Here is a 57,671-nt window from a genome sequence, read left to right as displayed (position 1 = left end):
TGTGAATGTTGCTCCTATTATTGTAAATGGTAAGTTAAAAGGGAGCGTCGGAGTTATTCATGACGTGTCGGAGATTCAATCACTTACACAGGAATTAGATCGTGCGAGACAAATAATTCGTACGCTTGAAGCGAAGTATATGTTTGATGATATTGTTGGGGATTCAGAAGAAATGAAAATTGCTATCGAACAGGCAAAATTAGGCGCGAAAACACCTGCTACTGTTCTCTTAAGAGGAGAATCAGGAACGGGGAAAGAGCTGTTTGCACATGCAATACATAATGCTAGTAACCGAAAGTATAATAAATTCATTCGAGTAAACTGTGCGGCACTTTCGGAAAGTTTGTTAGAAAGTGAATTATTTGGGTACGAAGAAGGAGCATTTTCTGGTGCGAAACGTGGTGGGAAAAGAGGGCTTTTTGAGGAAGCGAATAATGGAAGTATTTTTCTAGATGAGATTGGTGAATTAAGTGCCAATACACAAGCAAAATTGCTCCGAGTTTTACAGGAAAATGAGATTGTAAGGGTAGGCGGAACGAAATCTGTTAGTATTGACGTTCGTGTAGTAGCCGCAACGAATGTAAATCTAGAAAAAGGCATAGCGGATGGATCATTTAGAGAGGATTTATATTATCGCTTAAATAGAATGCCTATTCAAATTCCTCCGTTACGAAGAAGGACATCCGATATACCAAGGATTGCAGAAAGGTTAATTTTAAAAATAAATCAAGACTACGGAAGAAATGTTGAAGGTATTTCAGACCAAGCTATGAACTATTTAATGAGTTATGACTGGCCGGGAAATGTAAGGGAACTAGAGAATGTTATAGGTAGAGCAATCATCTTTATGCAGTACAATGAAACAATAATTGAAGAGAAACATTTACCATCTCTTCAACAAAAACAAGTGTCAAAGAAACAGGATTTTGGGATTAATACCTCCTCTACAGAAGATTTAGCTTCAAGGCTTGAACAATATGAAAAAAACATTATTCAGGAGGTTTTGGAGCAAAATAAAGGGAATAAAACAGCAACAGCGAAAACATTGAATATTTCTGTAAGGAATCTTTATTATAAACTTGAAAAATACAACATTGAAAAAAATAGCATGAAATAAATTGCGCAGCATGCAAAAATTTTCATGGTGAGAAGCAATAAAATGAAGCGTTTTCATTAACTTTAGTGTTGGCACGATTCTTGCATGTGTATTAGTGGCGGTTATTTTTATCCCGTGTTAACGGGTAGTATATCGCTCCACCGTAAGGATTTGAGAGAAACGAAGAAGTGCAAGGGTGGAATAATTATCCGTAAACGCCCGATTGTTCGTTTCACTTTATAGTAAAAGGGGTTGAAGAACATACATGAACCTACATTCTTTAGTTGAAAAAGCAACCCAGTGGAAAGATGCGACGATTGCTGTTGCTGTCGCTGAAGATGCAGAAGTAATTAGTGCAATTTCTATGGCAGTGGAGAAGGGATTAGCTCAATTTTTACTTTATGGAAACAAAGAGAAAATGGAATTGATTATTCGTGAGGTTTCTCCACAGTTGCAAGACCACAGCCGGATTCAAATTATAGATGCTCCTTCAGTGAAAGAAGCAGCAGAGATGGCAGTGAAGGCAGTGAATTCTGGAAAAGCAAATGCTCTTATGAAAGGTCATGTTTCTACGGCTGTTATATTGAAAGCGGTTTTAAATAAAGAATGGGGACTTAGAACTGGCAATGTTCTCTCACATGTTGCTGTTTTTGAAGTACCTGATTCAGATCGTTTAACAATTATCACGGACGCAGCAATGAATATTGCTCCTGAGCTTTCTCAGAAAGCGCAAATTTTAGAAAATGCAGTGGGAGTTGCGAGGTCAATAGGGATTGAGGAACCAAGGGTAGCCCCTATTGCTGCTGTAGAAGTAGTTAATCCTGCAATGCAGGCGACATTGGATGCCGCTGCCTTAACCCAAATGAATAAAAGGGGACAAATTAATAATTGTATAGTAGATGGGCCATTGGCACTAGATAATGCTATTTCTATAGAGGCAGCAGAACATAAAGGTATTCAAAACGATGTAGCAGGACAAGCAGATATTCTACTCGTTCCTAATATTGAAACAGGAAATTCGCTGTATAAATCGCTTATCTATTTTGCAAAAGCAAAAGTAGGTGCAGTTATTTCCGGTGCAAAAGCTCCAATTGTGTTAACGTCTAGAGCAGATAGTGCTGAAAGTAAATTATATTCACTTGCGCTGGCAATATGCTCTGCTTCAAATAATCGAAATTAATTATATAAAAGATAATGGGGAGGAAATACTAATGAAAATTTTCAGCTATATGGAACAATATGACTATGAACAATTACTATTTTGCCAAGATGAAGTATCAGGTTTAAAAGCGATTATCGCAATTCATGATACTACTTTAGGTCCTGCCTTAGGTGGTACTCGTATGTGGACTTACGAGTCAGAGGATGCAGCAATTGAGGATGCACTTCGTCTGGCTAAAGGAATGACATATAAAAATGCGGCAGCAGGTTTAAATCTTGGTGGAGGAAAGACAGTTATTATCGGCGACCCTCGTACAGATAAAAATGAGGAAATGTTCCGTGCTTTCGGTCGTTATATTCAAGGTTTAAATGGACGTTATATCACTGCTGAAGATGTAGGGACAACTGTTGCTGACATGGATTTAATTCATGAAGAAACAAATTATGTAACAGGTATTTCCCCTGCATTTGGTTCATCAGGTAATCCATCACCTGTAACTGCTTACGGAGTATACAGAGGGATGAAAGCAGCGGCTAAAGAAGCATTCGGTACGGATTCACTTGAAGGAAAAACGATAGCTGTTCAAGGTGTGGGAAATGTTGCTTTCAATATGTGCCGCCACCTTCATGAAGAAGGAGCAAAGTTAATTGTTACGGATATTAACAAAGAAGCAGTTCAGCGTGCTGTAGACGAATTTGGTGCAAAAGCAGTTGGTTTGGATGAAATTTACAGTGTGGAATGTGATATTTTCGCTCCATGTGCACTTGGAGCTATTATTAATGATGAAACGATCCCGCAACTTAAAGCAAAAGTTATTGCAGGTGCAGCAAATAACCAATTTAAAGAAGCGCGTCATGGGGACATTGTTCACGAAATGGGTATCGTTTATGCTCCTGATTATGTAATTAATGCAGGTGGAGTTATTAATGTTGCTGATGAACTTTATGGATATAATCAAGAGCGTGCAATGAAAAAGGTAGAGCAAGTATATAACAACGTAGAACGTGTTATCGAAATTGCTAAACGTGACAATATACCAACATATGTTGCTGCAGACCGTATGGCAGAGGAAAGAATTGAAAAAATGCGCAAGTCTCGTAGCCAGTTTTTACAAAATGGAAAACATATATTAAGTGGACGTGGGTAATAAACTATAACAAAAGCCTTCCATCCTAAGTGCTTTTCCTAGGATGGTTAGTCCCTGTTCTAGGTCCCGCTTAGCGTTGGATATTTAAGTGGGGCCTGGATTTTTTTGCAGTAAGAAGACAATAAGCTTAATACGGGGGATGACTCCAAGAATTCTACCCAAATGGAGGTAACAATATTGCAAGAAAATAAACACCGCATACTAGTTATAAATCCTGGTTCTACTTCAACAAAGATCGGTGTGTTTGACGAGGAAAAAGTAATATTTGAGAAGACGTTACGGCACGATACAGATAAAATAAATGAATTCCCTAATATCATTGATCAATATGAGTTTCGGAAAAACACAATTTTACAGACATTAGATGAAGAAGGAATTAACATTTCTAAACTTAGTGCTGTATGTGGTCGAGGTGGGTTGTTAAGGCCTATTGAAGGTGGCACGTATGGTGTTAATGAAGAGATGCTAAAAGACCTAAGGGAAGGCTATGCTGGACAACATGCATCCAACTTAGGAGGAATCATTGCTTATGAAATTGCAACAGGACTAAACATTCCTTCTTATATAGTTGATCCTGTAGTTGTGGACGAGCTGGATCCAATTGCAAGGATGTCTGGCTTCTCGCTTATTGAGCGAAAAAGCATTTTCCATGCGCTAAACCAAAAAGCCGTTGCTAGAAGAGTTGCTAAACAATTAGGAAAGAAATATGAAGATCTTAACCTTATTATTACCCATATGGGCGGAGGTATTACCGTCGGTGCCCACAAGAACGGAAAAGTGATAGACGTGAACAACGGTTTACATGGTGACGGTCCATTTAGCCCTGAACGTGCGGGGACTGTACCAGCCGGTGAGTTGGTAGATCTTTGCTTTTCCGGTGACTACTATCGAGACGAAATTATGAAGAAGCTTGTTGGACAAGGTGGGCTTGTAGGTTATCTTGGAACGAATGACGCCATTAAAGTTGAAAAGATGATTGATAACGGTGATGGAAATGCAAAAAAAGTATACGATGCTATGGCATACCAAGTCGCAAAAGAAATTGGTGGAGCTAGTGCTGTCTTTAGTGGAAAAGTGGATGCTATTGTGTTAACAGGCGGTTTAGCCTATGGAAAAGCTTTTGTTAAATCAATTACTGACCGAATTAACTGGATTGCTGATGTCATTATTCAGCCTGGTGAAAATGAACTTCAAGCACTTGCCGAAGGAGCAGTCAGGGTTTTGAAAGGTGAAGAACAGGAAAAAGTCTATCCTGGGAACATAAAGGAAAAAGCAACAGTATAAGAGTAAGACAGTATAAGAGTAAGGAGGAATCATCATTGGCACAAGAATATGATCTGGTCATTTTAGGTGGAGGTACAGGTGGCTATGTAGCTGCAATCCGTGCTTCTCAATTAGGATTAAAAACAGCAATTGTTGAAAAAGGGAAACTTGGGGGGACATGCTTACACAAAGGTTGCATTCCAAGTAAAGCACTATTACGAAGTGCCGAAGTATACGCTACTGCAAAACATAGTGAAGACTTTGGTGTGAAAATTAACGGAGTAGAGCTTGATTTTACACGGGTGCAGGAGAGGAAAAATGGCATTGTCGAACAATTGCACAAAGGTGTCCAACATTTGATGAAACAAGGAAAAATTGATGTGTTTGAGGGAATTGGAAGAATTTTAGGGCCGTCTATTTTTTCCCCAATGCCTGGAACAATTTCTGTTGAAATGAATAATGGTGATGAAAACGAGATGCTTATACCGAAAAATGTGATTGTTGCTACAGGGTCTCGTCCTCGCACATTACCTAGTCTTGATATTGATGGTGAGGTAGTTCTTTCTTCTGATGAAGCTCTTTCACTGGAAGAATTACCAAAGTCAATTATCATTGTAGGTGGCGGTGTTATTGGTATTGAATGGGCTTCTATGTTATCTGACTTTGGTGTTGAGGTAACCGTCCTAGAATATGCTGACAAAATTGTTCCAACAGAAGATCATGAGATTTCAAAAGAAATGCAGCGTCTAATGAAGAAAAAGGGCGTTAAAATTGTTACGAGTGCAAAAGTTTTACCAGAGACAATGAAAAAAGGAAACAATGAAGTAACAATAAATGCGGAACATAAAGGGGAAGAAAAGTCCTTCTCTGCCGAAAAAATTCTCGTTTCTGTTGGAAGACAAGCAAATGTAGAAGGTATCGGACTTGAAAACACAGATATAAAAGTAGAAAAAGGTTTTATTGAAGTCAATGAATTTTTCCAAACAAAGGAATCACATATTTATGCGATTGGAGACGTTATCGGTGGTCTTCAGCTTGCACATGTTGCCTCACATGAGGGGATTACTGCTGTCGAGCACTTAGCAAATGAAAAACCAGATCCAATGGATTACTCGCTCGTATCTAAATGTATTTATAGCAATCCTGAAATAGCAAGTGTTGGTATAACAGAACAAGAAGCAAAAGACAAAGGTCATAATGTAAAGGTTGGAAAATTTAGCTTCCGTGCAATCGGAAAAGCATTGGTGTATGGAGAATCTGATGGTTTTGTCAAAATCGTTGCGGATAAAGATACGGATGATATTTTAGGTGTTCATATGATTGGACCTCATGTAACAGATATGATTTCTGAAGCGGGATTAGCCCGGGTTCTAGATGCTACTCCATGGGAAGTAGCACATACTATCCATCCGCATCCATCCCTTTCTGAAGCAATTGGTGAAGCGGCATTAGCAGTTGATGGAAAGGCAATTCATTCTTAATAAAAGGCTGTATTTGTAAAGATTGTTGTTTTTTAGCTGAAAACTAAGTTGAACTTACTGAGTTGATTGGAGCGGAAATCAACGGTCAAAATTTATAAGTAAAAAACAAGAGTCTATGAGAAAAGAGCCTAATAAAAAGTAATAATAGTCGACTCAAACTAAAGTGCTATGCATCTTCCTAAAAGTACTGAGAGATGTAAGCACTTATGAGTCAACTTCGAATTTTATGTTTGGGAGGTAGTAAAAATGGCAGAGAATCGTCATAAAGATTTAGGCCTATCTGATGAGAAGGTTTTAGAAATGTATGAAACAATGCTTTTGGCAAGAAAAATAGATGAACGTATGTGGTTATTAAACCGCTCTGGTAAAATTCCGTTCGTTATTTCTTGTCAAGGTCAAGAAGCTGCTCAAATTGGTGCAGCATTTGCTTTAGACAAAGAAAAAGACTATGTTCTTCCGTATTACCGTGATATGGGTGTTGTACTTACTTTTGGAATGACGGCAAAAGAATTAATGCTTTCAGGATTTGCTAAATCAGAAGACCCAAACTCAGGTGGACGTCAAATGCCAGGACATTTTGGCCAAAAGAAAAATAATATTGTAACGGGTTCTTCGCCAGTAACGACACAAGTACCTCATGCAGTAGGATTGGCACTTGCTGGAAAAATGGAGAAAAAAGATTTAGTTACATTTGTTACATTCGGGGAAGGTTCTTCTAACCAAGGTGATTTCCATGAAGGAGCAAACTTTGCAGGCGTACATAAACTCCCTGTTATCTTCATGTGCGAAAACAATAAATATGCGATTTCGGTTCCTATCGAAAAGCAGCTTGCATGTGAAAAGGTATCAGATCGTGCAATTGGGTATGGCATGCCAGGAGTAACAGTGGATGGAAATGACCCACTTGAAGTATACAAAGCAGTTAAAGAAGCAGCCGATCGTGGACGACGCGGTGAAGGCCCGACACTTGTTGAAACAGTGTCTTATCGCCTGACTCCTCACTCTTCTGATGATGATGACCGTAGTTACCGTTCACCTGATGAGGTTGCAAAAGCAAAAACGCACGATCCAATCATTACATTTGGTGCTTATCTAAAAGAAAATGGCATTATGAATGACGATGTTGAAAAAGACATCAATGACCGAATCATGAAACTAGTGAACGAAGCAACGGACTATGCAGAAAATGCACCATATGCAGATGCTGAAGAAGCATTAAAATATGTATATGGACAAGAGCAGTAAAAAAGAAAAGCGAAAGCGGCTTGCCCAGCTCGTGAAGAAAATAGAGATTGACCTCGGAAGGTGCTCTTTGCCTTTTGAGGTAAATCATCTTTTTCACAGCGAGCTAGCCGCTGTAGCAAGATAGGAGGAATAAAAGGATGCCAGTTATTTCATATATTGATGCCGTTACAATGGCGATAAGAGAAGAAATGGAACGAGATGAGAAAGTATTTGTTCTTGGTGAAGACGTTGGGAAAAAGGGCGGGGTGTTTAAAGCAACGCACGGTCTTTATGACCAATTCGGTGAAGAGCGTGTTATTGATACTCCACTAGCTGAATCCGCAATTGCGGGTGTCGGAATCGGTGCGGCTATGTACGGGATGAGGCCTATTGCGGAAATGCAGTTTGCGGATTTTATTATGCCGGCAGTCAACCAAATTATTTCGGAAGCAGCTAAGGTTCGGTACCGCTCTAATAACGACTGGAATTGTCCGATGGTTATCCGTGCTCCATATGGCGGAGGTGTACACGGTGCACTTTATCACTCCCAATCTGTTGAGGCGATATTTGCTAACCAGCCTGGGCTGAAAATCGTGATGCCTTCTACCCCTTATGATGTTAAAGGGCTATTAAAAGCTGCTATTCGTGATGATGATCCAGTTTTATTCTTCGAACATAAACGTGCTTATCGTTTAATTAAAGGGGAAGTTCCAGAAGATGACTATACACTTCCAATAGGAAAAGCAGATGTGAAACGCGAAGGTGATGATATTACTGTCATTACATATGGACTTAGTGTTCACTTTGCACTTCAAGCAGCAGAGAAGCTTGCAGAAGATGGGATTCAAGCACATATTTTGGATCTTCGAACAGTATATCCACTTGATAAAGAGGCAATTATTGAAGCAGCATCCAAAACAGGTAAAGTTCTTCTTGTAACGGAAGATACAAAAGAAGGAAGCATTATGGGTGAAGTAGCAGCAATTATTTCAGAGAACTGCTTATTTGATTTGGATGCACCTATTAAGCGTCTTGCTGGACCTGATGTGCCAGCAATGCCTTATGCTCCTACAATGGAAAAATACTTTATGATCAACCCAGATAAGGTAGAAAAAGCAATGCGTGAACTAGCGGAATTTTAAAATAAAGTTTCTATTAATAGAATATATTATGCAAGGAGGGTTCCTCATTGGGTATAGAAAAAATGAAAATGCCACAATTAGGGGAAAGTGTTACAGAAGGTACAATCAGTAAATGGTTAGTATCACCGGGAGATACTGTGAATAAATATGATCCAATTGCAGAAGTGCAAACAGATAAAGTTAATGCTGAGGTGCCATCTTCTTTTACTGGTACGATTAAAGAATTAATCGCAGAAGAAGGAGACACGCTTGAAGTTGGTGAAATTATTTGTTCAATTGAAATAGAAGGTGGCGGGACACCTTCTGAAGAAGCTACTTCATCACAAGAAGAAACAGCAGAATCTTCACAAGCAAACAAAAATGCTAGTAGTGCAAAGAAAGCAGAAAATAAAGATAGTAGCAATAAGGGAAGGTTCTCACCTGCTGTACTTAAGATGTCTCAAGAGCATGGTATCGATCTTTCACAAGTAGAGGGGTCTGGAAAGGGCGGACGCATTACTCGAAAAGATATTCAAAAAATTATTGATTCCGGTGAGATTCCAAAAGCAGGAGAAACGAATCAAACGACAACAGAAACACCTAAACAAACACCAGCGCAATCAGAAACTGCACAGAAACCAGCGGCAGCATCTAAGCAAGCAGCACCTTCTCCAAATGTACCAGTAGCGCCTGGTGACATTGAGATTCCTGTAACTGGTGTTAGGAAAGCAATTGCATCCAATATGGTACGAAGCAAGCATGAAGCACCACATGCATGGACAATGATGGAAATGGATGTAACGAAACTTGTGGAGTATAGAAACTCGCTTAAAACAGAATTCAAACAACGGGAAGGATTCAACTTAACATTCTTTGCATTCTTTGTTAAAGCAGTAGCACAAGCTCTTAAGGAATTCCCGCAAGTAAATTCTATGTGGGCTGGAGATAAGATTGTTCAAAAGAAAGATATAAACCTTTCTATTGCGGTTGCAACAGATGATGCATTGTTTGTTCCTGTTATTAAAAATGCGGATGAAAAAACAATTAAAGGTATTGCCCGTGAAATTACAGAACTGGCAAATAAAGTTCGTGCTGGAAAGTTAAAGTCTGAAGATATGCAGGGTGGAACATTCACAGTGAACAATACAGGTTCATTTGGATCTGTCCAATCAATGGGAATTATTAATTACCCACAAGCGGCAATTCTTCAAGTCGAATCTATTGTTAAACGTCCTGTTGTCATGGATAATGGTATGATTGCAGTTCGAGACATGGTCAATCTATGTATGTCGTTAGATCATCGTGTACTGGATGGATTAGTATGCGGAAGGTTCTTGCAACGTGTGAAAGAAATCTTAGAAAATACTTCTAAAGAGACGACTTCGGTTTATTAATCTGTATTCTAAAAAGCTGTATCAAGTGAGAGTAACCTCTCACTTGATACAGCTTTTTTTATTACTTTAACTCTCCGATAGAACCCCTACACGCTTCAATAAATACTACTAGTTTTTATGTCCTAGTAGCTGTTCAGGTAAGATTTATCTAAGTATATAGGTTTATCTTTATATTTAGAAATATCTAATGACTCATCAGTGATACCAAAAGGCTTATAGAATTAACAGTGTTAACGATAATTTTAATTTTAGTAGACTGCAATAGTCGGATTATAAAATACGGAAAATGTTACCAATGATTTATTTTGGAGATACTCACTATTTAACCTTTGCATTTAGACAACAATCGACATGTCTATATGGTTATATTTGGTTTACCACCTAGAAGTAACCAAATATGTAAAGGGGGGGAGAATCTCCTAGGTGGTCTGTACTTTGATAATAGAATAGGAGGGAAAGATTTGAAATTAAAAAAGAAAAAGATGATTAAATGGTTTTCTATGTTGTTAACAGTAATTCTTTTTATTCCACTGTTTTATCCGATGAATTCGTTAGCAGAAAGTAATAAAAACGCTAACTCATTAAGAGATACTATCCTACAAACTAGTAAATCCAACATTTCCAAAAAAGTAAATGATCAATTTAAGAAGAATGATAAGGTTACCTATTTAATTAAATTAAAAGATCAAGTTGATACAATGGAAATATCCAAAAAAGCTCAAACAAAAGCCCAAAAGCAAAAACTCTCTGCAAACAATACAAAATTAATGAAAAGGTCCATGGTAGTTTCTTCATTAAGAACTAAAGCACTAGAGACACAAGCACATATTAAAGACTTTTTAACAAAAGAAGAAAAAGCAGGAAATGCTAAAAATGTTCAATCGTTTTATATCGTAAATGCCATTGCCGTTACGTCAACAAAAGGTGTAATGGAGAAGATTTCAACTTTCTCAGAAGTAGATAAAATACTTCCAAACGAAACTAGAAAATTGATACAGCCTGTAAAGGTAGATTCACCAAAAAGTTCTGTTGGAAAAAAGAATGCGATTAGTAAAAATAAACCTGCTTCGATTGAATGGAATATCGAAAGAGTAGGGGCTCCTTCCGCTTGGGAACTAGGTGTTGATGGTTCGGGAACAGTAGTAGCCTCTATTGATACTGGAGTCCAATGGGATCACCCTGCTTTAAAAGAAAAATATAGAGGATTTAATCCGCAAAATTCAAGTGAACCTGATAATGAATATAATTGGTTTGATGCAGTAGATGGTCAGTCAAGTCCTTATGATGACCTTGGTCATGGAACACATGTAACAGGAACAATGGTTGGGGGAGAGCCAGATGGAGGTAATCAAATTGGAGTTGCTCCTGGTGCAAAGTGGATTGCGGTTAAAGCATTCACGGAAGATGGAGGAACTGATATTGATTTATTAGAAGCTGGGGAATGGATTTTAGCACCAAAAGACGCTGAGGGCAATCCACATCCTGAAATGGCACCAGACGTTGTGAATAACTCGTGGGGAGGTGGACCCGGGTTAGATGAATGGTATCGTGAAATGGTTCAAGCGTGGCGTGCAGCAGAAATTTTCCCTGAATTTTCAGCTGGAAATACAACATTATTCAATCCAGGAGGTCCAAGTTCAGTCGCAACACCAGCGAACTACCCTGAATCGTTTGCAACGGGTGCCACTGACATTAATAACTCATTAGGAGACTTTTCTCTTCAAGGACCTTCACCGTATGATGAAGTAAAACCGGAGATATCGGCACCAGGAGTGAATATTCGTTCTTCAGTGCCAGGAAGTAATTATGAGGGAGGATGGAATGGAACTTCTATGGCTGGGCCACATGTATCTGCTATAGTAGCCTTATTAAGGCAGGTAGATGCTAGTCTAACAGTTGAAGAGTTGGAAGAAATACTTATCTCGACTTCACAACCATTGACGGACAACGAATTCCCGGAATCACCTAATAACGGCTATGGTCATGGGTTGGTAAATGCATTTGATGCAGTCTCCTCTGTTATTAGCGGAATCGGCACTATACAGGGAACGGTAACGAAGGAAGGAGACGACACCGAGGCACCAATTTTTGAGCATACTGCATCAACAGAAGCCTATAAAGGAATGGATCTCCCTCTTCAAATAGAGGTTAATGATAATGTTAGTGTGGTAAGTGTAATAGTAAGCTATAAACAAGGAGAAGAGAATTGGGTTGATATTGAAGCAGAAAGAATAAGTGGTGATTATAAAGAAGGTACGTATTCGGCAAGTATTCCAGGAGAAGTATTGAATTCCAATAATGTTACGTATAAGTGGAATATCCTTGACTTTGGAGGAAATGAAGTTAATTCGGAGGAATATTCTGTTGCACTTCTCGATGGTATCTCAGTCGGATATGAAGAGGATTTTGAAGGGAATCCAACTGGATGGACTTCCTATGGTGAAGCAAACACTTGGGAATGGGGGGTTCCTGAAAATGGACCAGGAAATGCTTCATCGGGTGAAAAAGTATATGCAACTAACCTAGATGGAAGTTATGATAGTAATGCCAATATGACGCTTGTTATGCCTCCTGTAGAGTTGCCAGAAGGAAATAGCTTCTTACAGTTTAAACAATGGCATGAACTTGAAAACAACTACGACTATGGTCATGTGTTTGTTTCAACGGATGCGGAAAACTGGACTCAAGCCCATAGGGTTAACGGAACAACAACAGGATGGAGTGATGGAGAAGTTGACCTATCCGAATATGCAGGTCAGCGTGTGTACATTGCTTTCAATGTTACAACCGATGGAAGTGTTACAAAACAAGGTTGGTACCTAGACGATGTAAAGCTTACAAATCAGCCGCTTCAAGCATCCAAAACAAAACTTGGTTTAAAATCAAAGAGTAAAAATAAATCATCTTTATCAGCTAAACCAAAAGTAGTACCTAATAAGATTACAATAGTAAAACCAAAAGCAGGGGAAGGAACTTCCAAAAATCCGCCACAACCTTACCTTCTTCCTTTACAAGCTGAAGTCAGTGTATTAGAAACAGGAAGAAGTGTTTATACAAATTCAGCAGATGGATCATATAAAATGACACATGCGGCAGGGGACTATAGCGTAAAGGCAGAAGCTTATGGTTATCGTTCTTCTACGCAAAACATATCAGTGGAGCAGGATGGTATTTCAACAACTAACTTTACACTTGAGGAAATTCCTAAAGGGAATGTTTCCGGTACAATTACGAATGAAGTGACAGGAGAACCTGTAGATAATGCAACAATTTTTCTATTAGAGGATGCTGCTATTGAACCTGTTGAAACAGATGAAAACGGATCCTATGAAGTCACTGCTTACGAGGGAGAATACACATTAAAAGTAGTTGCTCCATATTACTATTCTCAGGAAGTAACAGTAACAGTTGAAGAAGGAGAGGTAGCTACTGCGGATGTTGCACTAAAACCATTTATCGGTTTTCCTGGAGAAATAGGTTATGATGACGGTACTGCTGAAAATGCTAGAGCATTCTATGATGCAGGAAATGGTTGGGCAGTAAAGATGTCACTTGAAGAAGGAAACAAAAACGCACTTGTAACAGGCGGTCTCTTCCGCTTCTGGGATACGGAATGGCCTGTACCTGGTGGAACAGAATTCCAAGTGGCCGTTTATGACGCTTCTGGACCTGATGGTGCACCAGGAAAAAAACTTGCTGGACCATTCGACGGCACGGCATTACGTAATGGTGAGTGGACACATGTAGATTTAAGTGAACACGGTATTATGGTGGAAGACGACTTCTATATGGTTTACATTCAATCGCAACCAGACCCCAATACACCAGGTCTTGGTACGGATGAAGATGGCGAAAACTCAGGGCGCAGCTGGCAATTAGTCGGTGGAGCATGGTCGCCTTCACCAGAAGAAGAAGGAAACTATATGATTCGAGCGACAGTAAATTATGAATTGACTGCACCAGTAATTACTTCTCCTAAAGATGGAACGTATACTAATAAGGATAAAATAACTGTTGAAGGTACTTCTGCTCCGTCAACGGATATTCATATCCTCAATAATGGGAAAGAGATTCAAACAGTAAAAGCTTCGGAAACTGGCAAATTTGAAGCTGTTATATCACTTGAAGGTAATGAGAACAAATTGACGGTCAAGGCATCTACAGAGCAAGGGATGACGGGGGAATCCTCTCCGATAGTTGTCACGTACGATAATCAAAAGCCAGATCTTTCTATAACATCTCCAGAGGGAGATACCAAAACTAATCGTGAGGTAATTAAAGTAGAGGGTACTGTTTCGGATGCCAATTTAAATTGGGTTAAAGTAAATGGTGCTAAAGTCAAGGTAACAGATGGGACTTATAGTCACCGTGTACTGCTTGATAATGGGGAAAATATAATCAATGTAGTCGCAAAGGACTTGGCTGGAAACAAAATGAAACAGTCTGTTACAGTAGATGCAAACTATACGGAGCTGGCAGTGGAGAATTTAAAACCAGATACAGATAAAGTACTCAAAAAAGGTGAATCAGTAAAAATTGAATTTGACAGTGAACCTGGACTAGATGCTACATTTGCTCTTCATATGCCATTGACAAATGCAGGAGGCATATTAACGAACGTAAATGAATTACCAATGATGGAAACATCTGAAGGTCACTACGTTGGATATTATACAGCAACATCGAATGTTAAAGCTCCTGGTGCTGTGATAGAAGTGAAGATTTCAGATGATTACGGAAATGTTACAAAGAAAAAAGCAGAAGGTAAGTTATATATTAATTCTAAAAAGAAATAAATGATTCTATTGAACCGAGACAAGGAGTAACTCCTCTTCTCGGTTCTTTTTTAGGTCTTCCTATGGCAGTTTACGAAAACTTTTACTTTGATTACATATGTAAATTGTAGAAATGAGTGAAGTAGGTATTTAGATGATCATAAACCAGTAAAATTTGCAAAAGGTAACAACTTCAGTAACAGCCAAAAATCATAGCAGTCTGAAACCATTATTGATGATAATGCTATTTTACTTTATACTAAAATAGCATTAGTATAAAAATTCAGAACCTTTGAATCTTTATTTTGGAAACGATTTCAAATTCTGCTGGGGAGGGAGAAAAATGAAAATTAAAGAGATGAAATCTCAATCTTTTGAAAAATATAACCTATCAGATTGGGAACGGACAGTAGAAAAAACATTAAAGGGGAAAAAATCAGAAGAACTACATACAAAAACCTATGAAACCATCGAGTTGAAGCCGCTTTACACGAGTGAGGATCGAAGTACCAAAGAGGATCAACTTATAAGGAAGAATGAGAACGATTGGTATATTGCTCAAGAGATAATAGGAAACTCGCTTAAAGAAATAGAGGATAAAGTAGAGAGTTGTCTAGTAAATGGCCAAAACTGTTTATCACTTTCTATACAAAATCAACACATGAATAAAGAGCTAGAAGAGCTATGTCGTAAAGTTGTTTCTTCACCGCTGCCACTTTTTATCATTGAGAAAAATACTGTGGAGCTGTTTACTTCTTATCTATTATCCTACTCCACAGAAGCCAAGTCTGAGCAGGGCGTTCAAGGAGTCATGGCATCCGATATTATTTCAAACAGGTTGGAATCAGGCAAGCTTCTTGCTGCGGATTCAGATGACTTTCAGAGCTGGATTGATAACATTACAAAAGTGAAGCAGATAAGTCCGAAGATAAAAACAATTTTAATAGATTCTTCACCGTATCACAATGCGGGTAGCAATGCTGTTCAAGAGCTTGCCTATGGATTAATGGAAGGAGTCCAGTATATAGAATGGTTAACAGATAGCAATTGGAGTGTGGAAGAAGTTGCAGAACGGATGGTTTTCCATTTTTCCATCAGCAGTCAATTTTTTATGGAGATAGCTAAATTAAGGGCGTTCAAGCAATTATGGGCTACTGTTTTGAAAGCGTACGGTGTTTCCAATTTAGAAGATAAAATAATAATTAGTGCCGAGACTTCTAAGTTTTCAAAATCAAACCTAGACTCGTATGTTAATGTGTTGCGTGCAGGAGGAGAAGCTTTTTCTGCTGTTCTTGGTGGAATTGATTATTTAAAAGTCGGCCAGTTTAATGAGTTCAGTGGAGAAACAAACCCATTATCAGAGAGGATTGCTCGTAATACGCAGCATATTCTTAAAGAAGAATCTCATTTAAGTAAGGTAGCAGACCCTGGGGCAGGATCGTATTTTATAGAAACATTGACAGAGGAGATAGGGAAAAAAGCCTGGGACTTGTTTGTACAGTTAGATGAAAGCGGAGGAGTGCTTCATCATTTACGAGAAGGTTCCATTCAGCGTGAAATTGAAAAAGTGCTTAAAGAGAAGAAAAAGGATTTAGTAACTAGAAAAAAAGCTATGATTGGAACAAATATATTTGCAAATTTAGAAGAGTCACTGTCAATACAAGCAAAGCAGGACACACAAAATGTTTCTCTTGATTCCTATGAGTCTATTACACCTTTACGTACTCATCGTTTGAGTGAAGCGTTTGAAGAACTACGTGTGAAGGCTGAATATCTAAAAAACAAACAGTATTCTGTTACCGCAGGGTTGATATGCTTAGGTTCTCTTAAAGATCATAAAGCAAGAGCCGATTATATATCCGGTGTATTAGCATCTGGAGGAATCTCTGTTGTGAAAAGCTCAGAATGTCATTCACAGGAAGATATCTCTACATTTATTAAAAATAAAAGGCTTGATTACTATGTTATCTGTGGAACAGACGAAGACTATACTTCTTATGTAATGGATGCTCTTCAAGTAGTTCAAGAAATAAGTCCAACTAGCATTGTTAATATTGCTGGAAAACCCGATGGACAAAAATATCTTGAATGGAAAGAAAAAGGCTTAAGCGGTTCTATCTATAGCGGTCAGGATATATTTGCAACGTTAACAAACATTCTAAACATTTGGGAAGGGGAGAATCACAATGAGTAAACCGAATTTTGCACACTTAGATCCGTTTAAGGCGGATTATGCGTATGAGAGTAGTTCATTAGCGGAAAACGGTCCTGCCTTTCAAACAAATGAACAAATTCCAATTAAATCTGTTTATACAAAAGAAGATATAGTCAATGTGGAGCACTTGAACGATCTCCCAGGTCTCCCTCCTTATACAAGAGGACCATACCCAACAATGTATGTAAATAGACCATGGACAGTTAGACAATATGCTGGTTTTTCTACTGCAGAAGAGAGCAATGCCTTTTACCGCAGAAATTTGGCAATGGGGCAAAAAGGTCTTTCTGTTGCTTTTGATTTAGCGACGCATCGAGGATATGATTCTGATCACCCGCGTGTTGTTGGGGATGTTGGAAAAGCTGGGGTAGCAATCGATTCCATTTTAGATATGAAAATTCTTTTTGATGAGATTCCGCTCGATCAAATGTCTGTCTCGATGACAATGAATGGTGCAGTATTACCAATCATGGCATATTATATTGTGACGGCAGAAGAGCAGGGTGTTTCAAAGGAAAAATTAACTGGAACGATTCAAAATGATATTTTAAAAGAATATATGGTCCGCAATACATATATTTATCCTCCAAAAATGTCAATGAAAATTATTTCGGATATTTTTGAATATACCTCTAAGTATATGCCGAAGTTCAACAGCATCAGTATATCTGGATATCATATGCAAGAGGCAGGAGCGACAGCAGATATTGAACTAGCGTATACACTTGCGGACGGTTTGGAATATGTACGGACAGGTTTGTCTGCTGGAATTGATATTGACTCTTTTGCACCGCGTTTATCGTTTTTCTGGGGGATAGGGATGAACTACTTTATGGAAGTGAGCAAATTAAGAGCAGCTAGACGAATTTGGGCAAAAATGATGCAAACCTTCCATCCTGAAAATTCAAAATCAATGGCTCTCCGAACTCACTCGCAAACTTCCGGTTGGAGTTTAACGGAACAAGACCCATTTAATAATGTAACAAGAACATTGATAGAGGCACATGCTGCAGCAATGGGACATACGCAGTCATTGCATACAAATGCACTGGATGAAGCGATAGCACTTCCAACCGATTTTTCAGCGAGAATTGCCCGTAATACGCAGCTTTATTTACAAGAAGAAACTGGAATTACGAAAGTGATTGATCCTTGGGCAGGGTCTTATTATGTGGAATCACTCACTAATGAGTTAATGGAAAAGGCTTGGAAACATATAGAGGAAATTGAGGAACTTGGCGGCATGACAAAGGCTATTGAAACAGGGCTACCGAAAATGAGGATTGAGGAAGCGGCTGCCAGAAGACAAGCGATGATTGATTCGGGAAAAGAGTCAATCACTGGTGTAAACCGTTATCGATTAGATAAGGAAGACCCAATTGAAACATTAGATATCGATAATACTGTTGTCCGCCAAAAGCAACTCGAACGAATTAAAAAGTTAAAAAAGGAAAGAGATGAAGAGAAAGTTTTACAAGCACTTCAAGAATTGACGCAATCCGCCGCGTCCGGAGAAGGGAATCTTTTAGAGAAATCAGTAAATGCAGCAAGAGCGAGAGCAACACTTGGTGAAATATCTTCTGCAATCGAAAAGGCCTCTGGACGTCATAAAGCAACGATTCGCTCTATTAGTGGTGTGTACAGTTCGAATTTCTCTAATGAACAAGAGATTACGGAAGTGAAAGAGATGACAGAAGACTTCCTTGAGAACGAAGGTAGAAGACCAAGAATCCTAATTGCCAAAATGGGGCAGGATGGGCACGATAGGGGAGCAAAGGTTATAGCGACAGCATTCGCTGATCTAGGCTTTGATGTTGATATCGGTCCGTTATTTCAAACACCTGAAGAAACTGCGTTGCAGGCAGTCGAGAACGATGTGCATGTCATTGGTGTTAGTTCGCTTGCGGCAGGACACAAAACATTGCTACCTCAATTAATTCAGGAATTAAAAAAACTGGGACGTGAGGATATTATTGTTGTAATTGGCGGAGTAATTCCTGCTAAAGACTACGAATTTCTTCTAAATAATGGGGCATCTGCCGTGTTTGGACCTGGAACCATTATTCCTGTTGCCGCACAAAAGGTAATTGAAGAAATTTATTACCGCCTCGGCTATGAGGAAGTGCAAGGGTAATGAGTGATAGTAATCGCCGTAAACGATTTGTGAAAAGAAATGGTGAGAAAGGGTCCATCGAAGAATTAAAAAGGGGAATTCTCGATAATGATCGTGGTCAACTAGCGAAAGCAATAACACTAATTGAAAGTAATAAAGGACAACATTATGAAAATGGCCAAAAGCTTCTACAGGAATTGTTACCATTTACAGGGAATAGTCTCCGGATTGGGATTACAGGTGTCCCGGGAGCTGGAAAAAGTACCTTTATTGAAAGTTTTGGGGAGCATTTATGTAATTTAGGTTATCGTGTAGCTGTTTTAGCAATTGATCCGAGTTCTACTGTTTCTGGAGGGAGTATTCTAGGCGATAAAACAAGAATGGAAAAATTAGCACGTAATCCAAATGCGTTCGTGCGTCCTTCTCCAACTGCCGGAACTCTCGGAGGGGTTCATCGAAAAACAAAAGAAACAATGCTTCTATGTGAAGCAGCAGGTTATGATATCGTAATCATTGAAACAGTCGGTGTCGGACAGAGTGAAGTTGTTGTAAGAGAGATGGTTGACTTCTTTTTATTATTAGTCATTACAGGTGCTGGTGATGAACTACAAGGGATGAAAAAAGGAATCATAGAATTAGCTGATGCTCTTGTCGTCAATAAGGCCGATGGCGAGAACCAAGCCCTTGCAAAAAAAACAAGGCGTGAGCTTAATCAAATTCTTCATTTCCTCCAGCCTGCAACAAAAGGATGGTCTACTAGAGCCTACACATGCTCAGCTCTCGAGAATATAGGAATCGATAAACTTTGGGACACTATTCAACGATTTGAAGCAGATACGAAGAAGAGTGGGGTCTTCTCTGAACGAAGAATGCAGCAGACACAAGAATGGTTTTATTCGATGCTTAAAGACAGAGTATTAAACGAATTTTTCCAGAATAGTGCCATTAAAAAGGAGCTTCCACGGTGGGAGGAGAGTATCCTTAATGAAGAATATACTTCAACCAAAGCGGTTGAAAGTCTTATGAAAATATACAATGATCAGTAAAAATTTTACTTTTCTAATGACACTTTAGTATGCTAAGCAAATTTATTTGATATTCAAGGTTCAGTCTTGGTATGATGGGGTTACATTAAACAACATTGTTGTTATAAAAAGGAGAGTAGACCATGGAAATGGATTTTAATTTGTTTATGAATGATGTAGTAGGTCAAGCTCGTCAAGAAATTGAATCTGCTGGCTATAAACAGCTTGCGACTCCAGAAGAAGTAGAGGGAGCATTGACAAAAGAAGGAACAACATTGGTTATGGTTAACTCTGTATGTGGTTGTGCAGGAGGAATCGCGCGTCCAGCAGCAGCACATGCCATCCACTTTGATAAACGTCCAGATCAATTAGTAACTGTTTTTGCAGGTCAAGACAAAGAGGCAACTGCAAAAGCTCGCAGCTATTTCACTGGTTACCCGCCATCATCACCATCTTTTGCTCTATTAAAAGATGGAAAACTGTTGACGATGGTTGAAAGACATGAAATAGAGGGACATGATCCTATGTCTGTTGTAAATAAACTGCAATCCTATTTTGACCAATATTGCGAAGAGGTTTAATCCTTTTATTAAACTAGGAAGCATACTCTGTTTCCTAGTTTTTTACTTTCTATTTTCGTTTTTATCTTGTATCGAGGGGAGTAAAAACCCCCTTATTGATTGAAGCTTTACTTTATCGTAAAAAGGTATTTTTTCTTTTTACATATGTAAAACTAAAGTGGTGGAGTGTGTTTACATATAATTTCATTATTACTTACATAGCAGTTAGGAGAAACAAAACATGTTTCGAATAGGATATCGTACGTTAAAAACTGGAGTCGGTACAGCGATTGCTATCAGCCTTGCTGAATGGCTTCAATTGGGAAACTTTGTTTCTGCAGGAATCATTACCATACTCTGTATTCAAAACACAAAGAAAAAATCAGTTAAAGCAGCTTGGACTAGGTTTCTTGCTTGCGTACTAGCAATGGTTTTTTCAACAGTGTTTTTCGAATTCATTGCTTATCATCCTTTTATAATAGGTCTTTTATTGCTTTTTTTTATCCCTACAACGGTGGCTGTAAAAGCAAAGGAAGGTATTGTAACAAGTATTGTTATTATTCTGCATATCTATTCAGCTGGAAATGTTACCTTACCTATGCTACTAAATGAGTTAGGTATTATTGTTGTCGGAATTGGTATTGCGCTGATTATGAATTTATATATGCCTAGTGTTGAAAATAAATTGGTGGATTATCAGGAGAAAGTTGAGGAGAATTTTCACCAAATCTTTTGTGAAATAATTAAATATTTACGAACCAATGACAGCAACTGGGATGGAAAAGAAATCACCGAAACAGAAAGGCTTTTACGTGAAGCAAAATCATTGGCATTTAAAGATGTTGAGAATCATTTCTTACGGAACGAAAACTTGTACTATCTTTATTTTAAAATGCGGGAAAGACAGTTTGATATTATTCAAAGAGTACTGCCAATTGTAACCTCCATTTCACTCACAGTTGAACAAGGAAGAAGAATAGCGGATTTTATGGAAGAATTGAGTGAAAATATTCATCCTGGAAACACAGCACTTCTTTATTTGAAAAAGTTATATGATATGAAAGTAGAATTTCAAGAGATGGAGCTTCCTAAAACCCGAGAAGAATTTGAAGCACGGGCAGCACTTTATCAATTTGTTTTGGAGATGGAGCAATATTTGTTAATCAAAAGTTCTTTTAAAGGAATAAAAAAGAATGAGAAAAACAAAAAAGATGTAAACTATGCATAAAGTGAAACTTCAATCAGTGGGGATCCCACCGATTGTTAGTTGAACCAATCGGGCTTTTATGCCTAAAAGTGGAGGCGACTGTCCAGCACCGACAAGCATAAGATGGACTGCGGAGTGGCGTAGTTTGCCACATAGCAAGCAGTACAGCTTATGACTCGAGGTGCTAGGAGCCGCAACTAGATACGGGCAGGTATCCCCCACCAAATCTTCTTTAATCCTCTCCAACGCTTGAGGTGGGGGGTACTGCCCGTTAATGCGGGATAACATGAAATAAAGGGTGATGTTATGCGGCTATTTCTTGCAATACTTCTAGTGACTTCACCGATTTGGCCTCTTGGGAGGAATCCGCTACCAGGAGATCCTTTTTTGATCGTGAATAAGACTAGCAATCAATTGGCTTTTATTGTGAATGGAGAAATTGAAAATACGTTCCAAGTAGGGACAGGCAAAACAACTGAATTAACACCTGAGGGTTTATTTAACGTTACAGTTAAAGCGAAAAATCCTTATTACAGGAAAAAGAATATACCTGGAGGTGACCCTAGAAACCCTTTAGGAACCCGATGGATTGGCTTCGATGCTAAGGGGACAGATGGAAGAATATATGGTATACACGGCACAAATCACCCGTCTAGCATTGGTAAATATATTTCTAATGGGTGCATTCGTATGCTAAGTTCTCAAGTAGAAATTCTTTATGAGAAAGTGCCAATTGGAACGAAAGTATATGTGGTCAAATCGAATAAAAGCTTTCAGGAGCTCGGTGAGGAGCAAGGTGCCCTGTGGTAATAAAAAAGGACTCGTTATAACGGGTCCTTTTTCTTATAGAAACATCGCTAAGCCAGTTAATACTGTTGTTGCAATCATGGCAATCAACATTAAAAATACAACAATCTTTTGGATTTTTTTATTGCGCATAATGTCTCTCCCTATCTCTTTTCATATAGTGAAAGGTAAAAAATTATTAAAGACATTTCTTATTTTACCGTGATTAGTATAGGAAGACAACCACTGGATAATTGTAATCGCTTTCTGAAATTAATAAAAAAAGCAGGGAATTCGACACCGTTCATCGAATGGTATTAAGGTCAACTATTGTATAACAGGGAGATGGTATAGATGAATGGTATCGACCATATTGGTATTGCAGTAAAGTCAATTGACGAGACGCTACCTTTTTATGAAAACGTATTAGGACTAAAGCTCCTAAAAATAGAAGAAGTGCATTCTCAAAATGTAAAGGTTGCTTTTATTGACGGAGGTAATGTAAAGCTAGAACTATTAGAGCCCTTAACAGATGAGGGGGGAGTTGCAAAGTTTATTGCAAAAAAAGGGGAAGGGATTCATCATGTTGCCTTTGGAGTCAAAGGAATTCAAGAGAGAATAGATGAATTAAAAGAGAAGGGCATTAACATGATTGATCATAAACCAAAGCCAGGTGCAGGAGGGGCACAAGTTGCTTTTATGCATCCAAAGTCTGGGCATGGTGTGCTATACGAATTATGCGACAAAGAAAAAACCGAGTAAGAAAATTTCACAAGCGACCGATGGGAGAGCAGATTCTTTTCTAGACAAAATTATCTTTGTCCACTTAATAAAGAAATAACTTCAATCGGTCTGTTCTAACCACAGAAGGGGGAATTCACAAATGGATATTTATGAAAAAATTAATGAACTTTATGATAAAAGAAGAGAAGTGGAGCTAGGCGGTGGAGATAAAAAGATTGCGAAGCAGCATGAAAAGGGGAAGTTAACAGCTAGAGAGCGGATTGACATTTTATTAGATCCAGATACTTTTGTGGAATTGAATCCTTTTATTGAACACCGTTGTAATGATTTTGGTCTTGATGGTGTCAACGGTCCTGGAGATGGTGTTGTCACAGGATACGGGAAAGTAGGTGGTCGCCCAATTTATTTGTTTTCACAAGACTTTACCGTATTTGGTGGTGCATTAGGTGAAATGCATGCGAAAAAGATTGCGCATGTAATGGACTTGGCTGTGAAAAACGGTGCTCCGTTTATTGGATTAAATGATTCAGGAGGAGCAAGAATCCAAGAGGGTGTTGTTTCCCTTGATGGTTACGGACATATTTTTTATCGAAATTCTGTTTATTCGGGAGTTATTCCGCAAATTTCCGTCATTATGGGGCCTTGTGCAGGTGGAGCGGTATATTCACCAGCGATTACCGATTTTGTTTTTATGGTAGATGAAACGAGTCAAATGTTTATTACTGGTCCGAAAGTAATTGAGACTGTAACTGGCGAGAAAATCAGTTCTGAAGATCTAGGAGGTTCAAAGGTACATAATTCCATTAGTGGAAATGCCCATTTTAGAGGGAAAACAGAGGAAGAAGTGCTTCAATCTGTCCGATTATTGTTAAGTTATTTGCCCCAAAGTAATGAAGAAAGGGCTCCTAAACTGGAAACCGATAAAGAGGATGATTATAGACCGAATTTAACGGACATAATTCCGTTTGACGCAATTCGTCCATATGATGTCAGAACGGTGATAAAAGAAATTGTTGATGAAGGAAGCTTTTTGGAGGTCCAAAGGGAATTTGCCAAAAATATTGTGATAGGATTAGCGAGAATAAAAGGTGAAGTTGTTGGGTTAGTATGTAATCAGCCAAAGTTTATGGCAGGAGGTCTTGATATTGACTCATCGGATAAAGCATCCCGCTTTATTCGTTTCTGTGATTCCTTTAATATTCCTCTCGTGACTTTTGAAGATGTTACAGGGTTTTTTCCTGGTATTAAACAGGAACATGGAGGGATCATTCGTCATGGTGCAAAAATCCTTTATGCCTATTCGGAAGCAACTGTCCCTAAAATTACTGTTATTTTAAGAAAAGCATACGGTGGTGCCTATGTTGCCTTAAACAGTAAATCTATTGGAGCAGACCTTGTTTATTCATGGCCTAATGCAGAAATTGCTGTAATGGGTCCACAAGGTGCAGCAAATATTATTTTTGCAAGAGAAATAGCCAGAAGCGATAATCCAGAAGAAATAAGGGAACAAAAAATAGAAGAATATCGAGAGAAATTTGCAAATCCTTACGTAGCAGCATCAATGGGAATGGTAGATGATGTTATCGATCCACGGGAAACTAGAATAAAATTGATTCAAGGTTTAGAGATGATGAGAAACAAAAAAGAAACAAGACCAAGTAAAAAGCATGGAAATATACCACTGTAAAATCTCATGAAAACCTTCTTTAGGCTATTTTCTAAAAATAGGCTATTGGTAGCAACGCTTACGTAGTCCATTTAGTTTTAGCGAGCACCATAATAAGGGGAAGCCACATAGTAAAGGGCTTCCTCTTTCTCTGTTCTTTCTATCGCAGGAACAGTATCTCATTTGTCCATCAAACCTATTAGCGATATAATAATGAGGTGATTACATATAGGGAGGATAGGAATATCCTTTGCATTTTTCACAGATATTTAGAATTGGGGGTTATTTAATGATTAATAATGATCGCGTACTCAATGAATTTTTAGAATTAGTACAAATTGATTCAGAAACAAAGTATGAAACAGAAATAGCTGGTATTTTGAAAAAGAAATTCACAGATTTAGGTGTTGAGGTTTACGAAGATGATACAAAAGATGTAACAGGCCATGGTGCAGGGAACTTAGTTTGTACACTACAAGGTACGAAAGAAGGTGTAGATACAATCTATTTCACTTCTCATATGGATACGGTTGTTCCTGCAAAAGGAGTAAAGCCTGAAGTGAAAGACGATGGTTATATTTATTCAGATGGTACGACAATTTTAGGAGCGGATGATAAAGCAGGTCTTGCTACAATGATTGAAGCTATTAAGGTGTTAAAAGAAAATAATATTTCTCATGGCACAATCCAATTTATTATTACAGCCGGCGAAGAATCCGGCCTTGTTGGAGCAAAGGCACTTGACTCATCTCTTGTAAAGGCGAAGTATGGTTTTGCTCTTGATAGTGACGGGAAAGTTGGAAATATTATTGTTGCTGCGCCAACACAAGCAAAGGTAAAAGCAACAATCCTTGGAAAAACAGCACATGCTGGCGTTGCACCAGAAAAAGGTGTTTCCGCCATCACCATTGCTTCAAAAGCAATTTCAAAAATGCCTCTTGGTCGTATAGATGAGGAAACGACGGCAAATATTGGCCGTTTTGAAGGTGGACAAGCAACGAATATTGTGTGTGATCGTGTAGATGTTTTAGCAGAAGCGAGATCCCTTGTTTCTGAAAAAATGGAAGCTCAAGTAGAGAAAATGAAAAATGCTTTTGAAACTACTGCAAGTGAGATGGGTGGAAAAGCAGAAGTTGATGTTCAAGTGATGTATCCTGGCTTCAAATTTGGAGAAGGAGATGAGGTAGTAGAAGTTGCAAAACGTGCTGCTGAAAAGATTGGTAGACCGAGTGAACTGTTAACTAGTGGCGGTGGTAGTGATGCTAATGTTATTGCTGGCTTTGGTGTACCAACAGTTAATCTTGCAGTAGGCTATGAAGAAATTCATACAACAAATGAAAGAATGCCAGTTGAAGAATTAGTAAAACTTTCTGAATTAGTTGTAGCAATTATTAAGGAAGTTGCTGGAGAATAAATTTATGTGTATGGGCTGATAATGGGCAGGTAACCATTATCAGCTCATTTTTATTCGTACTAGAAGCTTCTACTAAATTCTATTAAAAAAGAGAAATATCTCAGTACGTACAATTTAGCTATAGTTATGGTACATTAGATATACATAAAATGAAACTTCAATCAATGGGGGGCATCTCCTACTGATTGTTAGTTGAACTAATCGGGCATTTACGGGAAGTTACTCCCACCTACGCCTCTTTGATTTTCTAAATCTTAAGGTGGAGGTATTAATGCCTGTTAATGCGGAATAAAAGATGCTAATTGTTTGAGGAGGTTTAAATTAATGAGTAAAGTAGTCGTTTTTCATTCAGGGAAAGAGGATTATGCATTACCTATTGCCAACGTTATTTCTATTGAAAAGTTCTCACACGTGACACCTATCCCTCACTTACCCAAATTTGTAATGGGTCTTGTGAAAGCTCGGGGAGAGTTGGTTCCGGTAATTGACTTGGGAGCTGTCCTGTATGAACAGGTTTCTGAGCAAACAGAACACTTAAGGTTAATTGTAATACATTCGGAAACATTAAATGTTGGACTTCTTGTTCGAGAAGCAAAAGAAATTATTGATATACCATCTGATAATGTTAAAGATATTGGTTTGCTTGCTTATTCAAAAACAAAATATTTTTCCGGAGTTATTAATTTAGAAGATAGACTGATAACAATGATTGATCCCCATATATTAGTTGAATCACTAGAGGGTATAAAAGAAATCAAAGAGTACATAAATAGTCAAAAGGATGAAGTGAATCTATAATAGAAAGATTGATTTTTATGAATTCCTATTATCCAAAAAAAGGACGAGTCATCTTACATGTTGATATGAATAGTTTTTATGCATCTGTAGAAATGGCTTATAATCCTAGTCTTAAAGGAAAGCCACTTGCGATTGCAGGGGATCCACAAGAAAGAAAAGGGATAATTGTCACATGCAGCTATGAAGCAAGAAAATTTGGTGTGAAAACAACAATGCCTTTATGGGAAGCGAAAAAACTATGTCCGCAGCTAATTGTTAGAAAGCCTAATTTTGAACGATACCGTTCGGCTTCAAAAGGAATGTTTGAAATACTAAGAACATATTCCGATTTGGTTGAACCGGTATCCATTGACGAAGGGTATATGGATATTACAGCAAGCTACGAACTAGGAACTCCTTTAGAAATAGCAGATCGTATTCAAAAGCAAATAAAAAGTCAACTAGACCTACCATGCAGTATCGGGATTGCACCTAATAAATTTTTGGCAAAGACTGCCTCTGATATGAAAAAGCCGATGGGGATAACAGTTTTACGAAAAAGGGATATCGGGAAAAAATTATGGCCTCTTCCTATCATCGAGATGCATGGGGTCGGGAAAAAAACAGCAGAAAAGTTAAATCGTATTGGTGTCATGACAATTCAGGATCTTGTTCATGCTAACGATATTCAGCTGAAGTCATTATTGGGAATAAACGGCATCCGATTAAAGACAAGGGCTGCTGGGGAGGATAGTCGTCCGGTGGATCCCGATTCGATTTATGACTATAAAAGTATCGGCAATTCTACTACATTACCGAAAGATACGACTAATCAACAAGAGCTTCTCTATGTGCTAGAGAAGTTATCTGAAAAGGTTTCCTTGCGTCTGAAGCAAAAACAAATGTTAGCGACCACCATTCAATTAATGATTAGGAATAAAAAGAGAAAAACGATTACACGTAGTAAAAAAACTGAAAATCCCATCAATAAGACGGAAGATATATTTTTAATAGCCAAGAAATTATTTTTAGATCATTGGGATGGAAACCCTATTCGTTTATTAGGTGTAACAGGACAAGACTTAGTTGAAAAAAGTGAGGCATTTCAGCAGCTTGATATATTTTCTTTTGAAGTAGAAGCGAAAAAAGAACCACTCTATAATGTGTTGTCACAGTTACAGGAAAAATTCGGGAAAGATTCTATTTCTAGAGGTGTTCACACTACATCGCAAAAACCAGTGTCCAATAATAATGAAGATACAAGTTTCAATAAAGATTTTCTAAGGGAATGATATTGTTTTAATAAGGAAACGTTAAAGAATGAAAGTAGCAAAATGTGTATTAGTTGCACTAGAGAAGGAATCTTGTTAAATTAAAATGGACTTAAAAACCAAAGACTGTCTTAGATTTATGGGCAGTGAGTTCCTTGGGTAAGACTTAAAAAAGGGAACAACTACCCGTAAATGTTTGATTGTTTCTATTAACATGTAGTGGAGATAAAAAAACTCTCCATGGACTTTAAAGTTTCACTCTATTCTAGATACGAAGGGACGTTGACATATGTCACAGCAACAAATTGGTGTAATCGGTCTTGCCGTAATGGGAAAGAATCTGGCTTGGAATATTGAGAGCAGAGGTTATTCCGTTTCTGTTTATAACCGTTCAAGTGAAAAAACAGATGAGATGGTGAATGAATCTCAAGGGAAGAATGTTGTACCTACATATACTATTGAGGAGTTTGTAAACTCATTAGAAAAACCTAGAAAAATATTATTAATGGTTAAAGCAGGAAAGCCAACAGATGCTACGATTGAGCAACTAAAACCGCTTCTTGAAAAAGGAGATATCTTAATTGACGGTGGGAACACTTTCTTTGAAGACACGAGACGTCGTAACCACGAATTAAGTGAATTAGGTATTCATTTTATTGGTACAGGAGTTTCAGGTGGTGAAGAAGGGGCTCTTACTGGACCTTCTATTATGCCTGGTGGTCAAAAGGAAGCTTATGACTTAGTTGCTCCTATTTTAAAAGATATTGCTGCTAAAGTAGATGGAGATGCATGTACAACCTACATTGGCCCGGATGGTGCAGGACATTATGTGAAAATGGTTCATAATGGGATTGAGTATGGTGATATGCAATTAATCGCGGAATCCTATTTTCTAATGAAAAATGTATTAGGCTTTGGTGCAGATGAACTTCATGAAGTTTTCGCTGATTGGAACAAAGGTGAGTTAGATAGTTACCTAATTGAAATTACAGCGGATATTTTTACGAAAAAAGATGATGAAACAGGCAAACCAATGGTCGATGTTATTCTTGATAAAGCCGGGCAAAAAGGAACAGGTAAATGGACAAGCCAAAGTGCTTTAGATTTGGGAGTATCATTGCCAATTATTACAGAATCTGTATTTGCACGCTTTATTTCTGCGATCAAAGATGAGCGTGTAAAAGCGAGCAAAATGCTAAAAGGACCAGATACAAAAGGGTTTGAAGGTGATAAAAAAGCGTTTGTTGAATCCATTCGTAAAGCTCTCTATATGAGTAAAATTTGTTCTTATGCACAAGGATTTGCCCAAATGCGTTCAGCATCAGATGAATATGACTGGGATTTGCAGTACGGTGACATCGCTATGATTTTCCGAGGAGGCTGCATTATTCGTGCTCAATTCTTGCAAAAAATTAAAGATGCCTACGACCGTGAGTCAAATTTAACAAATCTATTGTTAGATACTTACTTTAAAGAGATAGTGGAAACCTATCAATATGCGCTTCGCGAGGTCGTTAGCATTGCTGTGCAGAACGGTATTCCAGTACCAGGCTTCTCTGCGGCATTGTCTTACTATGACAGCTATCGAACAGAAACATTGCCTGCAAACTTAATCCAGGCTCAACGTGACTACTTCGGTGCTCATACATATGAGCGTACGGATAAAGAAGGCATTTTCCATACAGAATGGCTTGACTGATTAATAAAATAGAACCCTTTCTGCTGATATTTAAGCAGAGAGGGTTTTTGTTTTAGTTACAATAGTTAGGAAAGTTTGGGGTGTGTCATTCAAAATAGGCTGTTTTCGTAAAGGTTGTTGTTTGTGGGCAGGGGACCGTTCCTTTCTGCTGCAGGCACTAGACTCTTGTCGAGCCTCTTAGAAAAGCGGAAGTGGCTTGCCCAGCTTGCTGGAGCCAGAGACACCCATTCCCAGTCTTGCGCGGTCTCGACTTTTCCTCTCTATCCCACGGGGGTCAAGTACCTTCCGCTCTATGTTTTCAATTGTTGTTAAAAGCAACAATTTTTTGGAAGGCAGCCAAATAAAAAGCCAGCTCTTAAGTAAATAAACTTAAGAGCCGGCTTTTTGTTTACTAGCATTGGTCAACGTCTAAATTTTCTACTGGCCACCAGAAGAAACCATCTTTGGCAAGCAATTGATCGGCTTCTTTAGGTCCCATGGTCCCTGCTTCATAGTTAGGGAAATGTTGTTCACGGGTATTTTCCCAGTAGTCGGAAATTTTGTCGACGAAAGCCCAAGAGAGTTTTACTTCATCCCAATGAGTGAAGTTTGTGGCATCTCCGCGCATGCAATCATGTAATAATTTTTCGTATGCTTCCGGTGTATTCATACCATCGAAACTGTTGTTGGCAAAGTTCAATTTAACCGGTGTTGTTTCAATATTTTGACCTGACTTTTTGGCATTGAGATGCAATGTTATGCCTTCCTCTGGTTGGATGTGAATAACCAGCAAATTAGGAGACATTGAATTGTCTTTATTATAATAAAGGTTCATTGGTATATCTTTGAACTGAATGACAATCTTTGTTGACTTGGCTTCCATTCTTTTTCCTGTCCGTATGTAAAAGGGAACACCGGCCCAACGGAAATTATCAATGCTCAGTTTTCCTGCTACATATGTTTCCGTATTTGACTGCTCATCAACATTGTCTTCTTCACGATAACCTTTTACCTTACCATCCACTGTTACACCAGGGCCATATTGACCACGAACAAAATTTTCTTTTACTTCTTCCTCATTATACGAATGAAGTGATCTAAATACTCTAACCTTTTCACTGCGAATTTCATCTGTTGTTAATTTAATTGGAGGTTCCATTGCAAGCAATGCAACCATTTGCATCATATGGTTTTGTACCATGTCTCGTAATGCACCGCTTTTTTCATAATATCTACCGCGTTCTTCTACACCAAGTTCTTCGGAAGAAGTGATTTGGATATTTGAGATGTATCGGTTATTCCAAAGTGGTTCAAAAAGGGCATTTGCAAATCGAATGACTTCAATGTTTTGTACCATTTCTTTTCCTAAATAATGGTCAATACGATAGATTTGATCTTCGGAAAATGACTCGCGAATTTGCATATTTAATTCTTCTGCAGATTCTAAATCGTGTCCAAATGGTTTTTCAATGACTAACCGCTGGAATCCATCTGTGTTTGTTAAACCATCTTGTTTTAAATGATCTGTAATCGTACCAAAAAACTCAGGGGCCATTGCTAAGTAGAAAATGCGGTTACCATTAAGGCCATATGAATTGTCTAGTTCATCAGCTAAATCTTTTAAAGCACGGTAAGAGTCACTATCAGAAACGTCATGTGATTGATAATGAAAATGGGAAACGAACTCTTTAATATCTTCATTTTTCCCTAATGCATTATGTACAGATGTTTCTACATGGTCTTTAAATTGTTCGTTTGTCCAGTCGCGTCGTGCAACACCGACTACAGCAAACTTTTTCGAGATTTTCCCTTTCCGGAATAGATGGTAAAGGGATGGATATAATTTTCTTTTTGCTAAATCACCTGTTGCTCCGAATATCATAATAAGAGAAGAAGGTGTGTTGGTATTATTCACAGTAACGACCTCGCTTTTTTACTCTTGTCTATTGCTTTTGGTTTAAAAATTGTTTCATAAAAATGTATCCTGTACAATTATATAATTTTAAAGATTCTAGAAGTAATAAGCAAATTATATGCTGATGAATTTTTCTAACAAAGTATCTTCATGCTTATGATGGCTTTATTTTTAAATCTTATAACCATTTCTCTACTCTAAAATATTGGACATATAGGAGAAAGGCATCTTTTGTAGATATTATGCTATGATAGAAGCACATTTTATTGATGACAGGAGTGACTGCTTTGGAATTGTTGTTTTTAGGGACGGGTGCAGGTGTTCCAGCAAAGCTACGAAATGTAACAAGCATTGCCTTAAAATTATTAGAGGAAAGAGGTACTGTATGGCTTTTTGATTGTGGAGAAGCTACACAGCACCAAATTTTACATACATCATTGAAACCACGAAGAATTGAAAAAATCTTTATTACTCATTTACACGGTGATCATATATACGGACTACCGGGTTTATTGGGGAGTAGATCGTTTCAAGGCGGGGATTCATTACTGACGGTATACGGTCCAAAAGGAATTAAAGAATTTATTGATGTATCTTTATCGGTAAGCGGTACCCATCTACAGTACCCACTTGACATTAGAGAAATTGAAGAAGGTGTTGTGTTTGAGGACGAGTATTTCCTTGTCATAGCCAAAAAATTAGATCATGCCCTTCCTACATTAGGTTATCGAGTAGTGGAAAAAGATAAGCATGGTAAGTTGCAGGTAGATCGATTAAAAGAAAGAGGGATTTCACCGGGGCCATTATATAAAAAATTGAAAAATGGTGAGAGTGTGACACTCGAAAATGGAACCGTCCTGCATGGCAAGGAATTTCTGGGACCAAATATTAAAGGGAGAGTCGTCACGATACTTGGAGATACGCGCCCATGTCAAGAAGCTATTGAACTTGGAAAATCAGCTAATCTACTTGTTCATGAGGCGACATTTAATAGAGGACAAGCAAAGATGGCACATGACTACTATCATTCGACAACCGAGCAGGCTGCTGAAGTAGCAAAGCAAGCTGGAGTAGCAATGCTTTATCTTACACATATAAGTTCTAGGTTTGGGAAAGAAAGCTGGAAGGAGCTGCAAGAAGAGGCACGGGGAATTTTTGAGAATAGTTATATAGCTGAAGATTTATTGGAAGTGGAGATACCAAATAAATAAGCTAGTTGAGGAAAAAATAATGAAAAAAGAGCTAAGGGGCTCTTTTTTCTTGAAAGACTTCTCTACTATGAGCAAACAATTTCTCTTGAGTATTTTTCCTCGTTATAATGAATGAACGCTTTGTCGTAAAAGATTCTAATTGAAAAAATAGGTTGAAATAGAACCTACTTGGGTACAAATATATAGAAGTTACTAGCATAAGGTTGTTGATAAGATGAAACATTTACATATTAGACATCACTGGCTTGGAAGGCTGGTGGCTTCTGATCCTGGTCGAAAAAGGTTACAGCAAGCAGGGAAAGCCACCCTTAGTTTAATCTCCGCCATTTTTACTACACTATTTATTTTAAAGATGGTCGGACAGGATACGATTACTCCTGCTATCGTTTCGGGAATGGCTGGAATGCTCGGTATTATGAATGTTATGGACGAGACAGAGAGGAAAAAAAAAATCACTACGCTTTTATTGGGAATCTCCGCAATGGTTGGAATTAGTATTGGTTCCCTATTAGCGGGAAATGCCTATTATATTGATACCTTAATGATTTTGATTACATTTAGTGCATTTTATTTTACTCGATTCGGTATAAGATATTTTTCCCTTTCTATGATTGGATTTATGACAGTTTATATTTCTTCCGTATTAAACTTATCTACCAATCAGCTGCCATGGTTTTACATGGGAATCGCTTTCGGAATTTTCTATGCGTTTCTTTATAACTTTATTCTTTTTAAAGACTCCGCTCATATTTTAAAAAGAAGCATGCGTTCTTTTCATATTCAAACAAATTTAACTTTTAATATTTTAATAAAAGTTATTGAAGATCCTGAATTTAATCAAAAACGAATGAAAAACCTAGAGAAAAATGTTCGAAAGACCAGCGAATATGCCAGAACCGTTTCGGGTGATTTGAATGCGCATGATGTAAAAAAGGTGTGGCCAGGACTTGAAACTTCTCAAGTACGGTTGTATGTTTTTGATGCGGAAATGCTTGTAGAGACTTTGACAGACTCTGTAAGCCGGTTGAAAAAGGCGGAGGCATTTGAAATAGAAGAACTAAAACGATTGCTTGTATGGGTTGTTCAGTCTTTACGAAATGTGGAGGTGCTCTCTCAAGGTTACGAAAAACAGTACTTAGAAGAAACAGAAAAAGCAGTTCAGGCTCTTCGTTTGGTGCTTGCGGATTTGTTGAGTAGAGATGAACAGCCAAAAGGATGGATTTATTTAATTAGGAGGATTGAGTCTATTGCTAATCATATAATTGAAGCAGCAATGGAAATTCAAAAATCTCTTCCTATAAAAGAGCTAGAGGAAGACCGTACCAAAAAAATCGCCACAGAAGAGAAGGAAGAATCGGATTCAGAAGAGAAAAAGGAAGAGGAGAAAGGGGTAAAACAGTCCACCAAAAAGGCTTTTCAGGCTTTAGTTGCAAGTACTTTAGCGGTAATTGTTGGTCAGATAATATCCCCTACCCAACCATATTGGGTACTTCTTACAACATTTATTGTATTGCTTGGAACGGCATCCGTTGGCAGGACGTATACGAAAGCATTTGATCGGTCTTTTGGAACTATTTTAGGGGCGGCAATTGGATTTCTGGTGGCAAAGCTTGTTTCTGATCATGCTGTAATGGAAGTTGTTCTTATATTTTTAGTAGTCTTTCTTTCGTTTTACTTGTTTGCAGTATCCTATACATTAATGAGCCTATTTATCACAATGTTAATCGCATTTATGTATGACATTTTACTTGGCGGAATAACCTTCACTCTGCTAGGTGCTAGAGTAATCGATACTATAGCCGGTGCAGCTATTGCTCTTTTAGTTTCAGCGGTCATTTTTCCAAAGAAAACAAAAGATAAAGTCGCAGACACGCTTGATGAATTTCTAGTAGAATTGCTGCCTTATGTAACAGATTATGTAAGAAGCTTTAGAGAAGATATCGATGTAAAGGGACTTGCGGACAAAGCGTTTGCGATGGACCTTAAACTTCAATCGATAAAGGATGAAGCCTACTCACTTGTTAATAGACCTGGAGGACTTAGTCATTCAGGAATCGCGCGGTGGATAACCATTTTTACGGCAATTAATTATTATTCCAAACATTTAGTCGCTTCTTCGTACAGGAAAAACTTTGACTATCCTGCAGATTTAGTAAAAGTATTCGAACAAATGGAAGAAAAGTTAGAGCATAATATCAATTTGTTAAGAACACTTATTACAGAAAAAGAACGTGAGGGCAAATTATACAGCTTAATTGATGAGCGAGAAAAAATTGAAAGACTTACTCCGAGTAGGAATCAATCCCATCTTGATTTGATTCACCATCTTTATTACGTATGGAGAATAAATCAATCTATTGTAACCCTAGGAGTGGATCTAGGAGGGAAAGAAGTAAAGGAACGGCTGACCCAAAAACAGTAAGCTTTAAGGTCAGTCGTTTTTGTTAAAGTTGATGGATTGCAAAGTATTAGTTTTTAAGCATCCATATTAAGGGGAAATACGCTCCATTTTATTATCTCCATCCTCTTTCATACTGCTTTGGTGATTCAATTTCTGTACGAAGCTCTTTAGCAGCTGTTCGTGGCCAGTATGGATCGCGAAGTAATTCACGCGCAAGTAAAATAAGATCTGCACGTTCATTTTGCAAAATCTCTTCTGCTTGAATCCCACTTGTAATTAGTCCGACTGCTCCTGTCGGGATGCTTGCCCCATATTTTATCGTTTCAGATAGCTTCACTTGATACCCTGGAAAAACAGGGATTCTAGCAGGAACTACTGCTCCAGAACTGACATCAATAAGATCAACTCCCTGTTCCTTCATCCATGCACCATATTCTGCATAATCTTCTGCATGAAGTCCGTCTTCATTATAGTCTTCGGCAGATACACGCACAAAGAGAGGGCCTTCCCATACTGTTTTTATTCCTTCGATTACTTCTTTTAAGAACCGATAACGATTTTCTTTTGAGCCACCGTAGCTGTCGGTGCGACGGTTAGAAAGAGGAGATAAGAATTCATTGATTAAATAGCCATGTGCTCCGTGTATTTCAATAACATCGAATCCCGCTTTCTTTGCCCTTTCAGCTCCTTTTATAAACGCTTGTATTGTTTCTTGAATATCATTATCTGTCATTTCAAGAGGTGTTTTCATGTCTTCATTAAAAGGAATCGCTGAAGGGGCAATAATGTCACCTTCAAGTACTGCTTTACGACCTGCATGAGCCAGTTGGATTCCAGTTTTTGCTCCTTGTTCTTTCATGAGCGTAACTAGCTCTGCCAGTCCTTCTACATGTTCATCACTCCAAATTCCTAAGTCTTGCGGGGAAATTCTTCCTTGTGGGGTGACGGCAGTTGCTTCAAGAATGATTAGGCCGACCCCACCAACAGCACGGCTTGTATAATGTGTCCGATGCCAATTTTCTACTTTTCCATCTTCATTATGGCAGGAATACATGCACATAGGAGCCATAACAATACGATTTTTCAACGTTATATCTTTTATTTTGTACGGTTCGAAAAGCTTTCTTTTACTCATCTTTTTCATTGCTCCTTTGTATAAATATTTCGTGTTGCTAAATACAGTCTGATTATATCAATTGGTTGTTTGGATAAAAAGTATTCTGCTTTTTTGTTCTTTTTTTATTGGTTAGTAGGACTGTTTTTGCATAATTCTTCCAATCTCTTCTCTTAACTCTTCCGACCGGTTTTTTGCACTTTCTATACAGTCATAAAACGCTTGCTCTACTTCATGTTGTTGTAGTGCTTTAATTCCAGCTTCTGTTGTACCACCTTGACTTGTGACATCTTTCCTTAGTTCTTCTGCTTCCAATCCAGTATGTTTTAACATTTCTCCAGCCCCGACAATTGTTTGAATAATAAATTCTTTTGCTAACTTTTTATTAAGACCAATATCAACAGCTGCTGATTCAAGTATTTCCGCGACGTAATAAATGTATGCTGGTCCGCTTCCAGATAAGGCTGTTATTAAATCCAGTTGATTTTCTTCGGTAATGGACGTAATTCCTATTGAATTAAATAACCCAAGTGTCCATTCCCTTTCTTGGTCGGTTGCTACATTGTTAAAAGAGATTGCTGTGGCAGACTTCCCAACTGAAGCACTCGTATTTGGCATTGCACGGGCTAGTGAGCCTTTCCAATTTAGTGCCTCCTCAATAGTAGCTAAGGAGATACCAGCTAGTACAGATATGATGAAGCACTGAGGAGAAATGAATCCTTTTATTTTACTTAGTACATCAAGACAATCCTTTGGCTTTACCGCTAGAATGATAACATCACAGTCCTGCAATAATGCTTTCGTATCGTATGAGCTACTCACACCTAATTTGTTTGTTAATTCATGAAGTTTCTGTTGATTTGAACGATTAGTTACAGTTATTTCTTCTTTCTTTAGGAAGTTAGAAGCAAGGGCCCCAGAGATGATAGAACTAGCCATTGAACCTGCACCGAAAAACAATGTTTTCATTAAAGCTCCTCCTTTTGTCTAGTTTCAGCGACTAGAGGCTCGAGGTCAATGGCACATCTAAGCAAGTCGCTTCCACTTTTCAAATTCCCATCATTCTTGCACGAAAAAAACCTTTCATCCTGTAAAAGGACGAAAGGTTTGCTTCCGTGGTACCACCTTGATTTATCCGCAAAAAAGCATCTGCAGACACACTTGATTTCCCCGTTAACGCGAGGAGACGTTCAGCTTTTTCTGACACTCAAAAGGCAGGTTCGATAACAGAGAGGATGATGAAGCCTTCCAGCCTACTCGAACTTCACTCTCTTGCATCATCTGTTATGTACTAATCCTTTATCATCGATTTATATATATCCCAACTTGCTATTTTTCTAACTATATTATTCGTGATTATCTTAAATAAAGAGGTAGTCTGTCAAGCTTTTTTTCAGAAAATTTCATTTAAAATGACAAATTGAAGGAAAAAATGTAAAATGAAAATGAAGCACTATTCATTTTTAAGGGATTGCGGTGAATAAAATGATTCTTAACACTTTTAAAGGTTTAGCAAAAATAACATTATCCACGCCATTTCCGGTTGGGGATGTAAATGTTTATTTAGTAAAAGGAGATGCTCTTTCTTTAATTGATGCAGGACCATTAACGGATACGGCTTGGGAACAATTGAAAAGGGAGTTAAAAACGTTCGGGTATACACCAAATGACATTGAACAAATTATTTTGACACATCATCATCCAGATCATGCAGGATTATTAGATCGATTTACGAATGATATTACAGTCTACGGTCATCCTTATAATAAACATTGGCTTGATCGTAATGAACGTTTTGATACTGTTTATAGGCAATTTTATACGAACAGATTTATTGAAGCGGGAATTCCGAAGAAGTTTTTAACACACATACCAGGACTAATATCTACCTTAGACTATATGTGTCAAAGAAAACTCGATGTTGAACTGACAGAAGGAGAGAGAATTCCTGGGTTAGAGGATTGGAGAGTTATCGAAACGCTTGGACATGCCCAAAGTCATTTATCTTTTTGGAGGGAAAAAGATGGCACGCTTTTGGCTGGAGACCATGTATTAGCCCACATTTCTCCTAATCCGCTTCTTGAACCTAGTTTTGAAGAGGGGGTGGAACGAACAAAGCCACTTCTTCAATATAATGACTCTCTTAAGAAGCTTTTGGACTATCCTATTTCGATAGCGTATACAGGCCATGGGGATGAAGTACATGATGTTCATTCATTAATCCCAAAAAGATTAGAAAAACAAGAAGAAAGAGCGCAGAAAGTTCAGCAGTTTTTAGAGGGAAAAGAAATGACGATTTTCGAGGTCTGCCAAAAATTATTTCCCTCTGTTTACAAGAAGGAGCTTGTATTAACACTGTCGGAAACACTCGGTCAGCTTGATTATTTGGAATCACAGAATAGAGTGAGTAAAATAGAAAGAAACGGAATCTATTATTATTCTTGTTAGACCGAGGTGGAACATGAACGCTAAAATTAATAATAAAAATGTCATTATTACAGGAGCTTCAGGGGGAATAGGGGAAAAAATGGCTCTCCGTGTTGCCGAAAATGGAGGCAACTTAGCTTTGATTGCTAGAAGTGCAGAGCGTCTTGAAGCTTTAAAAGAGAAGATATCTCGTCAATTCCAAGTGAAAGTAGAAACATACCGTCTTGATGTATCAGAATTTGAAAAGGTCCCCAAGGTTTTCTCAAGTATTCTAGAAGAGTTTCAAAGTATTGATGTTTTAATCAATAATGCGGGATATGGCGTATTTGATGAGGCTCACGAGGCACGGTTTGAAGATATTAAAGGAATGTTCGATGTGAATGTTCTTGGTTTAGTTGCATGTACGCAACAGGTTCTCCCCCATATGAGAGAAAGACGGTCAGGGCATATTGTGAATATTGCTTCGCAAGCAGGAAAGTTGGCAACGCCGAAATCTAGTGCCTATGCTGCCTCTAAGCATGCTGTTTTAGGATTTACGAACAGTTTACGAATGGAGGCTAGTCAATCGGGAGTTTATGTAACATCTGTTAATCCTGGACCCATCGCAACTAATTTCTTTTCAATTGCTGATAAATCAGGAAGCTATGTGAAAAATGTAGAAAAATTCATGCTGGACCCAGAGCGTGTCGCTGTTAAAGTCATTGACGCCCTTTTCACGAGGAAGAGAGAGGTCAACTTACCTCGTTGGATGAATTTTGGCAGTGCTATTTATCAACTCGCACCAAGGATTGTTGAAAGGCTAGGAAAAAATGCATTTTATAAAAAATAGTGAAGTCTAATTCTTGCTTTATTCACGAGCTTTACTCCATGATAGGGTAAAGCTTTTTCTTAGCTTCAGGGAGGAATAGATAGCTTGTATGACAATTTATCCGACTAGAAGTTCATAAACAATGTCCTCTATAACCTCATGGATTTTTATATTTTCCCCTACTTACTTTTTTGTAATCTCATCATAAAACCACTCGTAATCTTTATCACCTAACGGAACGGTATCTAATCCATGCTAATATTGCAAAAAACATTGCTGGATCATCTTTTTTATTACTTATTTTTCCATATTCCACCTCTAAAAATGATTATATGTTGGTACTTGTCCCTCATCTTCAAAAGTGCATGCAACGTACTTGTTGAAATTTTATAGGTATAGGAGGGGCTAATCTAGCCACCTCTAGCTTCAGTTATTTCGTAAGTAGATTTATTCTTCGTTTAAAACTTTTTCAGCTCGTACACAGGATTCAAATTTCCCTTTATGGGAAGCGTCGCAAAAGGGCATTTTATTTGATAGACCACAGCGACAGAGAGAAAATACACTCTTAGTTGGGAAGACATTCCCGTCTGCATCGATTACTTCCACATCGCCTGTTACCTTAAGAGACCCATTGTCATTCACTTTAATTTGAGCTTTCGTCATGAAAACCATCCTTTCTACAAAAATAAAAATTCCAGAGATTCCCCTTTATGATAGTAAGGGGAAAAAAACAAAAAAGCAATTACTCAATAAAGAATGATTATACTATATTTCAAACAGCCTTTGAATTTACGGGGAAATATTAGTAGAACAGAGCGGTGCAAAGGCTAGTATTGCTATTCTATGTTAGGATAGAAGGGAGGGGGAAAGAAAATGCATATTACTTTTACAGATGAGGCAATAAAAAAGATAAATGAAAAAATAGATGGGAAAGAAGGATACCTAAAGCTGAAGTATGATATAGACGGCTGTGGTTGTGTAATGAGTGGGATTCCTACTCTGTGGTATATTCTTCAGCCAGAAGGAATAGACGAACTAACAATAGAAACCAACCTAATGCCAATTTTAATCGAAAAATCAAAAACAGTATTTCTCGATAAACAATTAAAAGTGGACTTTTCTAAAACGGCTAATTCTTTTCAACTGAAGAGTCCGGCACAGATATTAAATGGAAGAATGAATTTTATTTTATATCCAAAAGTAAGCGAGAGTTGATGGACTCTCGCTTATAAGTCATAAAACAGGTTCCTTTACATAAACAAAATTAGTAAGAAACTGGTCTATTACCTGTTCATATTGTTTAGGATTGAAGTTATAGGATTGGGCATGCGATCCTTTAAAATCTATGTACAGTTCTTTAGGACCTTGTTTTTTTCTATATAACTTTTGTGTCATTTCGGGAGGGATAAAGGTATCTTCACTACTATGAATAAATAACACAGGTTTTTGAATATTTTTTACTACAGATATAGGCGATATATCTTTTAACGTGTAGCCTTCACGAAACTTTAATGTGGTATTAGCAAGCGGTAAAAGCCAATCTGCCGGTATTTTGAGTTCAATCCCCATTCGATAGGCTAACTGCTCGCCGAAATCAGAAAAAGGGCAATCAGCAATGTAAAAATCTGCTCTGTCCTCGACACTACCTGCATAAAGCAAAAGAGTGGACGCTCCCATTGATTCTCCGTGAATTCCAAAAAAGACATCGTCTCCCACGAGGCGAATTAATTCATCAACGACGACCTTTAAATCATTCTTTTCAAAGTAACCATAACTTGTAGTTTTTCCACCGGATTCCCCGTGACGGCGGTGATCATAAATAACCGCGTTAAATCCTCTTTTCAAAAACAAATTCATATACTTTATTGAGTTAAATTTATTTTCCGTTACCCCATGACAGAAAATCATATATTTCTTACCTGGATTAGCGGTGATAAATATTGTTTTAATGTCATAACCATAAGGGGAACGAAGCATTATTTCTTGCTTAGGAAGAGCTGAATACTCCTCTAGATTAAAACGTAGTGCTTCTGTCTCTCGCTGTAAAATCAAACTATCCTCTTTTTTTCGCATATACATAAAACGACTAGTGATATAGTATCCGAGACCTACTGTAGCGACAGCAGCACCACCAACGACAGTAAACCATTTTTTCATTAAAAATCACCTCAGAAATAGAATCTATTTTATTCTACCATTAAAAGGAAAGAAAAAATTACTTGGAAAAAATAAATCACCCAACTTATAATTGGGTGATCATAGTGTAAACAATTGTTTACTGTTCTGAATTTTGTCTTCTTGTAGGATGAATCGCCTTTTCTAGTTCCTCTGCAGCAATTGTATTTTTAACTGTATCTGCATTAGGCTTTCCCTTTTGGCTATAGCCTTTTTCGCGTTTTTGGCTCATACGTTTCAGCTCCTTATCCTGTATCACAATTTTAGTTTGTACAAGAAGTTAAGGACTATTCATGTTTCAGGAGGGGAATAGGATTTACTGTTCAATCGCATGTGCTAAACGATAGTATCCTGTCTCAATAGTCCTCGTTACATGAGGTTTCACTATATCGATAGCGGATACAAGCTCGTCTAAATTTATCCCAGTGGAAACTCCCATATTTTCCAGCATATACACAACATCTTCGGTAGCAACATTTCCAGTGGCACCGGGAGCAAATGGGCAGCCTCCTAACCCACCAGCAGATGCATCGAATCTGTCCACTCCTGCCTGTAAGCTAGCCAAAATATTAGCTAGAGCCATTTTTCTTGTATCATGAAAATGAGCCGTCAAGAGAACTTCACCAAGTGAAGACTTTAATTTTGAAAAAAGTTCAAATGAATTTTTAGGATTAGCCATTCCGATAGTATCTGCTACACTTAACTCATCGACACCCATTCCGACAAATCTTTGACAAAGAGACACAGTAGATTCTGGGTTTATTTTTCCTTCATACGGACAATAAAATGCGGTAGAAATACAAGCACGTACGAAGTAATTCTTTTCTTTCAGCTCACTAATAATAGGCTCCAAATCCGTTACTGCCTCTTCTGTCGTCTTGTTAATATTTTTCTTGTTGAACGTAGAACTAACTCCTACAAATACTGCTACTGCTTTGCAACTTGTTCCATAGACCCGCTGGATTCCCTTCTTATTAGGGGCAAGGACAATGTCTCTGCCACCGCCTAAGGAAGCCTCTACAACCTCACTTGCATCTTTCATTTGTGGAACCCATTTTGGTGAGACAAAAGAAGTTAACTCCATTTCTTTAATGCCGGCTTTTTTTAATTGTCCAATAAACTCTTTTTTTATTTCTGTCGGTACAAAGCTTTTTTCGTTTTGTAACCCATCTCTTGGGCCGACTTCAATAATCATTGCTTGTTCTGGTAAATTCATTCTTTTTCCCCCTCATTTCATCTATCAGCGTAAATGAATACTTATTTTAAAAATTAATCATGCTGGCTAATTTGTTTTTCTATGTAGCGAAAGTGTGTACGTGATAAATAGACCTTCTAGTATCTATTGTAAAAATATTCCGAACTTAAAATCAACTAAAAGTTTTTTGACAAATTTAGAGGGATTTAAACGCTTACATCGAATGAAATAACATGATGTAGTTTTTAATATGTGAAGAAATACTAGTAAACCTTAGTAGGATCTTCGCAAATAAGTAGAAGGCGAATGCAACTCGGAAAAACCGACTGCTAACAGCTTAGAGGAGGAAGAAAAGTGTCGAAGGAAGTAGTAATTGTCAGTGCTGTACGTACTGCTATCGGAAATTTTAATGGTTCATTAAAAGATATTTCTGCCCCTGACCTTGGTGCTGTTGTAATTAAAGAGGCACTTCAAAAATCAGGAGTAAAGCCAGAAGAGGTAGACGAGGTAATTATGGGGAATGTCCTACAAGCAGGACTTGGTCAGAATCCCGCTCGTCAAGCAGCAATGAAAGCAGGCCTACCCAAAAATGTACCATCGATGACAATAAATAAAGTGTGCGGTTCCGGATTAAAAACGGTTCATCTTGCAACACAGGCAATCCTTGCTGGGGATGCAGACATTATCGTTGCAGGTGGAATGGAAAATATGAGTCAAGCTCCATATCTTTTAAAAAACGCTCGTAATGGATATAAGATGGGGGATCAAAAAGTTGTTGATAGTATGATATCAGACGGATTGTGGTGTGCGTTCAATGATTATCACATGGGAATGACCGCCGAAAATCTTTGCGAACGCTATAATATTACTCGTGAAGAGCAAGACGAGTTTGCAGCGGATAGCCAACAAAAAGCAGTCGCTGCTATTACGGAAGGAAGATTTAAAGAGGAGATTGTTCCGGTTGAGGTTCCTCAGCGTAAAGGCTCCCCGATTGTTTTCGATACAGATGAATTTCCTAGAAAAGAATCAACAGCTAAAAAATTATCAGGGCTTCGTCCAGCTTTTAAAAAGGATGGAAGCGTAACAGCCGGGAATGCTTCCGGAATTAATGATGGGGCAGCAGCCGTTGTAGTAATGTCCAAAGCAAAAGCAGTAGAGCTTGGAATTACTCCCTTAGTAAGCATAAAAGGAAATGCAAATGCCGGAGTTGACCCAAGTGTGATGGGGATTGGTCCCGTGGCAGCCGTTAAAAAAGTATTAGAAAAGACGGATTTGTCAATAGATCAATTTGGACTCATCGAAGCAAACGAAGCATTTGCAGCTCAATCATTGGCTGTTGATAAAGAATTGCAATTTAATCGTGATGTATTGAATGTTAACGGTGGGGCAATTGCGCTTGGGCATCCAATTGGAGCAAGTGGTACAAGAATTCTCGTTACATTAATTCACGAAATGAAAAAGCGTAATGTCCAAACAGGTTTAGCTACTCTATGCATCGGTGGAGGTCAAGGTGTTGCAACAGTAGTAGAACTAGATAACTAGAAAAAGGAGGAATTATAATGAAACAACTTTATTCTTCATTCGAAGATGCAGTAGCAGAAATTCAAGATGGTGCTACTTTGATGGTTGGAGGATTCGGACTATGCGGGATTCCAGAAAAATTAATTTTAGCTTTAGTAGATAAAGGAGTAAAGGGTTTAACTATTATCTCTAACAACTGCGGCGTAGATGATTGGGGATTGGGATTATTACTGAAAAACAAACAAATCAAAAAGATGATAGGTTCTTATGTTGGTGAAAATAAAGAGTTTGAAAGACAAGTGCTCTCGGGGGAAATTGAGGTAGAGTTAGTACCTCAAGGAACGCTAGCGGAAAAAATTCGTGCTGGCGGTGCTGGAATCCCAGCTTTCTATACGCCAGCTGGAGTTGGAACACCAATCGCAGAAGGGAAGGAAACAAGAGTTTTTAATGGGAAAAAATATTTGCTAGAGGAAGCATACACAGCGGATTTCTCCTTTGTGCGTGCCTGGAAAGCAGATAAGATGGGGAACTTGATTTATAACAAAACTGCCCAGAACTTTAACCCTATTATTGCAGCGGCAGGTAAGGTAACGATAGCGGAAGTGGAGGAATTACATGAAACGGGAGAGCTTTCTCCAAATGAAATTCATACTCCAAGCATTTACGTACAAAAGCTAATTAGAGCAGAACAAGAGAAACGAATTGAAAGAAGAACAGTTAAAAAAGCATAGAAGGGGAGTGGAATAATGGATCGTGCAGCAATGAGAGAAAAAATTGCAAAAAGAGCAGAGAAGGAAATAGAAGATGGTCACTACGTAAACCTAGGAATAGGGATGCCAACATTAGTTGCTAATTATATATCGGATAATAAAAAGGTAGTTTTGCAATCTGAAAACGGACTTCTTGGGATAGGGCCTTATCCGTCAGAAGAGGAAGTTGATGCAGATTTAATTAATGCAGGCAAAGAAACAGTAACGGCAATACCTGGTTCAGCCTACTTTAACAGTGCGGAATCCTTTGCGATGATTCGTGGGGGGCATATCAATGTTGCTATATTAGGTGGAATGGAAGTTTCGGAGAATGGAGACTTGGCAAATTGGATGATTCCGGGAAAAATGATTAAAGGTATGGGTGGAGCGATGGATCTTGTTCATGGTGCCCAGAAGATTATCGTCATTATGGAGCATGTCAATAAAAATGATGAAAGCAAGATTCTTAAAAAATGCAGCCTACCCCTGACAGGAGAAAGAGTAGTAGACCGCATTATAACGGATAGGGCTGTTATCGACGTAACGGATAAGGGGTTATTGTTAAAGGAAGTAGCGGAGGGCTTTACTGCGGAAGAAATTCAAGCTTCAACAGAGCCAGAATTGATTATTCCGGAAGATGTTAAACTTAATGCATTTTAAAAGTTGATAATAGACAAAGGGTATTATCTGCAAGGATTATTTCTTGTAGATAATCCCTTTTTTTGACGAGAGAACGGATAAGTATTATAAAATAAAGATAGCTTGATTCTATCAAAATAAATTGTATGGCTAGGTAATTGTCATTTAGGAGGGGAAAATATGAAAAAGAGAAAACAGCAGGAGAAAGAATTAACATTAAAGGATTCTATTGATACCAACGTGTTTGAACAATTAAAGAATAAGAAAAAAGAGTTAGAAAAAGTAGAAGAGAAGAAAAAGGAAGAGGAAAGACAGCAAAAGATTAAGGAAAGAAAAGAGCGAGAAAAAAATAAATCGTTTGAAGAACTTTTAAATGAAAGCAATATGAACTGGGAAGAGTACAAAGATTAATGAGAAAAGTAGAAATAAAGGATTATGACAGGGCCTGGATACGGAGGTTTTTAGACGAGAAAGAAATTTTGGAGAAAATCCTCCCTACTAATGCTATCATCCACCATATCGGCTCAACCTCTGTCGAAGGGGTGGCAGCGAAACCAATCATTGATATTCTAGTAGAAGTTTTATCACTCACAGATATTGATTCAAAAAACCAGGAGTTCAGTGAGAACGGATATGTTAGTAAAGGAGAAAATGGAATCACTAATCGAAGGTTTTTCTATAAGTTAGATGAAAGTGGAAATAGATTAACTCATGTTCATATTTTCCCAACAGGGAGCGATAATGTGATAAGACACATTGCTTTTCGAGATTATTTGCGTAACCACTCACAGGAAGCTGCAGAGTACAGCAAAATAAAACAGGAATTGGCGGAAAAACATCCAATGGATATTGAAGCCTATATTGATGGAAAAGATTCTTTTGTAAAAGAACTAGAGAAGGTTGCTTTGAACTGGTATACATCAAAAAAGCGAGAAAGGTAGGGTACGGAGCCCTTTTCTCGCTTTTTCCTTGTTAACCAGAAAATGATAAAATATTGGCATATGGATAACGCAAAAATGAAAGTGGTTTACATCTAGCTCCAGCGTCTAACCCTTCAAGGTCATAAGCGAAGCATCTCAAAAAGGCAAAGAACACCTTTCCGGGATGCTCATCTTATGCAGCCTTTAGGCTGTTCAAGACGCTTCTGCTTTTGTTCTTTAGATACGATGTTGTTCGTAATTAGATTGTTTTGTCACCTGCTTTAATAGTTGGTATTCTTGTTCCGAAAGCGTTGGTTTATTGACGGCTTCAATATTTTCCTTTAGTTGTTGAACGGAACTAGAGCCAGGAATAACAGCAGCGACAGCTTCATGAGCGAGGTTAAATTGAAGAGCAAGCTCATTCATTTCTCTATTGCTGGATAACTTTTCATGGATCGTAGAAAGGGTATCCTCTAACTCGCTGTATGTGTAGTGAAGATATCCGTTTTCTTTTATTTTAATGGATGCTTTTTCTAGCATTTTTTTTGTCAAAAGTCCCTTGGCTACTGGACCTCTCGTTACAACGCTTATATTATGTTCTCTTAATAGAGGCATCCACTCCTCTGGACGGCGGTCGAGCAAGCTATATTGCATCATGACGCTTTGAATAGAAGACTTTTCAGCAAATTTTTTGATAACATTTGGCCGAATAGAAGAAATACCATAATAGCGGATACACCCTTCCTTAACTAGTTCATCAAAGGCTTCAATTGTTTCTTCTGTTGGATCTTCTATTGTCCCTCCGTGAAGCTGATATAAATCGATATAATCTGTTTGTAGGCGGCTCAAGCTGTTCTTAACGGCCTGTTTTATATATTTTTTAGAAGGATCCCAGTGCCAGCTGTCTTTCGTGTCATTCCAGCGGTTGCCAGCCTTTGTTGCAATAATAACGTCTCCCCGCACATGTTTTAATGCTTTCCCGACAATTTCCTCATTTGTACCGAAATCGTATAAGTCGGCCGTATCAAAATAATTTACTCCCTCTTGAAGAGCATAATTAACAATTTCTTTTGCGCTATTTTCATCTGTACCGAGTGACATGCATCCTAGTCCCATTTTGGATACAAATAAATCTGAATTTCCAATCTGTCTTTTTTCCATTGCTTCTCCGTCCTTTCGCTATCATTCAAATAAAGAATAGTAATATGCGGATAATTTAATAGGAGAACTGATAATAATAAAAATAGACAGTTCTCTTAATCATTATTTTAACGAAAGAAGCAAGAAGAAAACAAAATTTTGTTCTTACTCTTTATTAGTGACTTTCAACCACTCAGCAACCGTTTCGTATTTATTCCCATATTCTTTCAGCTTTCTTCTAATCTCCCAACTCTTACCGACCAGTACAACTTTGTTTTCTTGCAAAATAATTTTCAAATAGACCCCCACCCTACTTAAGAATGTAGATATGCTAAAATGTATGAAGGTAAAGGGATAATAGAACAGGAGCGTGTTTATTATGAAAAAATTTGAAGAAAAGACAATTAGTTCGGAAACGTTGTATAAAGGTAAAATTATTAATTTGCAAGTAGATGAGGTGGAGCTTCCAGACGGGAATACATCGAAAAGAGAATTGATCAAACACCCGGGAGCGGTAGCGGTCATTGCTTTAACAGATGAAGGGAAAATTGTGATGGTGGAACAATACCGTAAAGCGTTGGAAAAATCGATTATTGAAATTCCAGCAGGAAAACTAGAGGCAGGAGAGGAGCCGAGCGTGACCGCTAAAAGAGAATTGGAAGAAGAAACAGGTTATGGTTGCAAACAGCTTGACCACATTATTTCTTTCTATACTTCACCTGGCTTTGCGGATGAACTTGTACATATTTATTTTGCAAAGGGGCTATATGTTTTAGAAAACGCCAAAGCTGCTGATGAGGATGAGTTTGTAGAATTGATCGAGATAACAATAGAGGAGGCAATTCAGCTTATGAAAAAGCAACGAATTTATGATGCGAAAACGGCCTACGCTATTCAATACTTACAATTACAAGCGGGGCAGGGTGGAAAATGAATACCTATTTTGTTGACCTCCATGTTCATATTGGGAGAACGTACAAAGGTCGGGCAGTAAAAATTACAGGATCAAAAAACTTAACTTTAGAAAATATTCTTATCTATTCCAATGAACCAAAGGGATTAGATGTAATAGGGATAATTGACTGTCATTCCCCTGAAGTGATAGAGGAAATTGAAAACCTTATAGAGGTTGGCGAAATAGAGGAATTAGAAAAAGGTGGTTTCCGGCATAGGGATGGGACTGTACTAATTCCAGGTTCTGAAATCGAATTATATAATGCGGATAGTCAAGGACCAATCCACGTTTTAGCTTATTTTCCAAGTTTACATAAGCTAAAAACCTTTTCAGGATGGCTGAGTCAACATGTAACTAACATTCATCTAAGCACACAAAGGATTTATTGTAGTAGCATTACGCTTCAACAAAAAGTAAAAGAGTTAGAAGGACTTTTTATTGCTGCTCATGTGTTTACCCCGTTTAAAAGTTTATACGGGAAAGGTGTGAAAAATAGTTTAACAGAAGTGTTAGACCCGGAATTAATTGATGGAATCGAACTTGGGTTAAGCGCAAATACAGAAATGGCAAGTGGCATCGAAGAGTTAAAGCAATATTCGTTTGTTACAAATTCTGATGCGCATTCACTGCAAAAAATGGCAAGAGAGTATCAGGCAGTTGAAATGGAACAACCAAATTTTTCTGAGATCAAGCTCGCACTGAAAGGGAAATATGGGCGGAAAATAAAGACGAACTATGGTCTAAATCCGCTTTTAGGAAAATACTATGACACAACATGCAAGGATTGCGGAGGAAAGCTTGAAAATGATGAAAAAATTTGTAGGTTTTGTGGCTCTCACAAAACGATTCGCGGGGTTAGACATCGCATAAAGGAACTCTCAGGCAATAGAGAAAAGGTGAAAAGGCCTCCTTATATTCCTCAAGTACCACTAGAGTATATCGGTGGGCTCGGACCGAAAACGATGACTAAACTGCTAGCTCGTTTTAAAACTGAAATGAATATTTTGCATCATGTGACAATAGAGGAATTGAAAGAAATCCTTCCTGAAAAGCTCGCGGAGAATATTATTCGGGCAAGAAATGGAGAGCTTTTGATTGAAGCTGGTGGCGGTGGAAAGTATGGTAAGGTAAAGTAAAAGTCCGAGTCAATTAGACTCGGATTTTTATTTCCAATCACTTGGGATAACTGCATAGATACAAGTATTCCTAAGCTCTGGGCCACTAACGCTGACATCGTCATTTCTGAGAGTCCCTTCTAGAACATAGCCTAGTTTTTCTGGAATCCTACGTGAAGCTATATTCTTCTCATCACATCGAATTTCCACTCTGTTGACTTGTAATGTATCAAAAGCGAAGGTAGTTAGAGTTTGGACAACTTCTCTCATATATCCCTTTCGTGTATGGCGGGTATCAAGCCAATATCCGATTTCCACTTTTGGTATTTCCCAGTCGACTCGGTGGAAACCGGTAGAGCCGATGAACTCATCTGTCTCTTTCAAAAAAATGTGTAGGCGGAAATCGGTTCTTTTAATAAACTCTGCGTATGACTGGCGGATTCCGTCTTCTACTTCATCGACTGTTCGCTCCTCTTTGGCAAAAGGTAGCCACATTTTTAATTGTTCTTTCGATCTGACAATTGCCTCATGAACAATTTTTCCATCGCCAGGAAGGCATGGTCTAATATATAACCTCTCCGATTCAATTTTCTCCGGGAAATTCAGTAGAGTAGGTTTCTTCATCATTTTCACCTTCTGTTTTAGAATATTTAAAATAGTATAACTTTTATCCGGTGTTGTTTCAATAGTAAAACTATTTTTTATATTTAAGAGACGAGTCATATTAAGGAAACTAGCAACATAGAATCTAGTAATCTAACCGTACGGCTGATCGTCAGAGGGAGAGAAGTCAGTCTGAATTATTAAGAGGAGGCACTAGTGATGCGTAAAAAAATATCCGGTTCAAATCCAATCATCCAACATGTACAAGCACATTCCTCTATTTATCTGTTTATTATTACTCTTTTTCTGATGGGAGTTATCTTTGGGGCAGTTGTTGTTAATTCACTTTCTTTCACGCAAAAGGAAGATTTATATTTTTATTTAGGAAAGTTTTTCGGAGAACTTGAAGATGGTCGTCTAGCATCAGCAGAAGAATTATTTAAACAAAGTTTTCTACATAACGTGAAGTATTTAGGGTTTATATGGGTGTTGGGGATATCTATTATTGGTCTGCCGCTTATTTTTATCCTACTGTTTTTAAAAGGGGTAGTAGTCGGGTTTTCTGTAGGGTTCTTAGTGAATCAGATGGGCTGGGATGGCTTTTTACTTTCATTTGTAAGTGTATTACCACAAAATATTGTAATTATTCCGGCATTCATTTTTATTGGGACTCTTAGTGCTAGTTTTTCTATAACGTTAATACGAAAAATTTTTATGAGACAAAGTTCAGCTGTTCCGTTTCAAATGCTTCCATTGTTTTCAAGGTATATTCTTTTTCTCGTTATAGCTATTGGAATTGTGACTGTTGCTGCAAGTATTGAAGCATATTTATCCCCAAGCTTAATGGAGGTAGTGATTACAAATATAAATAAATAATTATTATTAATAAATAACAATTATAATCTCTAGTTTATAATAATTTTATTTTGCTTATTCCTCCCTTTTTGTTATAATAATAAGGACATGACGAGGGAGGGAATGGATTATGGAAAGCCGTATAGATAGAATAAAAAAGCAGCTGCACTCGGCAAGTTATAAGCTTACACCACAACGTGAAGCAACGGTAAGAGTACTGCTTGAGAATGAAGAAGACCATTTAAGTGCCGAAGATGTATACCTCCTCGTTAAGGAAAAGTCTCCGGAAATTGGTTTGGCTACTGTTTATAGAACACTAGAGTTATTGACCGAGTTGAAAATTGTTGACAAAATTAATTTTGGTGACGGTGTGTCACGCTATGATCTTCGTCAGGAAGGTGCTGCCCATTTTCATCACCATCTTGTCTGCATTGAGTGTGGCGCAGTGGATGAAATCCAAGATGACTTATTAGAAGATGTTGAAATGATTGTAGAGCGTGATTGGAAATTTAAAATAAAAGACCACCGTTTGACATTTCATGGTATATGCTATCGATGTCATGGTAAAAGTGAATCAACAGAAGAGGTATAAATTAGAGCTGCCTAAATAAGGGATAGTATGACGCTTTACGTGAAGTTTGTCAGATTTCTTATTTTCTCATGGCAGTTTTTTTATTTGGCAGTTTTTTAAACGGTTGTTATTTTTAACAACAGTTGAAAGTGCAGATTGGATTAGAGTAGAAGGCAAGCGCTGCAGCGGAAAGGAACGGTTCCTTGCCCACAAACAACAAACTTTACGAAAAAAACAGCGTTATAGACTCAATGCTTACATATTTTTAAATAATTGCACAAGAATTGGTATAAAACCGCTCAAAAACGTCATAGCTTGTATTAAGAAGAATACAGAGAGGCTTTAACGTTAAGGAGCGTATAATCATGAAAAATGGTATAACAGCTATATGGCACACGATAAAGGTATTTATTTTGTTTACTGGTTCAACGGTTCTTTTTTATTATGGTATTATGTGGATTAATGAAGAATATGAAAACTACCATCGATATGACAAGCCGGAAGGTGCTGCTATTAAGGTATCCTCTTCTGTCACGGAAAAAGAAAACAGCTGGTATGATCGATTATTATTTTTTTATATGAACGGGGAGTAATGCATTTTGGAAGATAATATACAAGATTACATGCATTTCTTATTAGTTGAAAAAGGATTAGCAAAAAATACACTTGAATCCTACCAAAGAGATCTTAAAAACTATAGTAAATATCTTCAAAAGGTAGAAGGGATTTCGACATTTAGTGAGGTAACAAGAGGAAATATTGTTGGGTTTCTCGGTCATTTGAAAAACCAAGGCAAGTCAAGTAAAACGATTGCCCGACATGTCGCATCGATACGTTCATTTCACCAATTTTTATTAAGGGAAAAAACGGTTGAACAAGATCCAACCGTACACATCGAAACACCTAAAACGGAGCGTTCCTTACCTAAGGTGCTAAGTTTAGCGGAAGTAGAAGCATTAATGGAAGCTCCTGATGAGGGTACTCCACTGGGACTTCGGGAAAAAGCAATGTTAGAAATCTTATACGCGACAGGTATTCGTGTTAGTGAATTGATTACGTTAAAAGTAGAAGATGTACATTTAACAATGGGGTTTGTTCGATGTATTGGAAAAGGGAACAAGGAGCGAATCATTCCGATTGGACAAACAGCTATGAATATACTTCAAAAGTACTTGGAGGAGGGGCGACCTCAGCTGCGGTCTTCAAAACACCGAGATGAAAGTTTATTTTTAAATCATCATGGTAAAGGCTTATCAAGGCAAGGATTTTGGAAGATTTTAAAGGCATTATCGAAGAAAGCAAATATCGAAAAGGATTTGACACCACATACCCTTAGACACTCATTTGCAACGCATCTGTTAGAAAATGGTGCTGATTTAAGGGCGGTACAGGAGATGCTTGGACATGCAGATATCTCGACAACGCAGATATACACACATGTTACGAAAACGAGATTAAAGGATGTATACTCCAAGTATCATCCAAGAGCGTAAGTATATTTAACTTTAATAGAGTGATATATTGATTAAATGGAGAGAGCTAAAAAGAATTTTGTGATTCTTTTTAGCTCTCTCTTGTTTTTTTAGAGTAGATAGCGATAAAATGTAAAGGTCAGACTTCTGACGTACTATGAAAGTGGTTATCAAAAAACGAAAAGGGTATGATAGCTTGTAGATACATTGGAAGCGCTTAAGCGGAAAGGGAAAGCGTCATTTGACCTCGAGGTGGAACTAGATATTTTATGAAATTATACTACGGTAGGAGGAAATGTCATGAGCAACAATACATATAAAAGGGTACATTTAATTGTAATGGACTCCGTCGGTATCGGAGAATCTCCTGACGCTGAAAAATTTAATGATAAAGGAGCAGATACATTAGGGCATATCGCGGAGCATATGAATGGCTTAAGCATGCCAAACTTAGCCAAAATGGGTCTGTCAAATATTAAAGAAATAAAAGGTATTGAAAAGCAAGCTTCTCCATCAGCTTTTTATACGAAAATGCAAGAAGCTTCAGTAGGAAAAGATACAATGACAGGGCATTGGGAGATTATGGGTCTGAATATTGATAAACCTTTCAAAGTCTATCCAGAAGGTTTTCCAGAAGAACTAGTGAAGGAATTGGAAGAAAGAACAGGAAGGGAAATTATTGGTAATAAACCCGCAAGTGGCACAGCAATAATCGAGGAACTTGGGGAAGAACATATGAAAACTGGAGCACTGATTGTTTATACATCAGCGGATCCTGTACTTCAAATTGCTGCACATGAGGATATTATACCAATTGAAGAACAGTACAAGATTTGTGAAATTGCCAGAGAAATAACAATGGAAGAAAAATATCTTGTCGGACGTGTCATTGCACGACCATTTGTCGGAAAACCAGGAAGTTTTAAGCGTACGTCTAACCGTCATGATTACGCATTAAAACCATTTGACAGAACGGTTATGAATGAACTAAAGGATTCAGGTTATGACGTTATTGCAATTGGGAAAATATCCGATATTTATAATGGTGAAGGTGTAACGGATGCACTGCGTACGAAGTCTAATATGGATGGCATGGATAAGTTTATTGAGACAATGGATCGAACCTTTACAGGCTTAAGCTTTTTAAACCTTGTTGACTTTGATGCTTTATTCGGACATCGTCGTGATCCTCAAGGATATGGAGAAGCGTTGGAAGAATTTGATGCGCGTATGTCAGAAGTTATCGAAAAAATGACGGAAGATGATTTACTTATTATTACTGCTGATCATGGTAATGACCCAGTTCACCATGGGACAGATCATACGAGGGAATATGTACCATTACTTGTTTATACAAAACGATTTGATAAAGGAACTGAATTACCGTTAAGAGAAACATTCGCTGATATCGGAGCAACGGTTGCGGACAACTTCAATGTAAAAATGCCTAAACATGGAAAAAGCTTTTTGGCAGATCTTAAATCATAACAATGTAGAACTAAAGGAGTTTGAAGAATGAATTACGAAATGATTGAAAGCTCAAGTAAATATTTAAAAAGCAAATACACAGCTTCACCAAAAATCGGGTTAATCTTAGGTTCTGGGCTCGGCGTGTTAGCAGATGAAATTCAAAATCCGGTTAAAATTCCCTATAGTGAAATACCAGATTTTCCTGTGTCAACTGTTGCGGGGCACGCGGGGCAATTAGTGTTCGGTCAACTCGCAGGTCAAGAAGTAGTGGCTATGCAAGGGCGTTTTCATTATTACGAAGGCTACAGTTTTGACCAAGTTACTTTTCCTGTTCGAGTAATGAAAGAGCTGGGTGTAGAAATATTGATTGTTACAAATGCAGCTGGTGGTGTAAATGAGTCATTCAATCCTGGGGACTTGATGATTATTACTGATCACATAAACAATATGGGAGGAAACCCATTAATTGGACCGAATGATTCCCGTCTTGGAGAAAGATTCCCAGACATGTCAGAGGCGTACAGTAAAGAGTTAACACAAAAAGCGAAGGAAATAGCGGATAGCTTATCGCTAAATATTAAAGAAGGTGTATATGTAGGAAATACAGGACCAGCTTATGAAACACCTGCGGAGGTTCGTTTAGTGCGTACGCTCGGCGGAGATGCAGTCGGAATGTCGACGGTGCCGGAAGTTATGGTAGCACGTCATGCAGGTTTGAAAGTTTTAGGGATTTCTTGTATTTCTAATATGGCAGCTGGAATTTTAGATCAGCCACTTACCCATGATGAAGTAATAGAGACTACTGAAAAAGTTCGTGCGAATTTCTTGTCCTATGTAAAAGAAATAGTAAAATCTGTTTAAGGGAAGGGGACAGACGAGTAACATGAGAATGGTTGATTTGATTGAAAAAAAACGAGATGGAAAAGAATTAACAACAGAGGAAATTAAGTTTATTATCGAAGGGTATACGGAAGGGTCAATTCCTGATTATCAAATTAGTGCATTAACAATGGCAATCTTTTTCCAAGATATGAGTGAAAAAGAACGCGCAGATCTTACGATGAGTATGGTGGAATCTGGCGATCAGATTGACCTATCAGAAATTAAAGGAATCAAAGTTGACAAACACTCAACAGGTGGAGTTGGTGATACGACTACACTGGTACTCGGTCCTTTAGTTGCAGCAGTGGGTGTTCCGGTAGCGAAAATGAGTGGACGCGGACTTGGTCATACAGGTGGAACAATCGACAAGTTAGAGGCTGTATCAGGTTTTCACGTGGAAATTGAAAATAAACAGTTTATCGATTTAGTAAACAAGAATAAGCTTGCTGTCATCGGTCAAAGTGGAAATTTAACTCCTGCTGATAAAAAGCTATATTCATTGCGGGATGTAACAGCAACGGTAAACAGTATTCCTCTTATTGCTAGCTCTATTATGAGCAAGAAGATTGCGGCAGGTGCTGATGCAATCGTGTTAGATGTAAAAACAGGTGCAGGTGCTTTTATGAAAACGTTAGAGGATTCCAAAGCGCTAGCAAAAGCAATGGTGAATATCGGAAATAATGTAGGAAGAAAAACAATGGCTGTCATTTCCGATATGAGTCAGCCACTAGGCTTTGCAATCGGAAATGCTTTAGAAGTAAAGGAAGCAATAGACACGCTTCGTGGAGAAGGTCCAGAAGACTTAACAGAGCTTTGCCTTACACTAGGAAGTCATATGGTATTTCTTGCAGAGAAAGCATCTTCACTAGAGGAAGCAAGGTCATTGCTACAAAAAGCAATTGGTGATGGTACCGCATTAGAAGCCTTTAAAGTGTTCCTTCAATCACAAGGTGGGGATTCTTCTATTGTAGATACTCCTGAAAAATTACCACAAGCTTCCTATAAATTTGAACTTGAAGCAAAACAAGACGGCTATGTTTCTGAAATTATCGCCGACGCAATTGGAACTGCTGCTATGTGGCTTGGAGCAGGTAGAGCGACAAAAGAATCGGAAATCGACCTTGCAGTTGGTCTAGAACTCCGTAAGAAAATTGGAGATTTTGTAACAAAAGGTGAATCGCTTGTAACAATTCATAGTAATAGCGAGAATATTGAGCAAGTGAAAGAAAAGCTTTATGAAAGTATGAAACTCTCGACAGAAAAGGTGGAAGTACCAACGTTAATCCATGGGGAAATAACCGAGTAATGCCAAATAAAAAACAAACGCTGCTAAAAAAAGCAGCGTTTGTTCATACTGTTGAAAAACAATCTTGGCAATAGACAAAACATAAAAATCTCGATAGAATTCCCTCGT

At 38.0% G+C, this 57,671-nt stretch carries 51 protein-coding genes (1 of these 51 running past the window's edge); 40 read left to right on the top strand and 11 right to left on the bottom strand.

Annotated features, from left to right (window positions below):
- From ACFSUL_RS02550 to ACFSUL_RS02480, 15 genes are all read left to right on the top strand, one after another.
- Nucleotides 1-1,117, top strand: the 3' portion of a protein-coding gene (locus tag ACFSUL_RS02550) for a sigma 54-interacting transcriptional regulator (protein WP_377932405.1). Its footprint begins 959 nt before the window's first position; the window shows 1,117 of its 2,076 coding nt (coding positions 960-2,076); its start codon lies off the left edge, out of view; it ends in the stop codon at nucleotides 1,115-1,117.
- Nucleotides 1,118-1,361: 244 nt separating this feature from the next.
- Nucleotides 1,362-2,276 (top strand): phosphate butyryltransferase, encoded by a 915-nt coding sequence (yqiS, locus tag ACFSUL_RS02545; RefSeq protein ID WP_377932403.1) that lies wholly within the window; start codon nucleotides 1,362-1,364, stop codon nucleotides 2,274-2,276.
- A gap of 31 nt (nucleotides 2,277-2,307) precedes the next feature.
- Nucleotides 2,308-3,405 (top strand): branched-chain amino acid dehydrogenase, encoded by a 1,098-nt coding sequence (bcd, locus tag ACFSUL_RS02540; RefSeq protein WP_071411381.1) that lies wholly within the window; start codon nucleotides 2,308-2,310, stop codon nucleotides 3,403-3,405.
- Nucleotides 3,406-3,567: 162 nt separating this feature from the next.
- Nucleotides 3,568-4,689, top strand: coding sequence for a butyrate kinase (buk, locus tag ACFSUL_RS02535; RefSeq protein WP_377932400.1), 1,122 nt, complete (start codon nucleotides 3,568-3,570; stop codon nucleotides 4,687-4,689).
- Nucleotides 4,690-4,724: 35 nt separating this feature from the next.
- Nucleotides 4,725-6,149, top strand: coding sequence for a dihydrolipoyl dehydrogenase (gene lpdA, locus ACFSUL_RS02530; protein WP_377932398.1), 1,425 nt, complete (start codon nucleotides 4,725-4,727; stop codon nucleotides 6,147-6,149).
- 246 nt (nucleotides 6,150-6,395) lie between these two features.
- On the top strand, nucleotides 6,396-7,394 hold the full coding sequence (locus ACFSUL_RS02525; protein WP_377932396.1) for a thiamine pyrophosphate-dependent dehydrogenase E1 component subunit alpha: 999 nt from the start codon (nucleotides 6,396-6,398) through the stop codon (nucleotides 7,392-7,394).
- A 137-nt stretch (nucleotides 7,395-7,531) separates the two neighbouring features.
- Nucleotides 7,532-8,515, top strand: a complete 984-nt coding sequence (locus tag ACFSUL_RS02520) for an alpha-ketoacid dehydrogenase subunit beta (RefSeq protein ID WP_377932394.1) — start codon at nucleotides 7,532-7,534, stop codon at nucleotides 8,513-8,515.
- 47 nt (nucleotides 8,516-8,562) lie between these two features.
- On the top strand, nucleotides 8,563-9,888 hold the full coding sequence (locus ACFSUL_RS02515) for a dihydrolipoamide acetyltransferase family protein (protein WP_377932392.1): 1,326 nt from the start codon (nucleotides 8,563-8,565) through the stop codon (nucleotides 9,886-9,888).
- Nucleotides 9,889-10,370: 482 nt separating this feature from the next.
- Nucleotides 10,371-14,684 (top strand): S8 family serine peptidase, encoded by a 4,314-nt coding sequence (locus ACFSUL_RS02510; protein ID WP_377932425.1) that lies wholly within the window; start codon nucleotides 10,371-10,373, stop codon nucleotides 14,682-14,684.
- Nucleotides 14,685-15,006: 322 nt separating this feature from the next.
- A complete protein-coding gene (locus ACFSUL_RS02505; protein ID WP_377932390.1) occupies nucleotides 15,007-16,857 on the top strand; it encodes a methylmalonyl-CoA mutase family protein in 1,851 nt (616 codons plus the stop codon).
- The gene (gene scpA / locus ACFSUL_RS02500; protein WP_377932388.1) at nucleotides 16,850-19,012 is read left to right on the top strand and encodes a methylmalonyl-CoA mutase; all 2,163 of its coding nucleotides are present in this window, start codon (nucleotides 16,850-16,852) and stop codon (nucleotides 19,010-19,012) included. The genes ACFSUL_RS02505 and scpA overlap by 8 nt, the downstream gene beginning before the upstream one ends.
- Nucleotides 19,012-20,037, top strand: a complete 1,026-nt coding sequence (gene meaB / locus ACFSUL_RS02495; protein WP_071411390.1) for a methylmalonyl Co-A mutase-associated GTPase MeaB — start codon at nucleotides 19,012-19,014, stop codon at nucleotides 20,035-20,037. The genes scpA and meaB overlap by 1 nt, the downstream gene beginning before the upstream one ends.
- Before the next feature lie 122 nt (nucleotides 20,038-20,159).
- Nucleotides 20,160-20,597 carry a BrxA/BrxB family bacilliredoxin gene (locus ACFSUL_RS02490; protein WP_071411391.1) on the top strand — a complete coding sequence of 146 codons (438 nt, stop codon included), beginning with the start codon at nucleotides 20,160-20,162 and terminating at the stop codon, nucleotides 20,595-20,597.
- A gap of 220 nt (nucleotides 20,598-20,817) precedes the next feature.
- Nucleotides 20,818-21,804 carry an aromatic acid exporter family protein gene (locus ACFSUL_RS02485; RefSeq protein ID WP_377932385.1) on the top strand — a complete coding sequence of 329 codons (987 nt, stop codon included), beginning with the start codon at nucleotides 20,818-20,820 and terminating at the stop codon, nucleotides 21,802-21,804.
- A gap of 285 nt (nucleotides 21,805-22,089) precedes the next feature.
- The gene (locus ACFSUL_RS02480) at nucleotides 22,090-22,593 is read left to right on the top strand and encodes a L,D-transpeptidase (protein ID WP_377932383.1); all 504 of its coding nucleotides are present in this window, start codon (nucleotides 22,090-22,092) and stop codon (nucleotides 22,591-22,593) included.
- A gap of 33 nt (nucleotides 22,594-22,626) precedes the next feature.
- Here the strand turns inward: ACFSUL_RS02480 and prli42 are convergent, their stop codons facing one another.
- Nucleotides 22,627-22,722 (bottom strand): stressosome-associated protein Prli42, encoded by a 96-nt coding sequence (gene prli42, locus ACFSUL_RS02475; RefSeq protein ID WP_377932381.1) that lies wholly within the window; start codon nucleotides 22,720-22,722, stop codon nucleotides 22,627-22,629.
- 201 nt (nucleotides 22,723-22,923) lie between these two features.
- On the opposite strand from prli42, the gene mce reads away from it, so the two are divergent.
- The 6 genes from mce (at nucleotide 22,924) to gndA (ending at nucleotide 30,140) form a co-directional block, all read left to right on the top strand.
- Nucleotides 22,924-23,331: a methylmalonyl-CoA epimerase gene (gene mce / locus ACFSUL_RS02470; protein WP_377932379.1), complete on the top strand. Its 408-nt coding sequence runs from the start codon at nucleotides 22,924-22,926 to the stop codon at nucleotides 23,329-23,331.
- Nucleotides 23,332-23,452: 121 nt separating this feature from the next.
- Nucleotides 23,453-25,000 carry an acyl-CoA carboxylase subunit beta gene (locus ACFSUL_RS02465; RefSeq protein ID WP_377932377.1) on the top strand — a complete coding sequence of 516 codons (1,548 nt, stop codon included), beginning with the start codon at nucleotides 23,453-23,455 and terminating at the stop codon, nucleotides 24,998-25,000.
- A gap of 268 nt (nucleotides 25,001-25,268) precedes the next feature.
- A complete protein-coding gene (locus tag ACFSUL_RS02460) occupies nucleotides 25,269-26,393 on the top strand; it encodes a tripeptidase T (protein WP_071411396.1) in 1,125 nt (374 codons plus the stop codon).
- 324 nt (nucleotides 26,394-26,717) lie between these two features.
- A complete protein-coding gene (locus tag ACFSUL_RS02455) occupies nucleotides 26,718-27,191 on the top strand; it encodes a chemotaxis protein CheW (protein WP_071411397.1) in 474 nt (157 codons plus the stop codon).
- 17 nt (nucleotides 27,192-27,208) lie between these two features.
- Nucleotides 27,209-28,462, top strand: a complete 1,254-nt coding sequence (locus ACFSUL_RS02450; RefSeq protein ID WP_071411398.1) for a DNA polymerase IV — start codon at nucleotides 27,209-27,211, stop codon at nucleotides 28,460-28,462.
- Between the two features lie 268 nt (nucleotides 28,463-28,730).
- Nucleotides 28,731-30,140, top strand: coding sequence for an NADP-dependent phosphogluconate dehydrogenase (gndA, locus tag ACFSUL_RS02445; RefSeq protein ID WP_071411399.1), 1,410 nt, complete (start codon nucleotides 28,731-28,733; stop codon nucleotides 30,138-30,140).
- A gap of 391 nt (nucleotides 30,141-30,531) precedes the next feature.
- Here gndA and zwf read toward each other — a convergent pair whose 3' ends face one another.
- Nucleotides 30,532-32,034 (bottom strand): glucose-6-phosphate dehydrogenase, encoded by a 1,503-nt coding sequence (gene zwf / locus ACFSUL_RS02440; RefSeq protein WP_377932374.1) that lies wholly within the window; start codon nucleotides 32,032-32,034, stop codon nucleotides 30,532-30,534.
- 287 nt (nucleotides 32,035-32,321) lie between these two features.
- On the opposite strand from zwf, the gene rnz reads away from it, so the two are divergent.
- Nucleotides 32,322-33,245: a ribonuclease Z gene (gene rnz, locus ACFSUL_RS02435; RefSeq protein WP_071411400.1), complete on the top strand. Its 924-nt coding sequence runs from the start codon at nucleotides 32,322-32,324 to the stop codon at nucleotides 33,243-33,245.
- 214 nt (nucleotides 33,246-33,459) lie between these two features.
- Entirely contained in the window at nucleotides 33,460-35,667 is a 2,208-nt protein-coding gene (locus ACFSUL_RS02430; protein ID WP_377932372.1) for an FUSC family protein, read from the top strand.
- A 91-nt stretch (nucleotides 35,668-35,758) separates the two neighbouring features.
- Here the strand turns inward: ACFSUL_RS02430 and namA are convergent, their stop codons facing one another.
- Both namA and proC read right to left on the bottom strand, forming a co-directional pair.
- Entirely contained in the window at nucleotides 35,759-36,781 is a 1,023-nt protein-coding gene (namA, locus tag ACFSUL_RS02425) for an NADPH dehydrogenase NamA (protein ID WP_377932370.1), read from the bottom strand.
- A 111-nt stretch (nucleotides 36,782-36,892) separates the two neighbouring features.
- Complete coding sequence (gene proC, locus ACFSUL_RS02420) at nucleotides 36,893-37,729, bottom strand: pyrroline-5-carboxylate reductase (protein WP_377932368.1); 837 nt, start codon at nucleotides 37,727-37,729, stop codon at nucleotides 36,893-36,895.
- Nucleotides 37,730-38,245: 516 nt separating this feature from the next.
- Between proC and ACFSUL_RS02415 the strand changes: the two genes are divergently transcribed.
- Both ACFSUL_RS02415 and ACFSUL_RS02410 read left to right on the top strand, forming a co-directional pair.
- Complete coding sequence (locus ACFSUL_RS02415) at nucleotides 38,246-39,208, top strand: MBL fold metallo-hydrolase (RefSeq protein WP_071411404.1); 963 nt, start codon at nucleotides 38,246-38,248, stop codon at nucleotides 39,206-39,208.
- Between the two features lie 13 nt (nucleotides 39,209-39,221).
- The gene (locus ACFSUL_RS02410; RefSeq protein ID WP_071411405.1) at nucleotides 39,222-40,016 is read left to right on the top strand and encodes an SDR family NAD(P)-dependent oxidoreductase; all 795 of its coding nucleotides are present in this window, start codon (nucleotides 39,222-39,224) and stop codon (nucleotides 40,014-40,016) included.
- Nucleotides 40,017-40,442: 426 nt separating this feature from the next.
- Here ACFSUL_RS02410 and ACFSUL_RS02405 read toward each other — a convergent pair whose 3' ends face one another.
- On the bottom strand, nucleotides 40,443-40,658 hold the full coding sequence (locus tag ACFSUL_RS02405; RefSeq protein ID WP_071411406.1) for a CDGSH iron-sulfur domain-containing protein: 216 nt from the start codon (nucleotides 40,656-40,658) through the stop codon (nucleotides 40,443-40,445).
- 210 nt (nucleotides 40,659-40,868) lie between these two features.
- Here ACFSUL_RS02405 and ACFSUL_RS02400 point away from each other — a divergent pair, with 210 nt between their 5' ends.
- Nucleotides 40,869-41,210 carry an iron-sulfur cluster biosynthesis family protein gene (locus ACFSUL_RS02400; protein ID WP_071411407.1) on the top strand — a complete coding sequence of 114 codons (342 nt, stop codon included), beginning with the start codon at nucleotides 40,869-40,871 and terminating at the stop codon, nucleotides 41,208-41,210.
- Nucleotides 41,211-41,228: 18 nt separating this feature from the next.
- On the opposite strand, the gene ACFSUL_RS02395 is transcribed toward ACFSUL_RS02400, so the two are convergent.
- The 3 genes from ACFSUL_RS02395 to ACFSUL_RS02385 form a co-directional block, all read right to left on the bottom strand.
- Nucleotides 41,229-42,152 (bottom strand): alpha/beta hydrolase, encoded by a 924-nt coding sequence (locus ACFSUL_RS02395; RefSeq protein WP_377932365.1) that lies wholly within the window; start codon nucleotides 42,150-42,152, stop codon nucleotides 41,229-41,231.
- 118 nt (nucleotides 42,153-42,270) lie between these two features.
- Complete coding sequence (locus ACFSUL_RS02390) at nucleotides 42,271-42,402, bottom strand: hypothetical protein (RefSeq protein ID WP_377932363.1); 132 nt, start codon at nucleotides 42,400-42,402, stop codon at nucleotides 42,271-42,273.
- A gap of 84 nt (nucleotides 42,403-42,486) precedes the next feature.
- Complete coding sequence (locus ACFSUL_RS02385) at nucleotides 42,487-43,386, bottom strand: hydroxymethylglutaryl-CoA lyase (RefSeq protein WP_377932361.1); 900 nt, start codon at nucleotides 43,384-43,386, stop codon at nucleotides 42,487-42,489.
- Nucleotides 43,387-43,719: 333 nt separating this feature from the next.
- On the opposite strand from ACFSUL_RS02385, the gene ACFSUL_RS02380 reads away from it, so the two are divergent.
- From ACFSUL_RS02380 to ACFSUL_RS02360, 5 genes are all read left to right on the top strand, one after another.
- Nucleotides 43,720-44,907 carry an acetyl-CoA C-acetyltransferase gene (locus tag ACFSUL_RS02380; RefSeq protein WP_071411410.1) on the top strand — a complete coding sequence of 396 codons (1,188 nt, stop codon included), beginning with the start codon at nucleotides 43,720-43,722 and terminating at the stop codon, nucleotides 44,905-44,907.
- Nucleotides 44,908-44,924: 17 nt separating this feature from the next.
- Entirely contained in the window at nucleotides 44,925-45,617 is a 693-nt protein-coding gene (locus ACFSUL_RS02375; RefSeq protein ID WP_071411411.1) for a CoA transferase subunit A, read from the top strand.
- Nucleotides 45,618-45,632: 15 nt separating this feature from the next.
- Nucleotides 45,633-46,295, top strand: a complete 663-nt coding sequence (locus ACFSUL_RS02370; RefSeq protein WP_071411412.1) for a CoA transferase subunit B — start codon at nucleotides 45,633-45,635, stop codon at nucleotides 46,293-46,295.
- A gap of 159 nt (nucleotides 46,296-46,454) precedes the next feature.
- Nucleotides 46,455-46,685: a YqkE family protein gene (locus ACFSUL_RS02365; RefSeq protein WP_071411413.1), complete on the top strand. Its 231-nt coding sequence runs from the start codon at nucleotides 46,455-46,457 to the stop codon at nucleotides 46,683-46,685.
- On the top strand, nucleotides 46,685-47,215 hold the full coding sequence (locus ACFSUL_RS02360; RefSeq protein WP_377932357.1) for a GrpB family protein: 531 nt from the start codon (nucleotides 46,685-46,687) through the stop codon (nucleotides 47,213-47,215). Before ACFSUL_RS02365 ends, ACFSUL_RS02360 begins: the two co-directional genes overlap by 1 nt.
- A 216-nt stretch (nucleotides 47,216-47,431) precedes the next feature.
- On the opposite strand, the gene ACFSUL_RS02355 is transcribed toward ACFSUL_RS02360, so the two are convergent.
- Together ACFSUL_RS02355 and mciZ are read right to left on the bottom strand one after the other, a co-directional pair.
- Complete coding sequence (locus tag ACFSUL_RS02355; protein ID WP_377932355.1) at nucleotides 47,432-48,355, bottom strand: aldo/keto reductase; 924 nt, start codon at nucleotides 48,353-48,355, stop codon at nucleotides 47,432-47,434.
- Nucleotides 48,356-48,499: 144 nt separating this feature from the next.
- Nucleotides 48,500-48,631, bottom strand: coding sequence for a Z-ring formation inhibitor MciZ (gene mciZ, locus ACFSUL_RS02350; protein ID WP_071411416.1), 132 nt, complete (start codon nucleotides 48,629-48,631; stop codon nucleotides 48,500-48,502).
- An 82-nt stretch (nucleotides 48,632-48,713) separates the two neighbouring features.
- On the opposite strand from mciZ, the gene ACFSUL_RS02345 reads away from it, so the two are divergent.
- A complete protein-coding gene (locus ACFSUL_RS02345) occupies nucleotides 48,714-49,268 on the top strand; it encodes an NUDIX domain-containing protein (RefSeq protein WP_377932353.1) in 555 nt (184 codons plus the stop codon).
- Complete coding sequence (locus tag ACFSUL_RS02340; RefSeq protein ID WP_377932351.1) at nucleotides 49,265-50,425, top strand: endonuclease Q family protein; 1,161 nt, start codon at nucleotides 49,265-49,267, stop codon at nucleotides 50,423-50,425. Before ACFSUL_RS02345 ends, ACFSUL_RS02340 begins: the two co-directional genes overlap by 4 nt.
- A 27-nt stretch (nucleotides 50,426-50,452) precedes the next feature.
- On the opposite strand, the gene ACFSUL_RS02335 is transcribed toward ACFSUL_RS02340, so the two are convergent.
- Entirely contained in the window at nucleotides 50,453-51,028 is a 576-nt protein-coding gene (locus ACFSUL_RS02335; protein WP_377932349.1) for a GNAT family N-acetyltransferase, read from the bottom strand.
- 198 nt (nucleotides 51,029-51,226) lie between these two features.
- Between ACFSUL_RS02335 and spoIIM the strand changes: the two genes are divergently transcribed.
- The 7 genes from spoIIM (at nucleotide 51,227) to ACFSUL_RS02300 (ending at nucleotide 57,563) form a co-directional block, all read left to right on the top strand.
- Nucleotides 51,227-51,883, top strand: coding sequence for a stage II sporulation protein M (spoIIM, locus tag ACFSUL_RS02330; protein ID WP_377932347.1), 657 nt, complete (start codon nucleotides 51,227-51,229; stop codon nucleotides 51,881-51,883).
- A gap of 109 nt (nucleotides 51,884-51,992) precedes the next feature.
- Entirely contained in the window at nucleotides 51,993-52,454 is a 462-nt protein-coding gene (fur, locus tag ACFSUL_RS02325) for a ferric iron uptake transcriptional regulator (RefSeq protein WP_071411421.1), read from the top strand.
- A gap of 344 nt (nucleotides 52,455-52,798) precedes the next feature.
- Complete coding sequence (locus ACFSUL_RS02320; protein ID WP_071411422.1) at nucleotides 52,799-53,026, top strand: YqzK family protein; 228 nt, start codon at nucleotides 52,799-52,801, stop codon at nucleotides 53,024-53,026.
- A 6-nt stretch (nucleotides 53,027-53,032) separates the two neighbouring features.
- Nucleotides 53,033-53,926, top strand: coding sequence for a site-specific tyrosine recombinase XerD (gene xerD, locus ACFSUL_RS02315; RefSeq protein WP_377932344.1), 894 nt, complete (start codon nucleotides 53,033-53,035; stop codon nucleotides 53,924-53,926).
- Between the two features lie 279 nt (nucleotides 53,927-54,205).
- Nucleotides 54,206-55,393 (top strand): phosphopentomutase, encoded by a 1,188-nt coding sequence (gene deoB / locus ACFSUL_RS02310; protein ID WP_377932342.1) that lies wholly within the window; start codon nucleotides 54,206-54,208, stop codon nucleotides 55,391-55,393.
- Nucleotides 55,394-55,420: 27 nt separating this feature from the next.
- On the top strand, nucleotides 55,421-56,236 hold the full coding sequence (locus ACFSUL_RS02305) for a purine-nucleoside phosphorylase (protein WP_377932340.1): 816 nt from the start codon (nucleotides 55,421-55,423) through the stop codon (nucleotides 56,234-56,236).
- A gap of 22 nt (nucleotides 56,237-56,258) precedes the next feature.
- Complete coding sequence (locus tag ACFSUL_RS02300; protein ID WP_377932338.1) at nucleotides 56,259-57,563, top strand: pyrimidine-nucleoside phosphorylase; 1,305 nt, start codon at nucleotides 56,259-56,261, stop codon at nucleotides 57,561-57,563.
- Nucleotides 57,564-57,671 lie beyond the last annotated feature (108 nt).

The organism is Bacillus seohaeanensis, assembly GCF_042684945.1.
In the GTDB taxonomy this organism is placed as follows: Bacteria; Bacillota; Bacilli; order Bacillales; family Bacillaceae_B; genus Rossellomorea; species Rossellomorea seohaeanensis.
Note: the sequence above shows the minus strand (reverse complement) of the source record. Positions and strands in the feature narration are given on the sequence as shown.

What these genes read in the sequence shown, in the direction of transcription:
- yqiS (WP_377932403.1), top strand. Translation starts at nt 1,362, where the DNA reads ATGAACCTACATTCTTTAGTTGAAAAAGCAACCCAGTGGAAAGATGCG.
- bcd (WP_071411381.1), top strand. Translation starts at nt 2,308, where the DNA reads ATGAAAATTTTCAGCTATATGGAACAATATGACTATGAACAATTACTA.
- buk (WP_377932400.1), top strand. Translation starts at nt 3,568, where the DNA reads ATGGAGGTAACAATATTGCAAGAAAATAAACACCGCATACTAGTTATA.
- ACFSUL_RS02525 (WP_377932396.1), top strand. Translation starts at nt 6,396, where the DNA reads ATGGCAGAGAATCGTCATAAAGATTTAGGCCTATCTGATGAGAAGGTT.
- ACFSUL_RS02520 (WP_377932394.1), top strand. Translation starts at nt 7,532, where the DNA reads ATGCCAGTTATTTCATATATTGATGCCGTTACAATGGCGATAAGAGAA.
- ACFSUL_RS02510 (WP_377932425.1), top strand. Translation starts at nt 10,371, where the DNA reads ATGATTAAATGGTTTTCTATGTTGTTAACAGTAATTCTTTTTATTCCA.
- ACFSUL_RS02505 (WP_377932390.1), top strand. Translation starts at nt 15,007, where the DNA reads ATGAAAATTAAAGAGATGAAATCTCAATCTTTTGAAAAATATAACCTA.
- scpA (WP_377932388.1), top strand. Translation starts at nt 16,850, where the DNA reads ATGAGTAAACCGAATTTTGCACACTTAGATCCGTTTAAGGCGGATTAT.
- meaB (WP_071411390.1), top strand. Translation starts at nt 19,012, where the DNA reads ATGAGTGATAGTAATCGCCGTAAACGATTTGTGAAAAGAAATGGTGAG.
- ACFSUL_RS02490 (WP_071411391.1), top strand. Translation starts at nt 20,160, where the DNA reads ATGGAAATGGATTTTAATTTGTTTATGAATGATGTAGTAGGTCAAGCT.
- ACFSUL_RS02485 (WP_377932385.1), top strand. Translation starts at nt 20,818, where the DNA reads ATGTTTCGAATAGGATATCGTACGTTAAAAACTGGAGTCGGTACAGCG.
- ACFSUL_RS02480 (WP_377932383.1), top strand. Translation starts at nt 22,090, where the DNA reads ATGCGGCTATTTCTTGCAATACTTCTAGTGACTTCACCGATTTGGCCT.
- prli42 (WP_377932381.1), bottom strand. Translation starts at nt 22,722, where the DNA reads ATGCGCAATAAAAAAATCCAAAAGATTGTTGTATTTTTAATGTTGATT.
- mce (WP_377932379.1), top strand. Translation starts at nt 22,924, where the DNA reads ATGAATGGTATCGACCATATTGGTATTGCAGTAAAGTCAATTGACGAG.
- ACFSUL_RS02465 (WP_377932377.1), top strand. Translation starts at nt 23,453, where the DNA reads ATGGATATTTATGAAAAAATTAATGAACTTTATGATAAAAGAAGAGAA.
- ACFSUL_RS02460 (WP_071411396.1), top strand. Translation starts at nt 25,269, where the DNA reads ATGATTAATAATGATCGCGTACTCAATGAATTTTTAGAATTAGTACAA.
- ACFSUL_RS02455 (WP_071411397.1), top strand. Translation starts at nt 26,718, where the DNA reads ATGAGTAAAGTAGTCGTTTTTCATTCAGGGAAAGAGGATTATGCATTA.
- ACFSUL_RS02450 (WP_071411398.1), top strand. Translation starts at nt 27,209, where the DNA reads ATGAATTCCTATTATCCAAAAAAAGGACGAGTCATCTTACATGTTGAT.
- gndA (WP_071411399.1), top strand. Translation starts at nt 28,731, where the DNA reads ATGTCACAGCAACAAATTGGTGTAATCGGTCTTGCCGTAATGGGAAAG.
- ACFSUL_RS02430 (WP_377932372.1), top strand. Translation starts at nt 33,460, where the DNA reads ATGAAACATTTACATATTAGACATCACTGGCTTGGAAGGCTGGTGGCT.
- namA (WP_377932370.1), bottom strand. Translation starts at nt 36,781, where the DNA reads ATGAGTAAAAGAAAGCTTTTCGAACCGTACAAAATAAAAGATATAACG.
- proC (WP_377932368.1), bottom strand. Translation starts at nt 37,729, where the DNA reads ATGAAAACATTGTTTTTCGGTGCAGGTTCAATGGCTAGTTCTATCATC.
- ACFSUL_RS02415 (WP_071411404.1), top strand. Translation starts at nt 38,246, where the DNA reads ATGATTCTTAACACTTTTAAAGGTTTAGCAAAAATAACATTATCCACG.
- ACFSUL_RS02410 (WP_071411405.1), top strand. Translation starts at nt 39,222, where the DNA reads ATGAACGCTAAAATTAATAATAAAAATGTCATTATTACAGGAGCTTCA.
- ACFSUL_RS02405 (WP_071411406.1), bottom strand. Translation starts at nt 40,658, where the DNA reads ATGACGAAAGCTCAAATTAAAGTGAATGACAATGGGTCTCTTAAGGTA.
- ACFSUL_RS02400 (WP_071411407.1), top strand. Translation starts at nt 40,869, where the DNA reads ATGCATATTACTTTTACAGATGAGGCAATAAAAAAGATAAATGAAAAA.
- ACFSUL_RS02395 (WP_377932365.1), bottom strand. Translation starts at nt 42,152, where the DNA reads ATGAAAAAATGGTTTACTGTCGTTGGTGGTGCTGCTGTCGCTACAGTA.
- ACFSUL_RS02390 (WP_377932363.1), bottom strand. Translation starts at nt 42,402, where the DNA reads ATGAGCCAAAAACGCGAAAAAGGCTATAGCCAAAAGGGAAAGCCTAAT.
- ACFSUL_RS02385 (WP_377932361.1), bottom strand. Translation starts at nt 43,386, where the DNA reads ATGAATTTACCAGAACAAGCAATGATTATTGAAGTCGGCCCAAGAGAT.
- ACFSUL_RS02375 (WP_071411411.1), top strand. Translation starts at nt 44,925, where the DNA reads ATGAAACAACTTTATTCTTCATTCGAAGATGCAGTAGCAGAAATTCAA.
- ACFSUL_RS02370 (WP_071411412.1), top strand. Translation starts at nt 45,633, where the DNA reads ATGGATCGTGCAGCAATGAGAGAAAAAATTGCAAAAAGAGCAGAGAAG.
- ACFSUL_RS02365 (WP_071411413.1), top strand. Translation starts at nt 46,455, where the DNA reads ATGAAAAAGAGAAAACAGCAGGAGAAAGAATTAACATTAAAGGATTCT.
- ACFSUL_RS02360 (WP_377932357.1), top strand. Translation starts at nt 46,685, where the DNA reads ATGAGAAAAGTAGAAATAAAGGATTATGACAGGGCCTGGATACGGAGG.
- ACFSUL_RS02355 (WP_377932355.1), bottom strand. Translation starts at nt 48,355, where the DNA reads ATGGAAAAAAGACAGATTGGAAATTCAGATTTATTTGTATCCAAAATG.
- ACFSUL_RS02345 (WP_377932353.1), top strand. Translation starts at nt 48,714, where the DNA reads ATGAAAAAATTTGAAGAAAAGACAATTAGTTCGGAAACGTTGTATAAA.
- ACFSUL_RS02340 (WP_377932351.1), top strand. Translation starts at nt 49,265, where the DNA reads ATGAATACCTATTTTGTTGACCTCCATGTTCATATTGGGAGAACGTAC.
- ACFSUL_RS02335 (WP_377932349.1), bottom strand. Translation starts at nt 51,028, where the DNA reads ATGAAGAAACCTACTCTACTGAATTTCCCGGAGAAAATTGAATCGGAG.
- spoIIM (WP_377932347.1), top strand. Translation starts at nt 51,227, where the DNA reads ATGCGTAAAAAAATATCCGGTTCAAATCCAATCATCCAACATGTACAA.
- fur (WP_071411421.1), top strand. Translation starts at nt 51,993, where the DNA reads ATGGAAAGCCGTATAGATAGAATAAAAAAGCAGCTGCACTCGGCAAGT.
- ACFSUL_RS02320 (WP_071411422.1), top strand. Translation starts at nt 52,799, where the DNA reads ATGAAAAATGGTATAACAGCTATATGGCACACGATAAAGGTATTTATT.
- deoB (WP_377932342.1), top strand. Translation starts at nt 54,206, where the DNA reads ATGAGCAACAATACATATAAAAGGGTACATTTAATTGTAATGGACTCC.
- ACFSUL_RS02305 (WP_377932340.1), top strand. Translation starts at nt 55,421, where the DNA reads ATGAATTACGAAATGATTGAAAGCTCAAGTAAATATTTAAAAAGCAAA.
- ACFSUL_RS02300 (WP_377932338.1), top strand. Translation starts at nt 56,259, where the DNA reads ATGAGAATGGTTGATTTGATTGAAAAAAAACGAGATGGAAAAGAATTA.